58 protein-coding genes are annotated in these 56,935 nt (G+C 58.2%); 35 read left to right on the top strand and 23 right to left on the bottom strand.

The features are described from left to right. Positions 1-101: 101 nt before the first annotated feature. Both PZA18_RS15095 and dapE read left to right on the top strand, forming a co-directional pair. On the top strand, positions 102-446 hold the full coding sequence (locus PZA18_RS15095; protein ID WP_284101689.1) for an ArsC family reductase: 345 nt from the start codon (positions 102-104) through the stop codon (positions 444-446). After that, positions 443-1,573 (top strand): succinyl-diaminopimelate desuccinylase, encoded by a 1,131-nt coding sequence (dapE, locus tag PZA18_RS15090; protein WP_284101688.1) that lies wholly within the window; start codon positions 443-445, stop codon positions 1,571-1,573. The genes PZA18_RS15095 and dapE overlap by 4 nt, the downstream gene beginning before the upstream one ends. Before the next feature lie 148 nt (positions 1,574-1,721). Here dapE and PZA18_RS15085 read toward each other — a convergent pair whose 3' ends face one another. Continuing rightward, positions 1,722-2,597 carry a LysR family transcriptional regulator gene (locus PZA18_RS15085; RefSeq protein ID WP_284101687.1) on the bottom strand — a complete coding sequence of 292 codons (876 nt, stop codon included), beginning with the start codon at positions 2,595-2,597 and terminating at the stop codon, positions 1,722-1,724. Positions 2,598-2,816: 219 nt separating this feature from the next. On the opposite strand from PZA18_RS15085, the gene PZA18_RS15080 reads away from it, so the two are divergent. Then, the gene (locus PZA18_RS15080) at positions 2,817-3,230 is read left to right on the top strand and encodes an EamA family transporter (protein WP_284101686.1); all 414 of its coding nucleotides are present in this window, start codon (positions 2,817-2,819) and stop codon (positions 3,228-3,230) included. 28 nt (positions 3,231-3,258) lie between these two features. Here PZA18_RS15080 and PZA18_RS15075 read toward each other — a convergent pair whose 3' ends face one another. Both PZA18_RS15075 and PZA18_RS15070 read right to left on the bottom strand, forming a co-directional pair. Then, positions 3,259-3,549, bottom strand: coding sequence for a hypothetical protein (locus tag PZA18_RS15075; RefSeq protein ID WP_284101685.1), 291 nt, complete (start codon positions 3,547-3,549; stop codon positions 3,259-3,261). Positions 3,550-3,630: 81 nt separating this feature from the next. After that, on the bottom strand, positions 3,631-4,014 hold the full coding sequence (locus PZA18_RS15070; protein ID WP_284101684.1) for a hypothetical protein: 384 nt from the start codon (positions 4,012-4,014) through the stop codon (positions 3,631-3,633). A gap of 113 nt (positions 4,015-4,127) precedes the next feature. Between PZA18_RS15070 and PZA18_RS15065 the strand changes: the two genes are divergently transcribed. Both PZA18_RS15065 and PZA18_RS15060 read left to right on the top strand, forming a co-directional pair. Then, positions 4,128-4,925 carry a substrate-binding periplasmic protein gene (locus PZA18_RS15065; RefSeq protein WP_284101683.1) on the top strand — a complete coding sequence of 266 codons (798 nt, stop codon included), beginning with the start codon at positions 4,128-4,130 and terminating at the stop codon, positions 4,923-4,925. A gap of 87 nt (positions 4,926-5,012) precedes the next feature. Further along, complete coding sequence (locus tag PZA18_RS15060; protein WP_284101682.1) at positions 5,013-5,858, top strand: substrate-binding periplasmic protein; 846 nt, start codon at positions 5,013-5,015, stop codon at positions 5,856-5,858. A gap of 56 nt (positions 5,859-5,914) precedes the next feature. Here PZA18_RS15060 and PZA18_RS15055 read toward each other — a convergent pair whose 3' ends face one another. Further along, a complete protein-coding gene (locus tag PZA18_RS15055) occupies positions 5,915-6,694 on the bottom strand; it encodes a dioxygenase family protein (protein WP_284101681.1) in 780 nt (259 codons plus the stop codon). A gap of 268 nt (positions 6,695-6,962) precedes the next feature. Between PZA18_RS15055 and trhP the strand changes: the two genes are divergently transcribed. The 15 genes from trhP (at position 6,963) to PZA18_RS14980 (ending at position 21,051) form a co-directional block, all read left to right on the top strand. Continuing rightward, positions 6,963-8,306 carry a prephenate-dependent tRNA uridine(34) hydroxylase TrhP gene (trhP, locus tag PZA18_RS15050; protein WP_284101680.1) on the top strand — a complete coding sequence of 448 codons (1,344 nt, stop codon included), beginning with the start codon at positions 6,963-6,965 and terminating at the stop codon, positions 8,304-8,306. Next, complete coding sequence (locus PZA18_RS15045) at positions 8,306-8,746, top strand: hypothetical protein (protein WP_284101679.1); 441 nt, start codon at positions 8,306-8,308, stop codon at positions 8,744-8,746. Before trhP ends, PZA18_RS15045 begins: the two co-directional genes overlap by 1 nt. Positions 8,747-8,757: 11 nt before the next feature. Beyond that, the gene (locus tag PZA18_RS15040; RefSeq protein WP_308447397.1) at positions 8,758-9,588 is read left to right on the top strand and encodes a segregation and condensation protein A; all 831 of its coding nucleotides are present in this window, start codon (positions 8,758-8,760) and stop codon (positions 9,586-9,588) included. 3 nt (positions 9,589-9,591) lie between these two features. After that, positions 9,592-10,173, top strand: coding sequence for an SMC-Scp complex subunit ScpB (scpB, locus tag PZA18_RS15035; protein ID WP_308447396.1), 582 nt, complete (start codon positions 9,592-9,594; stop codon positions 10,171-10,173). An 84-nt stretch (positions 10,174-10,257) separates the two neighbouring features. Further along, positions 10,258-11,241, top strand: a complete 984-nt coding sequence (locus tag PZA18_RS15030; protein ID WP_284101678.1) for a chromate resistance protein ChrB domain-containing protein — start codon at positions 10,258-10,260, stop codon at positions 11,239-11,241. A gap of 264 nt (positions 11,242-11,505) precedes the next feature. Then, a complete protein-coding gene (gene hemH / locus PZA18_RS15025) occupies positions 11,506-12,594 on the top strand; it encodes a ferrochelatase (protein WP_284101677.1) in 1,089 nt (362 codons plus the stop codon). 279 nt (positions 12,595-12,873) lie between these two features. Next, positions 12,874-13,575, top strand: coding sequence for a response regulator transcription factor (locus tag PZA18_RS15020; protein WP_284101676.1), 702 nt, complete (start codon positions 12,874-12,876; stop codon positions 13,573-13,575). Next, the gene (locus PZA18_RS15015) at positions 13,559-14,989 is read left to right on the top strand and encodes a sensor histidine kinase (protein WP_284101675.1); all 1,431 of its coding nucleotides are present in this window, start codon (positions 13,559-13,561) and stop codon (positions 14,987-14,989) included. Before PZA18_RS15020 ends, PZA18_RS15015 begins: the two co-directional genes overlap by 17 nt. 256 nt (positions 14,990-15,245) lie before the next feature. Next, the gene (locus PZA18_RS15010) at positions 15,246-16,499 is read left to right on the top strand and encodes an ABC transporter substrate-binding protein (protein ID WP_284101674.1); all 1,254 of its coding nucleotides are present in this window, start codon (positions 15,246-15,248) and stop codon (positions 16,497-16,499) included. Positions 16,500-16,836: 337 nt separating this feature from the next. After that, the gene (locus PZA18_RS15005) at positions 16,837-17,745 is read left to right on the top strand and encodes a carbohydrate ABC transporter permease (protein ID WP_284101673.1); all 909 of its coding nucleotides are present in this window, start codon (positions 16,837-16,839) and stop codon (positions 17,743-17,745) included. Next, a complete protein-coding gene (locus tag PZA18_RS15000; RefSeq protein ID WP_308447395.1) occupies positions 17,738-18,616 on the top strand; it encodes a carbohydrate ABC transporter permease in 879 nt (292 codons plus the stop codon). The genes PZA18_RS15005 and PZA18_RS15000 overlap by 8 nt, the downstream gene beginning before the upstream one ends. 32 nt (positions 18,617-18,648) lie before the next feature. Continuing rightward, complete coding sequence (locus PZA18_RS14995; RefSeq protein ID WP_284101672.1) at positions 18,649-19,761, top strand: ABC transporter ATP-binding protein; 1,113 nt, start codon at positions 18,649-18,651, stop codon at positions 19,759-19,761. A gap of 276 nt (positions 19,762-20,037) precedes the next feature. Then, on the top strand, positions 20,038-20,271 hold the full coding sequence (gene rpmB, locus PZA18_RS14990; RefSeq protein WP_284101671.1) for a 50S ribosomal protein L28: 234 nt from the start codon (positions 20,038-20,040) through the stop codon (positions 20,269-20,271). A 15-nt stretch (positions 20,272-20,286) separates the two neighbouring features. Next, a complete protein-coding gene (gene rpmG, locus PZA18_RS14985; protein WP_284101670.1) occupies positions 20,287-20,442 on the top strand; it encodes a 50S ribosomal protein L33 in 156 nt (51 codons plus the stop codon). 222 nt (positions 20,443-20,664) lie between these two features. After that, a complete protein-coding gene (locus PZA18_RS14980) occupies positions 20,665-21,051 on the top strand; it encodes a sirohydrochlorin chelatase (protein ID WP_284101669.1) in 387 nt (128 codons plus the stop codon). Here PZA18_RS14980 and PZA18_RS14975 read toward each other — a convergent pair. Both PZA18_RS14975 and PZA18_RS14970 read right to left on the bottom strand, forming a co-directional pair. After that, positions 21,024-21,908 carry a LysR family transcriptional regulator gene (locus PZA18_RS14975; protein ID WP_284101668.1) on the bottom strand — a complete coding sequence of 295 codons (885 nt, stop codon included), beginning with the start codon at positions 21,906-21,908 and terminating at the stop codon, positions 21,024-21,026. The two genes, PZA18_RS14980 and PZA18_RS14975, sit on opposite strands and share 28 nt — an antisense overlap. A gap of 403 nt (positions 21,909-22,311) precedes the next feature. Continuing rightward, entirely contained in the window at positions 22,312-22,677 is a 366-nt protein-coding gene (locus PZA18_RS14970; RefSeq protein ID WP_284101667.1) for an ankyrin repeat domain-containing protein, read from the bottom strand. A gap of 453 nt (positions 22,678-23,130) precedes the next feature. Here PZA18_RS14970 and PZA18_RS14965 point away from each other — a divergent pair, with 453 nt between their 5' ends. From PZA18_RS14965 to PZA18_RS14925, 9 genes are all read left to right on the top strand, one after another. Continuing rightward, on the top strand, positions 23,131-23,949 hold the full coding sequence (locus tag PZA18_RS14965) for a hypothetical protein (protein WP_284101666.1): 819 nt from the start codon (positions 23,131-23,133) through the stop codon (positions 23,947-23,949). Positions 23,950-24,094: 145 nt separating this feature from the next. Continuing rightward, positions 24,095-24,463 (top strand): hypothetical protein, encoded by a 369-nt coding sequence (locus PZA18_RS14960; protein ID WP_284101665.1) that lies wholly within the window; start codon positions 24,095-24,097, stop codon positions 24,461-24,463. Positions 24,464-24,806: 343 nt separating this feature from the next. After that, positions 24,807-25,718 carry a S41 family peptidase gene (locus tag PZA18_RS14955; RefSeq protein ID WP_284101724.1) on the top strand — a complete coding sequence of 304 codons (912 nt, stop codon included), beginning with the start codon at positions 24,807-24,809 and terminating at the stop codon, positions 25,716-25,718. 202 nt (positions 25,719-25,920) lie between these two features. Then, complete coding sequence (locus tag PZA18_RS14950) at positions 25,921-26,625, top strand: hypothetical protein (protein ID WP_284101664.1); 705 nt, start codon at positions 25,921-25,923, stop codon at positions 26,623-26,625. A 356-nt stretch (positions 26,626-26,981) separates the two neighbouring features. Continuing rightward, positions 26,982-27,290 (top strand): DUF485 domain-containing protein, encoded by a 309-nt coding sequence (locus PZA18_RS14945; RefSeq protein ID WP_284101663.1) that lies wholly within the window; start codon positions 26,982-26,984, stop codon positions 27,288-27,290. Further along, positions 27,287-28,966: a cation acetate symporter gene (locus tag PZA18_RS14940; RefSeq protein WP_284101662.1), complete on the top strand. Its 1,680-nt coding sequence runs from the start codon at positions 27,287-27,289 to the stop codon at positions 28,964-28,966. The genes PZA18_RS14945 and PZA18_RS14940 overlap by 4 nt, the downstream gene beginning before the upstream one ends. 58 nt (positions 28,967-29,024) lie before the next feature. After that, on the top strand, positions 29,025-30,992 hold the full coding sequence (gene acs, locus PZA18_RS14935; RefSeq protein WP_284101661.1) for an acetate--CoA ligase: 1,968 nt from the start codon (positions 29,025-29,027) through the stop codon (positions 30,990-30,992). Between the two features lie 181 nt (positions 30,993-31,173). Continuing rightward, complete coding sequence (locus PZA18_RS14930; protein ID WP_284101660.1) at positions 31,174-31,650, top strand: type III secretion system chaperone; 477 nt, start codon at positions 31,174-31,176, stop codon at positions 31,648-31,650. Between the two features lie 55 nt (positions 31,651-31,705). Then, the gene (locus PZA18_RS14925) at positions 31,706-32,641 is read left to right on the top strand and encodes a hypothetical protein (RefSeq protein ID WP_284101659.1); all 936 of its coding nucleotides are present in this window, start codon (positions 31,706-31,708) and stop codon (positions 32,639-32,641) included. A gap of 80 nt (positions 32,642-32,721) precedes the next feature. Here the strand turns inward: PZA18_RS14925 and PZA18_RS14920 are convergent, their stop codons facing one another. Beyond that, a complete protein-coding gene (locus PZA18_RS14920; protein ID WP_284101658.1) occupies positions 32,722-33,207 on the bottom strand; it encodes an Lrp/AsnC family transcriptional regulator in 486 nt (161 codons plus the stop codon). 153 nt (positions 33,208-33,360) lie between these two features. Here PZA18_RS14920 and PZA18_RS14915 point away from each other — a divergent pair, with 153 nt between their 5' ends. Further along, entirely contained in the window at positions 33,361-33,885 is a 525-nt protein-coding gene (locus tag PZA18_RS14915) for a hypothetical protein (RefSeq protein WP_284101657.1), read from the top strand. A 57-nt stretch (positions 33,886-33,942) separates the two neighbouring features. On the opposite strand, the gene PZA18_RS14910 is transcribed toward PZA18_RS14915, so the two are convergent. After that, positions 33,943-34,815, bottom strand: a complete 873-nt coding sequence (locus tag PZA18_RS14910; protein WP_284101656.1) for a hypothetical protein — start codon at positions 34,813-34,815, stop codon at positions 33,943-33,945. Continuing rightward, a complete protein-coding gene (locus tag PZA18_RS14905) occupies positions 34,809-35,735 on the bottom strand; it encodes a diiron oxygenase (protein ID WP_284101655.1) in 927 nt (308 codons plus the stop codon). The genes PZA18_RS14910 and PZA18_RS14905 overlap by 7 nt, the downstream gene beginning before the upstream one ends. Before the next feature lie 147 nt (positions 35,736-35,882). On the opposite strand from PZA18_RS14905, the gene PZA18_RS14900 reads away from it, so the two are divergent. From PZA18_RS14900 to PZA18_RS14890, 3 genes are all read left to right on the top strand, one after another. Next, positions 35,883-37,799, top strand: coding sequence for a GGDEF domain-containing protein (locus PZA18_RS14900; protein WP_284101654.1), 1,917 nt, complete (start codon positions 35,883-35,885; stop codon positions 37,797-37,799). Positions 37,800-37,918: 119 nt separating this feature from the next. Beyond that, positions 37,919-38,872: a DUF808 domain-containing protein gene (locus PZA18_RS14895; protein ID WP_284101653.1), complete on the top strand. Its 954-nt coding sequence runs from the start codon at positions 37,919-37,921 to the stop codon at positions 38,870-38,872. 180 nt (positions 38,873-39,052) lie between these two features. Next, positions 39,053-39,205, top strand: a complete 153-nt coding sequence (locus PZA18_RS14890; protein ID WP_407951190.1) for a hypothetical protein — start codon at positions 39,053-39,055, stop codon at positions 39,203-39,205. Here the strand turns inward: PZA18_RS14890 and PZA18_RS14885 are convergent. The 12 genes from PZA18_RS14885 to PZA18_RS14830 all read right to left on the bottom strand — a co-directional run bounded on the left by PZA18_RS14885 (position 39,179) and on the right by PZA18_RS14830 (position 53,044). Beyond that, positions 39,179-40,339 carry a hypothetical protein gene (locus PZA18_RS14885; protein ID WP_284101652.1) on the bottom strand — a complete coding sequence of 387 codons (1,161 nt, stop codon included), beginning with the start codon at positions 40,337-40,339 and terminating at the stop codon, positions 39,179-39,181. The genes PZA18_RS14890 and PZA18_RS14885 overlap by 27 nt on opposite strands. A gap of 257 nt (positions 40,340-40,596) precedes the next feature. Then, on the bottom strand, positions 40,597-41,412 hold the full coding sequence (locus tag PZA18_RS14880; protein WP_284101651.1) for a hypothetical protein: 816 nt from the start codon (positions 41,410-41,412) through the stop codon (positions 40,597-40,599). Positions 41,413-41,491: 79 nt separating this feature from the next. Next, on the bottom strand, positions 41,492-42,730 hold the full coding sequence (locus PZA18_RS14875) for a TIGR03862 family flavoprotein (RefSeq protein ID WP_284101650.1): 1,239 nt from the start codon (positions 42,728-42,730) through the stop codon (positions 41,492-41,494). 125 nt (positions 42,731-42,855) lie between these two features. Then, positions 42,856-43,914 (bottom strand): DUF1513 domain-containing protein, encoded by a 1,059-nt coding sequence (locus PZA18_RS14870; RefSeq protein ID WP_284101649.1) that lies wholly within the window; start codon positions 43,912-43,914, stop codon positions 42,856-42,858. Further along, positions 43,914-44,900, bottom strand: coding sequence for an imelysin family protein (locus tag PZA18_RS14865; protein ID WP_284101648.1), 987 nt, complete (start codon positions 44,898-44,900; stop codon positions 43,914-43,916). Before PZA18_RS14865 ends, PZA18_RS14870 begins: the two co-directional genes overlap by 1 nt. Positions 44,901-44,964: 64 nt before the next feature. Continuing rightward, entirely contained in the window at positions 44,965-46,389 is a 1,425-nt protein-coding gene (locus PZA18_RS14860; RefSeq protein WP_284101647.1) for a di-heme oxidoreductase family protein, read from the bottom strand. Between the two features lie 4 nt (positions 46,390-46,393). Beyond that, complete coding sequence (locus PZA18_RS14855) at positions 46,394-47,545, bottom strand: imelysin family protein (protein WP_308447394.1); 1,152 nt, start codon at positions 47,543-47,545, stop codon at positions 46,394-46,396. A gap of 437 nt (positions 47,546-47,982) precedes the next feature. Further along, positions 47,983-48,492 (bottom strand): DUF3299 domain-containing protein, encoded by a 510-nt coding sequence (locus tag PZA18_RS14850; protein ID WP_284101646.1) that lies wholly within the window; start codon positions 48,490-48,492, stop codon positions 47,983-47,985. Between the two features lie 275 nt (positions 48,493-48,767). Continuing rightward, positions 48,768-49,544, bottom strand: a complete 777-nt coding sequence (locus tag PZA18_RS14845; RefSeq protein ID WP_284101645.1) for a tetratricopeptide repeat protein — start codon at positions 49,542-49,544, stop codon at positions 48,768-48,770. Positions 49,545-49,555: 11 nt separating this feature from the next. Next, positions 49,556-51,574 carry a bifunctional 2',3'-cyclic-nucleotide 2'-phosphodiesterase/3'-nucleotidase gene (locus PZA18_RS14840; protein ID WP_308447393.1) on the bottom strand — a complete coding sequence of 673 codons (2,019 nt, stop codon included), beginning with the start codon at positions 51,572-51,574 and terminating at the stop codon, positions 49,556-49,558. Between the two features lie 194 nt (positions 51,575-51,768). Then, positions 51,769-52,191 carry an Hsp20/alpha crystallin family protein gene (locus PZA18_RS14835; RefSeq protein ID WP_284101644.1) on the bottom strand — a complete coding sequence of 141 codons (423 nt, stop codon included), beginning with the start codon at positions 52,189-52,191 and terminating at the stop codon, positions 51,769-51,771. A gap of 292 nt (positions 52,192-52,483) precedes the next feature. Next, the gene (locus tag PZA18_RS14830) at positions 52,484-53,044 is read right to left on the bottom strand and encodes a hypothetical protein (protein WP_284101643.1); all 561 of its coding nucleotides are present in this window, start codon (positions 53,042-53,044) and stop codon (positions 52,484-52,486) included. 354 nt (positions 53,045-53,398) lie between these two features. Here PZA18_RS14830 and PZA18_RS14825 point away from each other — a divergent pair, with 354 nt between their 5' ends. Further along, entirely contained in the window at positions 53,399-54,322 is a 924-nt protein-coding gene (locus PZA18_RS14825) for a Dyp-type peroxidase (RefSeq protein ID WP_284101642.1), read from the top strand. Between the two features lie 28 nt (positions 54,323-54,350). On the opposite strand, the gene PZA18_RS14820 is transcribed toward PZA18_RS14825, so the two are convergent. Together PZA18_RS14820 and PZA18_RS14815 are read right to left on the bottom strand one after the other, a co-directional pair. Further along, positions 54,351-55,103 carry a substrate-binding periplasmic protein gene (locus PZA18_RS14820; RefSeq protein WP_284101641.1) on the bottom strand — a complete coding sequence of 251 codons (753 nt, stop codon included), beginning with the start codon at positions 55,101-55,103 and terminating at the stop codon, positions 54,351-54,353. 134 nt (positions 55,104-55,237) lie between these two features. Continuing rightward, positions 55,238-55,990 (bottom strand): hypothetical protein, encoded by a 753-nt coding sequence (locus tag PZA18_RS14815; protein WP_284101640.1) that lies wholly within the window; start codon positions 55,988-55,990, stop codon positions 55,238-55,240. Between the two features lie 317 nt (positions 55,991-56,307). Here PZA18_RS14815 and PZA18_RS14810 point away from each other — a divergent pair. Continuing rightward, on the top strand, positions 56,308-56,935 hold a 628-nt coding region (locus tag PZA18_RS14810; RefSeq protein ID WP_284101639.1), incomplete at its 3' end, for a recombination-associated protein RdgC.

The following is a 56,935-nucleotide window of genomic DNA, read 5'->3' as shown; positions in this document are numbered from 1 at the left end:
GCGCAAAGCTGAAACCTCTTCAGAGCCAGGAATCACCCTCTGCGGGGCGAGCCAGGAGGCTCGCCTTTTTATTTTTTATGCCTCCAAGGACCTATGACAGCATGAAGATGTACGGCATCGTCAATTGCAGCACCATCAAGAAAGCCCGTGACTGGCTGGAAGCCGAAGGCAAGGCCTACGAATTTCACGACTACAAGAAGCAGGGAGTGCCCGCCGAGCGCCTTGACCAGTGGCTGGCCCTGCATGGCTGGCAGAAAGTCCTGAATCGCCAAGGTACAACCTGGCGCAAACTCAGCCCCGAACAGCAGGCTAGCGTGGTGGACAATGCCAGCGCCAAAGCACTGCTGCTGTTACAGCCTTCGATGATCAAACGTCCGGTGCTGGAAGTGGGCAATGCCGTGTTGCTGGGCTTTGACGAAACCGCCTACCGGGAGGCCACCGCATGACTGACCGCACTCTGGCACTGACTGAACGTCTGCTGCGGCTGAAGTCCACGACTCCGGATGATGCCGGCTGTCAGGATGAAATGGCAGAACGTCTGGCTCCCCTGGGCTTCAAGCTGGAAAAAATGCGCTTCGGGGATGTTGATAATCTGTGGGCACGCCGGGGCAATCGTGGGCCGGTACTGTGCTTTGCCGGGCATACCGACGTCGTCCCCACCGGCCCCCTCGGACAATGGCATAGCAACCCGTTCGAGCCAACCCATCGCGATGGCTTGCTGTATGGCCGTGGCGCTGCGGATATGAAAGCATCGCTGGCTGCTTTTGTTACCGCCATTGAAGACTTCGTTGCCGAATATCCTGAGCACAATGGCTCAATTGCGCTGCTGATTACCTCGGATGAAGAAGGTAGCGCTGTTCATGGTACGGTGAAGGTCATCGAAGCCTTACGACAACGGGGTGAAGCCATCGACTATTGCATTGTCGGCGAGCCGACCTCGGCGGAAGTATTCGGCGACACCATCAAAAACGGCCGGCGTGGTTCACTGTCGGGTCATCTGCTGATTCAGGGGATACAGGGTCATATTGCCTACCCGCATCTGGCAGAAAATCCGATCCATCTAGCCGCCCCGGCCTTGGCAGAACTGGCCGCCATCCGCTGGGACGAGGGAAATGCATTCTTTCCGCCGACAACCTGGCAGATCTCGAATATCCATGCCGGCACAGGGGCGACCAACGTGATCCCTGGCGAGCTTGATCTCAAATTCAACTTCCGCTTCAGCACCGCCAGTACGGTAGAGGGACTCAAGCAGCAAGTGCATGACACCCTTGATCGGCATGGTTTGCGCTATCAGCTCGACTGGACCCTTCATGGCAAACCCTATCTGACACTCCCAGGTGCCCTGTCGGATGCCATCAGCGCCAGCATTGAGTCCGTCTGCGGCGCCAGGCCCGAGCTTTCAACGACCGGCGGAACTTCGGATGGCCGCTTCATCGCAGAGTGGTGTCCGCAGGTAGTCGAGTTTGGTCCGATCAACGCCACCATTCACAAGCTGAATGAGTGCGTAGCCATTGATGACCTGCCCAAGCTATCCGCCATTTATAAAGGTGTGATGGAACGTCTGCTGTGCTGAGTGCGCAGCAAGCACCCGAGGGGAAGAGTCGCTGAAGGAGTAAGCATTCCCCTCGCTGGCTATCGGGCGCTTCGGGCAGACCGGCGATCCGTCCGCGTCATTGCGTGCGATGGCAACGGCGCGACCGGAAACAAGATGTCAACAGGCCTTAAGCCGTTTGCGCGGCAATACCGCCAATCTCACGCAGGAACAATCGGCATAACTCATCAGTAATCGGATCACCCATCGTTGTGGGCTGACGGAACACACCGATCGAAACCGGTGGCAAAGGCGGCAATCGCTCATCGACGACGCGTTGCACGCCACGAGGCACCGCATCCGGCAACAAGGCCGTCAGGCCCAGCCCTGCCTGCAAGGCTGCCTGAACCGCCTGATAGCTGGGGCTTTCAAACATGATCTGCCAGGGCATCTGCGTGCGATTCAACGCGGTCAGGATGGTGGCGCGCCAAGTGCAAGGCGGCGCAAACATAATAAGCGGTAGCGGGTCTGGCCATGCCTGCCCCATTGCGCCCAGCCACACCAGCGGGCAGGCAAACATACCCACCGGAGGCTGAGGAATATCCTCTGCCGCTGCAAGATCCGTCACCAGCACATCAAGCTCACCCTCTATGAAGGCTTGGCTCATCTGACGCCAGGGGGCAACCTGCACCTCCAACCGTAGACCCGGATGAACAGCTGCGAAATCCGCCAGTACATTCGGCAAACGCGCACCGATCAAGTCTTCAATCAGTCCAACCTTACGTAGCAGGTTGCCCGCCTTGGCCGGCCCCCGCATATCCGGCACCACCTGATCGGCCAAAGCCACGATGCGCTCAGCGTAAGGCAGCAATGTCTCTCCCGAAGGCGTGAGGCTGATACCTCGTGTTGAGCGTACCAGCACAGCCTGCCCCAGCAACTCTTCAAGCTTGCGCATCTGCTGGCTCAGGGCGGGTTGTGTGCGGCCCAGCAAGCTGGCCGCACGATTGATGCTGCCGTGCCGGACGACCATCACGAAAGCCCGCAGCAGAGAGGTATCAATATCCATTGGTATAAACAAGTCTTATAACTGACATCACAAAGCGCATTCTACCGATAACCAGAGTCCGCCGTTAAGATGACAGTAAGCTGCTTTTTATGACAACTCATCCAAGTCTGCTGCACGTCGTTACGGATGCCATCCAGTCGAGAAATCTGGAATACCCCCGCTGGAAACAGGCAGACCACTACGCCGCAGATCTGGAACCGCTAATCAAAGACTCTCGCCATGTATATCGCCGCCTTATTGATTGCCGCCATCGGCTCTGTCGTCTACCACCTGTCCGTCAAGCAAGTACCTGCAGACAGTAACCCTTTTCTGGCGCTGGCTATCAGCTATGGCTTTGCCTTGATTGCCTGCATCGGTGGCATGGTCCTGTTTCCGGCAGGGAACCGCAGCCTGGCGGCGCTCAACTGGAGCAGCGCGGGTGTTGCACTTGGCATCGTCGGCATCGAGGTCGGTTTCGTTCTGGCATATCGCAGTGGCTGGCATGTTGGGCAGGCCGCCCTCAGTACCAATGTTTTGAGCACCTTGCTGCTGGCTCCACTTGGGTACTGGCTGTTTCGGGAGCAGCCATCCGGCAGCAAGCTGCTTGGCATGAGCCTGAGCTTTGCCGGACTCTGGCTCATGATGAAGAAGTGAGGGGGCGACCAGCATCGGCCGCCCGGCTTTAGTTTCGCTCGATCAAGCGATGACTGGCACTGGAGTCCAGATCCAGCCCATAGACCCGTTTGAGGTCGGCAATCCGCGCCAACGTTTGCGGGCTGAACGGGGTCTTGCCGTCAAAGGCATGCAACACAATACCTTCCATCAGATCACCAAGGCTGATGTCATGGTATTCGGCCAGCGCTTTCAGCACTTTGAGCATGCGCTTTTCAATCCGCAAGCCGGTTTGCACCCGCTCCACCACCAGAGCCTCTGTCGGTGTCTCGGTTGGGCTCTTGTTGATTTGGTCAGTCATTACATCCTCCACGTCATCATTGATCTTCGAATTTGATATTTGCATTTGCTTTCCGATTGAGAAGCGAACACGCACGGGCCTTTATTCGCCACGCCGCTCCAGCACCAGACGCTGACGAGCCAGATCTGAGCCCAGAGTCTCGGGGCGGTAGTAGCTGTTCAGCAACGTCCGCTCCGACAAATCAGGGTTAGCCATCAGAAACGCTTGCCAGTCATTCCCTTCAAACCGCTCCAGGCGATCCGCCACAATGCTCATCAACGCCAAAGTCAGCGTTTCGTGGTAGAGCCCATCCTTGCCGATTCGTGCGGTAAATGCCTGCAAGGCATTACGCATACTGACCGCAGCATCCAGAAAGGGCTGGTGTCGCAGATAGATGCAGGCTGCCCGTATATGCGCTGCATGATTGAATTGCTCGGGTAGCAGCTCGCCACTTTCCAGCGCGTCGATAAACTCCAGATCTGTCATGACTCATTCCAACACAAATAACATGTTACCAATGTAACAAAAATAAGAAGAATTTTCAGCAAGTCCCTGATCTTGTTCTAAGAATGAAAGAGGGTTCAGTCTCCGGATTCTGCATGATGTGGTTACGATCAGGTGCGGCCTTAGCTTGGCTGCTGATAATGGCGCTGATCCAGCCGGTTCGGGCAGAGCCGCTGCTGGTGCGGCTCGCCTATGTCGATACCGATTCGCCCCCCTTTTTGAATGGCAATGGCGCAGCCGCCGCCACCCCGCCCGGCCTTGCGGTTGAGCTGGTACAACAGGCCGTCACAGATGCCGGCTTTCGTCTGGAGTTGGTGCGATTGCCGCAGTTGCGCATGCTTAAAATGCTCGAAGAGAGTCAGGTAGACGGTGCTTTCATCTTCTCGTATACCGAAGAGCGGGCCAGGAAATTCATCTACCCGACCAAAACCGGACGACCCGATCCCAGCTTGCGAGCCACCCACATCATCTACCGGGCCTATCGCCGTAAAGATGGCAACGCCAGCTGGAATGGCAACACCTTTGAAAACCTGCAGAAGCCGGTTGGGGCCAACACGGGCTGGGTCATCGTCAGCACCCTCCGGGAAAAAGGCGTAGAGGTGGATGATGGCGCGTCTGGCACCCAGGGCAATGTGGGTAAACTGCGCCTGGGACGGGTTGATATCTATGCAGGGCTGGAACCAACGGTCGATGCCTATCTTGGCAGCAACAAGATTGAGGACATAGAAAAAACCGGGCCACCTTTATTGTCTCGCGACTATTACCTGATTTTCAGCCGCAACTTCTTTAGCGAAAGCCCTGCCGCAGCTCAACGCATCTGGCAAAAGCTGGCAGCAGTGCGTGAGAGGATGGAGGCGCAGCTATACAGGCAGTATCAGGCGGGCAACAACTGAACTGGGCAACCGGGCTTGGGCTCTGTTGACGTTTTGTTTCCGGTCGCGCCATAACCATTTTGCCCACCGTTTCCTTAGGGTCTGACCATGCGCATTGCCTTCAAGACATGCCAAACAGACAACCACTCGTGGCACCTTGCTTGTCGCGTGGTACTCCTGCTTGCCTGCCACGGTCTGCTCTCGCCCCCTGCTCTGGCTGCAGAGCCGCAAACCATCCAGCTGGTGTACTCCGACGTGGATGTCGCACCTTTGGCGCTCGGGAAAGGGTCGGAAATACCCAGTCAGCCAGGCACAACCGTCGAGCTGATCCAGCGTGCCGTGGCGGAAGCCGGCTATAAGCTCAAGCTGACGCGCCTGCCACCGCTGCGCATGTTGAAGTCGTTGGAAGAAAGCGAGGTCGATGGTGCTTTTGTCCTGTCGTATACCGAAGAGCGGGGCCAGAAATACATCTACCCGATGTTGAACGGTAAGCCCGACAGCAGTCTACGTGCGGCCCATATTGAGTACCGTGCCTATCGTCGTACCGGCTCGACAGCACTCTGGAATGGCCAGACCTTTGAGAACCTGCAAAACCCCATTGGTGCCAATACGGGCTGGGCCATTGTCAGCGACCTGAAAGCCAAGAGCGCACCGGTAGATGATGGCGGTGCAGATTACGTCGCCAATTTCGGCAAGCTCAAACTCGGCCGGATCGACCTGTTTGCCGGGCTGGAGCCTTCGGCTGATGCGTATATCAAACTCAACAATATCAAGTGGGTGGAAAAAGTCGGCCCACCACTGCGCTCAGCCGACTACTTCCTGCTGTTCAGCCGAGGCTTTTACGCCAGCAATCGCGAAGCGGCGCACAAAATCTGGCAAAAACTCGCGGTTGTCCGCGAACAATCCGAGAATGATTTGTATCGCAAATACTTACCTGCACAAGCCAAGCCCTGACCATCATCCACCGCAAAGGCGATCACTCCCCACCGTAGCCCCCTGCCCAGGCAAGACTAATCAAAAGCGTAAGCATCCATGGCCAGCACACCGAAGCTGAAGCTCCGGTGCAAGGCAAGCCCCCGGCCCGAATCGCCAGCGCCCAGCGCCACCAGCAAAGGCAGAAAATGCTCTGGCGTTGGATGACAGCGTTGCGCATGTGGGGCTTGCTGACGCCAATCCTTGATGGCCTCGACATCGCCAGCAGCCAGCGTCGCCTCCACCCAGTCTGCAAATTCGAGGGCGTAGGCTTCTGGCGCATCGTTGATCTGGTGCGACCAGACCTCGCGCAGATTGTGAGTCAGACTACCACTGCCCATCACCAGCACTTGCTGATCACGCAAAGTCGCCAGCAAACGTCCCAGCTCGACCTGAGCTCCGTCGGAACGGCCAAGATCAAGCGATACCGTTACCACCGGAACCTTGGCATCCGGATACATCAGCAACAAGGGCACCCAGACCCCGTGATCAAGCCGGACATCGGTCTGCGCGCCAGCCTGTATGCCGGATTCGCGCAGGTGGCCAATCAAAAAATCAGCCAGCTCGGGGTCGCCGGGGCAGTCATAGTGCAAGTCATTCAAGGCTTCGGGGAAACCAGAGAAATCGTGCCAGGCCGTGTGATGGGCCGAGCGGCCGACCCAGACCCCTCGACCGGCAGCATGCGCTGACACCACCACAATCGCGGTCGGTCGTGGCCACTGCGCAGCCGCCCCCTCCAGAAAGTCGCGCGCGGGGATGCCATCCAGCGGCAAGGTCGGTGCGCCGTGTGAAACAAACAAGGCAGGTATGCGAGCCATAAAAAGTCCCTCTTCTGTTTTCCCGGTTCATCGGCCAGATGCGTATCCCGCATCGTGCATCAACTTTTGCGCTGGCCAGACCAACCAGATCGTTCATGTCAGCTTAGCTGATTATGCTGCAGATCCGGCCAAGTCCCTATGGCTTGCCACACCTGCCAATAAACCCCTGAGCCAGCATGGCTTTTCCGCAATATCCCCGAGATTGCGGTAGAATCGTGCCTATCGTAACGCCCCGCCTGACGGGGCGATCTGCTTCTGGAAGCCTCCCATGCAAACGCCTGAACTGCTACTCCCCGCCGGTGATCTCGACCGGATGCGCACCGCCTATGATTTCGGTGCTGATGCCGTCTATGCCGGCCAGCCTCGCTATTCGTTACGTGCCCGCAATAACGACTTCAAACTCGAAAACCTGAAAAAGGGCATTGATGAAGCCCACGCCCGAGGCAAAAAGTTGTTTGTTGCCAGCAACATCCTGCCCCATAACGCCAAAGTCAAAACCTATCTGGCGGATATGGAACCTGTCATTGCCATGAAGCCCGATGCCCTGATCATGGCCGATCCAGGCCTGATCATGATGGTGCGTGAAAAATGGCCGGAAGTGCCCGTCCACCTCAGCGTACAAGCCAACACCGTCAATTTCGCCGGCGTCAAATTCTGGAAAGCACTAGGGCTTACCCGCATTATTTTGTCCCGCGAACTGTCGCTGGACGAGGTTGAAGAGATTCGCCAGCAGTGCCCGGACATGGAACTGGAAGTTTTCGTCCACGGCGCGCTGTGCATTGCCTACTCGGGACGTTGCCTGCTATCAGGCTATTTCAATCACCGCGATCCCAACCAGGGCACCTGCACCAACGCCTGTCGCTGGGATTACAAAGTCCATGACACCTTCGAAAATGATGCGGGCGACGCTCAGGTCATCCAGTTTGATTTTAAGAAAGCCATGGACGAAGCCAACAACGCCTTTGCTTCGGCCGGTGATACGCCCCGCCACCCGGCCGCCGACAAGGTTTACTTGATCGAAGAAGCCAGCCGCCCTGGCGAACTGATGCCGATCATGGAAGATGAGCACGGCACTTACATCATGAACTCGAAGGATCTGCGCGCCGTCGAACACATCGAGCGCCTGGTGAAAATCGGCATTGATTCGCTCAAGATCGAAGGCCGTACCAAGAGCCGTTACTATGTCGCCCGTACCGCCCAGGTTTACCGTCAGGCGATCGACGATGCCGTCGCGGGCCGCCCCTTCAACCCGGCATTACTGGCCGATCTGGATGGTCTGGCCAATCGCGGTTACACCGATGGCTTCTACCAACGCCATCACAGCCACGAAACCCAGAACTATCTGGATGGCCATTCCAAGTCGAAACAGAGCCAGTATGTCGGTGAGGTCTTGCGCATTACCAACGGCTGGGCTGAAGTGGAAGTGAAAAACCGATTTGAAATTGGCGACCAGATCGAAATCATCCATCCACGAGGCAACCGCATCGTCAAACTCGAAGCCTTGCGTGGCAAGAATGGTGAGCCGATGCAGGCTGCGGCCGGCAATGGTGTGGTAGCCAGCATTCCGCTGGAGCCAGGATTCGAAGGCGCCTTGATTGCGAGGGTATTCTGATGAAACATACGCTGCTGAAGAGTTTTTTACTGGCTGGCTTGCTGGCACTGCCCCTTGCCGCCCAGGCTGCCATTGAAGGCCCGGCCGACTTCGGCAATCTGGGCATTGGCACCAGCAAGAAAGCCGAATTCACCGTCAGCAGCAATCGGCCCCGCAAGCTGGGTGCGGCCACCATCACCAGTCGTGGCACCATTGCCTGTGCCGCGATTGGCTGTGAGCACGATAACGGGGCACTCTTCAACATCCTGGAAGATGGCTGCAAAGGCCGGAAACTCCGTGCTGGCGAGACCTGCAGCATTACCGTTGAATTCCGCACACCAACCTTCATCGTGCCGCCCCAGTTGCCGCCGCAAGGGCAAGGCTACAAAGCGGTATTGAAGGTGCCGGGAGCGGGAGAGCTGGATCTACGTGGCGTCATGGGCGCCGCTGCCGACCGCTGATCTGCTACGCCGTGAGTGACCTCGTACCGCCGCCACTGCCCCCCATTGCCCTGTTGTTCGGCCAGCCCGTCACCGAGCTGCCGAACGACCTCTACATCCCCCCCGAAGCCTTGCGAGTATTACTGGAAAGCTTCGAGGGACCGCTTGATCTGCTGCTCTACCTGATCCGCAAGCAGAATATCGACGTCCTCGACATCCCCATGGCCATTATCACGGCGCAATACATGGAATATGTCGAAGCCATGCAATCCTCCCAGCTGGAGCTGGCGGCCGAATACCTGCTGATGGCGGCGCTGCTGATCGAGATCAAGTCGCGCATGCTGCTCCCCCGCCCCGTGGCTGAAACGGAGGAAGCCGATGATCCGCGCGCGGAGCTGGTTAGACGGCTGCTTGAATACGAGCGGATGAAGCTGGCAGCCTACGAGCTGGACCAGCTACCACAGGCTGGGCGGGATTTTTCCTGGGTGGAGGTGTGGATAGACCGCGAAGCCACCGAGCGCCTACCCGAGGTGCGTCCGGCCGATCTCAAACAAGCCTGGCTCGGGATTCTGGCGCGGACGCGACGCAATAAACATCACACCGTCAAACCCGACGAACTCACGGTGCGCGAGCAAATGACGCTGGTGTTACGACAACTGGCGGATGGTCGTTATCACGAGTTCCAGACACTGTTTGACCTGAGCAAAGGCGTACCGCTGCTGGTGGTCACCTTCATCGCCGTGCTGGAGCTGGTGAAAGAGTCGCTGATCCACGTCAGCCAGGATGCCGCCTACGCCCCCATCTACGCCCGCCTCGCCACCGCCAGCGACGATACGCTGGAACCCACCCTGCAACTGGACTGATGCATGTCTAGCCTGATCCACGAACGGCGCCACATCAAGACCGTGCTCGAAACCGCCCTGCTGGTCGCCACCGAGCCACTCAACCTCTACGACCTCAAGCGCCTGTTCAGCGAAGAGCTGAAAGGTGAGTTCCTGAATACCCTGCTTGAAGAAATCCAGAGCGACTGGATCGGCCGAGGCGTCGAGCTGGTCAAGCTGGCGTCGGGTTGGCGCTTCCGGGCGCGGCTCGAATTTCAGCCCTATCTGGATCGGATCAACCCGGAAAAGCCACCGCGTTACTCGCGTGCGGTCATGGAAACACTGGCCATCATCGCCTACAAGCAACCTGTCACCCGGGGCGAAATCGAAGAAATCCGTGGCGTATCGGTATCGACCCAGATCGTCAAAACACTGGAAGAGCGGGGCTGGATCGAAGTGGTCGGCTATAAGGAGACCCCAGGCCGACCGGGGCTGTACGCCACGACGCGACAGTTTCTCGACGATCTTGGCCTGAGCAGCGTACGCGAGCTGCCCCCCCTTTCCGAACTGGCCGGTCTCACCATCGACCCCTCGCAACCGCAAGCTGAAAGCGAGCCATCCCCCTGAATCGCATCCTGATCGTTTATGCTGAAACAGGCCGGATCGGAACCGCTTCCGGCGTTCTGCAAAACGCTTCTTCTGGAGTGACTCATGCCTCAAGCCGACTGGCTTCTGCTCTTGCTAACCCCTCCCGGCGGTCAATCCGGCGGCCGGATTCGATTGTGGCGCACACTGCGCAGCCTGGGTGCTGCAGCGCTACGTGACAGCACCTATCTGCTGCCTTATAGCAGCAACCACGAGGCGGCACTTGCCGAAGTGGCCGACAGCCTGCAGGCCGAGGGCGGTGAAGCTCAGCTGTTGCGCATCTGTAGCCGCAGCGCCAGCCAGGAATCGGGGTTCCGTACCCTGTTCGAACGGGATAATGACTATCAGGAATGGTTGCACGGCTTTGAGCAGGCTCGGCGCGAATGGATACAGCTAGACCCGCCGACACGCCTTCGAGAGTACGAGACCTGGCGTCACCGTCTGCAGGAATTGGTAAGCACGGACTTCTTCCCGGCGGCGGCTTTTGACAATACCTGCGCCACCTACCTGGCCGCTTTCCGCCAGGATTGCCCCGGCCACGCCGCACCAAACTTCGAAACCTGCGAGCTTGACCGATCACCTGCCGATAGCGAACCAACACCACCCGAGCCCGCCCCTGCTGCCGCCGCACAGCGACCGTTTGACCCGGCCGACTATCAGAACCGGGTATGGGCATTACCGCTATGCAGCGACGCCACGATTCTGGCGAGCGCCTGGCTGATCTGCCGGCATATCGACAGCGACGCACAATTGATCTGGCTGGCTGATACCGACACGCCTCCCAGCCAGGCGGTGAGGATTGGGGTACCCGGCGCACCGTTCGGCGGCGAATATTCGGCCTTTGCCGACCTGTGCGAACGCTTCGGCCTCGACAAGCCACTGTTCGCCCGCCTGGATGGCCTGACCGCCGCCATCGACAGCGGTGACTTGAGCCATCCTCAAGCTGCCGGCATCGTGGCTCTGCTGGCCGGTATTCGTGATGTCAGGCCACTCACCGAGCGCAGCCGGGCAGCGCTGCAGTTGTTTGACTGGCTGGCGGACGGCGCCTGAGCTGATCGGGCGCTGTTGACGGTTTTTTTCCGATCTGGAAATAAGCCGTCAACAGCACCCAAGCCCCGACGCCAACGGCCAGCACACCCCCATCCAGTGCTGAACCGGACTTCACTTTGTCCTCGGGCCGACTCGGTCCTGCACGCTTGGCGCCCGGAAAGAGATGCCGCCAGCGTGTTGACATCAGAATCAGCGCAATTCAACCACGGCGCCGGTCAGACGGCCTGCTATCATCCTGACCACCGTTTCTTAATCCACCCAGACATGCGCTACTTGCCCGAACCTTCGTTTCGTCACGATGCCACGACAGGGCGCGTTGGCATCCTGCTGATCAACCTCGGCACCCCCCAGGCACCCACCGCCGCCGCGCTCCGGCCCTATCTGCGCCAGTTTCTGTCCGATCCGCGAGTCGTCGAGATCCCACGTCTTATCTGGTGGCCAATTCTCAACGGCTTCATCCTGACCACCCGGCCCGCCAAATCTGCCGCCAAATACGCACAGATCTGGACCAAGGAAGGCTCGCCACTGGCCGTGTATACCCAGCGACAGGCCAAGCTGCTGCAAGGCTATCTGGCCGAGCTGGCCGACCAGAAACTTATGGTGGATTACGCCATGCGATATGGCTCACCCAGCATCGAGCAAAAGCTGCAGGCGATGAAAGCTGCCGGATGCGACAGGATTCTGATCGTTCCGCTCTATCCGCAGTACGCCGCCAGCAGCAGTGGCAGTGCGCTCGACGAGGTGTATCGCGTACTCAGCCATATGCGCAACCCGCCGGAAATCCGCACCATCAAACACTTTCATGATCACCCGGCCTATATCAATGCGCTTGCAGGCCAGATCCGCAACCATTGGCAACAGCACCGCCGCCCGGACCACCTGCTGATGAGTTTTCATGGTGTGCCGCGCTATACGCTGGACAAAGGCGATCCCTACCACTGCGAATGCCACAAAACCGCCCGCCTGCTGGCCGAGGCCTTGGCCTTACCCAAGGGCAGCTGGTCGCTGGCGTTTCAGTCACGCTTTGGCCGCGCCGAGTGGTTGAAGCCCTATGTCGTGGATGTGCTGGGTGATCTGGGTCGCAAAGGAACCGGCACACTCGATGTCGTTTGCCCTGGTTTTGTCTCGGATTGCCTGGAAACGCTCGAAGAAATCGCGCTGGAAGCCAGTAAGACCTTTACCGAGGCGGGAGGCAAGCAATTCCGCTATATCCCTGCCCTGAACGACCAGCCGAACTGGATTCGTGCGCTCGCCCAGATCGTCCAGCCCCATCTTGCGGGCTGGGAAAACACCGGCGGCACTACGGATGCCGGCCGGCCAAGTCGAGCCAAGGCACTGGGTGCCAGCCAATAAACCCACGGACAAGACGGCCACAGCAGGTGATGCCCGCATATTGATCGCTGCGGTGCAGCATCATCCTTGTCCAGACAAGTCTGAAAATCTTTTTTATATTGTCGGTGGCGCAAAGCTGGCGAACCCGACTGCAGCAGGCTGCAAACAGCACTGCGGCTCGGGTTACGACCTTCCAGAGCCGGCTCCAGGCTCCGACCCATCAGTGGCGTAGACCGCACAGGTCGGGGCTGTTCTGGCACCGGTTCATATAAATATCACCACCAAAGTGAGAACGGGCTGATGAAATTATTTCTTGCCGAAGATGATCCCATCTTGAGCGATGCGCTGTTGACCAGCCTCTCCCAAGCCGGATTCAAGGTGAGCCATGCCACCAACGGGACCGACGCAGAAGCCAGACTGATCGGAGAAGACTTCGATGCAGCGGTACTCGACATTGGTCTACCGGGAATTGATGGCCTGACCGTCCTGCGCGCGGTACGCGCGCTCAAACCCAATCTGCCCATCCTGCTGCTGACTGCACTGGATGGCGTGGAAGACCGTGTCGCCGGGTTGAATGCCGGCGCCGATGACTACCTGCCCAAACCTTTCGATTTCAGCGAGCTGGAAGCCCGATTGAATGCCCTGATGCGGCGGAGCAAAAGTCTGCAGCCCGACATCACCACCATCGCCAACCTGCGCCTGGACCGGGTTGGCCAGCGCGCCTGGGCAGGCGAGGTGCCGCTGGTGCTATCTGCCCGAGAACTGGAGGTGCTGGATGTGTTGGTCACCCAACGCGACAGGGTCGTGCCCAAAGAACAGATCGTGTCGCTATTGGCGCCGGAAGGGGGGGATCTGGGCGCCAACGCCATAGAGGTGTACGTCCATCGTCTGCGCAAAAAGCTTGAGCCGTGTGGCGTGGAAATCTGTACGGTGCGCGGTCTTGGCTACCTGCTGCAACAGCGCAAGTCACAGCCAGAACAATCGGATGCCACAGCGGTTTAGCTGGCCACTCCGCCTGGGTCGGCAGCTGTCGCTCAAGCGGCAGCTGCTGCTCTGGCTGCTCGCCCCGCAGCTGCTGCTCTGGCTGGCTGCCGCCTTCGTGACCTTCGGTGTTGCCCTGCGTTACACCAATCTCGCTATCGACCAGAGCCTTGCCCAATCCAGCCGGGCCCTCGCCCGTCAAGTCAAGCCGCTTGATGATGGCCTGCTGATCGACTTTCCAACCGCTGCCCGCGATATCCTCGAAGAAGATCCTGAAGACAAACTGTATTACATGGTGAGCACCCCGCCGGGCCGCTTCATCCTTGGCAATCGTGACCTGCCGGCCTTCCCGCCGCAAGACAAGATCGAGTTGAGACAACCCTATTTCTACGACGGGGTGCTCAATCAGCAACCCGTCCGCATTGCTGCGCTCTACCTGATGATCGGCACGGACGCCAAGCCCCAGCTGATGCTGGTCCAGGTTGCCAAAAGCAACAGCGCCCGCACCGAGCTGGCCAAGCAGATCCTGTTCGCAACCGTTATCCCCTTATCCGCCCTGATGCTCGCCACCAGCCTGATCGTCTGGGCCGGGATCAGCCGTGGCCTCTCCCCCCTGCGCCTGTTGCGGCGGCAGGTCGAAAATCGTACGGCTCGCGACCTCACACCGCTGGAAATCGAAAATGCCCCAACCGAAGTCCGAGCCTTGGCTTCCGCCATCAACACCCTGCTGGGCGAAGTCAACCGCAACGTAGCCGCCCAACGCCGCTTTATCGCCGACGCAGCCCATCAGCTGCGCACACCACTTGCCGGCCTGAAATCTCAGACTGAACTGGCTCTGCGCGAGCTGGATAATCCCAATTTCGACGCCAGGGCCCTGCACGCACGGCTGGAAAATGTCGAAACCAGTACGCGCCGCAGCATTCATCTGGTCAACCAGCTGCTGGCGCTGGCACGCGCTGAGCCTGACGCCCCCATCAACCGCGCCCCCCTTGACTTGTCCCGCCTGGCCCGAGACATCACGGCCGAAGCGGTCCCGCGAGCGCTGGCCGCCGGGCTGGACCTTGGCCTGGCCGATGACTACCCGCCCCTACTGGTCAGCGGCAACGAAGCACTGCTGCGCGAGCTGGTCGCCAATCTTATCGACAACGCCATTCAGTACACCCCCTCGGGCGGGCACGTCACCGTCAGGTTGATCGACCAGGCCGACACCCTCACCCTGCAGGTTGAAGACAATGGCCCCGGCATCGCCGATGTAGACAAGGAGCGCGTGTTTGAGCGCTTTTACCGCGTTCAGACCAGCGGCAAAGGCTGTGGACTGGGGCTTGCCATCGTCAAGGAAATCGCCCGCCGCCACGGCGCCAGCCTGACCCTGTCCGACGCTCAACCGCATGGACTCATCATCAGCCTGCACTTCGATCTACGTGCAGACCCTTGATCTTTCAGCGATCACATAGCATTTCCTGTGCGCCGCCTGATGAATCAGGGCAGGTGCCGCCAGCAAGCCTCACGAAGCTTACCGATAGCTTACAAAATACTTTCCATTCTCTGACTTGCTAGCTATATTAGCGGGACACGGCGCTCAGACCTGTTCAGATCGTGCGGGGCAAATTACTGGCTGACAGTGATTCATGGCAGATCTTGACTGGGTTTTCCAAGCCGGGTTTCAACATCCAATAATCAGGAGTAGAGACATGAAGCAATCCCGTACACCGCTACACGCCCTCATTGCCGGAATCGGCCTGCTCGGCGCCACGGCCCTCGCCCATGCCGGCGAAGTGGAAGTGCTGCACTACTGGACCTCCGGCGGCGAGGCCAAATCGGCAGCCGAGTTGAAAAAGATGATGGCCGCCAAAGGCCATACCTGGAAGGATTTTGCAGTAGCTGGCGGTGGCGGCGAAAATGCCATGACCGTACTCAAAACCCGCGTCGTATCAGGCAACCCACCCACTGCCGCTCAGATCAAAGGCCCATCGATTCAGGAATGGGGTAATGAAGGGGTGCTCGCGAATCTCGACCCGGTTGCTAAAGCCGGCGGCTGGGACACCCTGCTGCCACCCGTCGTCGCCAATGTCATGAAGTACAAGGGCAACTATGTGGCGGTGCCCGTCAATGTTCATCGCGTCAACTGGATGTGGGTGAACCCGGAAGTCTTCAAAAAAGCCGGTGCCAAGATCCCCACCACCTGGGATGAATTTGCAGCAGCCGCCGACAAGATCCAGAAAGCCGGTTTCATTCCGGTCGCCCACGGTGGCCAGAACTGGCAGGACGCGACCGTCTTCGAATCGATTGCGCTGGGAGTAGGCGGCGCAGATTACTATCAGAAAGCTTTCGTCAAACTCGACGCCGCCGCATTGGCCAGCCCCACGACCGAAAAGGTTTTCGATACGCTGCGCCTGGTAAAGAAATACACCGACAAGGACAGCCCCGGCCGTGACTGGAATCTGGCCACCGCCATGGTCATCAATGGCAAGGCCGCCATGCAGTTCATGGGTGACTGGGCCAAAGGCGAATTCACTGCTGCCGGCAAGAAACCCGGCACAGACTTCATCTGCGCACCCGCTCCTGGCACCGCCAAGGCTTACACCTTCAATATCGACAGCTTCGTCTTGTTCTCGCAGAAGTCGAAAGACATGAAAGTGACCAACGATCTGGCCGCTTCCATCCTGTCTCCCGAGTTTCAGGAAGTCTTCAACCTGAACAAGGGTTCGATTCCTGCGCGCCTGAATATGCCCAAGACCAAGTTCGACGACTGCGCCCGCCTGTCGATGGACGACTTCGTTGCCACGTCGAAGAGCGGTGGCCTGGTGCCTTCATTTGCCCACGGCATGGCCATGCCCAGTGCTACACAAGGCGCGGTCGTGGACGTGGTATCCAACTTCATGAACTCCAGCATGAGCAGCAAAGACGCCGTGCAAAAGCTCATCGCCGCCTCGAAAAAGCGCTAAGCACCCCTCTGGCGTCAATAGATGCCGGTTGCGCCCGGCTTGGCAGCGGTATGGCTCCTATCCTTCCCGCTGCCGGGGCTGGCTTCGGCCAGCCCCACCTCCCCTCCCTCTTATCGCCACCGGCATCCTGCCTGCCACGGATGGCGTTCGTCCTGAGCGAAGGGATCGAGGTATCCGTCTGAGGCGCCATGCCTCAGCCGGCACATAGCCGATTGCAGCCTGTCAGGCCCACTTGGCAGCAGACTTTGCTGCGTCCCTTATAACTAATGTCACGGAGGTCACCATGTCCCCGTCGCCCTCTGGCGCTCAACTGACCTTGCATGAAGGAAGCCCGAGCATGCCATCCCTCCAAACGGCGTCGGCCAGCCGCTTCGGCCGGCTGGTTGATGTGGTCTTGCCCAAGATCGTCGTCGCACCCACCATGGTGGCGAGCCTTGTCTGCTTTTATGGATTCGTACTGTGGACAGCCTGGCTATCCCTGACTGAGTCGCGCATTCTGCCCAAGTACGAAATCGTCGGGCTGGTGCAATACCAGGAACTCTTCAGCAATGAACGCTGGTGGGCCGCCATGAAAAACCTTGGCGTCTTTGGCGGGTTGTTCATCTTCTTTTCTCTGGCCGTCGGATTGCTGCTGGCCGTCTTTCTGGACCAGAAAATCCGTCGTGAAGGCGCCCTGCGCACCATCTATCTCTACCCGATGGCGCTCAGTTTCATCGTCACCGGCACGGCCTGGAAGTGGATGCTCAATCCCGGCCTCGGGCTTGAGAAACTGATGCACGACTTCGGCTTTAGCGACTTTACATTCGATTGGATCGTCAATCCGGACATGGCGATCTACACCGTGGTCATCGCCGGCGTCTGGCAATCATCCGGTTTCGTCATGGCCCTGTTCCTGGCAGGTCTGCGAGGTATCGACGATGCCATCATCAAAGCAGCGCAGGTCGATGGTGCCAATCTGCCCACCATCTACCGCCGCATCGTCATCCCCAGCCTGCGCCCGGTATTTTTCAGCGCCTTCATGATCCTCGCTCACATTGCCATCAAGAGCTTTGACTTGGTAATGGCCCTGACCAATGCCGGCCCTGGCCTTGCTACTGACCTGCCGTCGATCTTCATGTATCAGCACGGCTTCAACCGTGGTCAGCTGGGCCTCGGTGCGGCCAGCGCCATGATCATGCTGGCAACCGCTGCAGCGATCGTGGTGCCTTTCCTGTATTCCGAATTGAGGAGTCAACGCCGTGGCTGATCTTGCCTACCACCAGACCCCAGCCGCCCGCATCGGCCGCTTCGGTATCTATGCCGTACTGGCCTTGTTCGCGCTCTACTACCTGGCCCCGCTGTACGTCATGGTCGTCACTTCGCTCAAGTCGTTGGAGGAAGTACGCAATGGCAATCTGCTGGCCCTACCTGCCGCCCCGTCACTCGAAGCCTGGTCCACCGCCTGGTCGTCGGCATGCACCGGGGTCGAATGCTCAGGCATTCAAGGTTACTTCTGGAATTCAATCAAGATGCTGGTGCCTGCCGTCGCACTCTCGACCCTGATTGGGGCGGTCAACGGCTATGTGCTGGCGATGTGGCGCTTCAAGGGCAGCGATCTGTTCTTCACCCTGTTGATGATCGGCTGCTTCCTGCCATTCCAGGTGGTGATCCTGCCCATGGCGCAGATGCTGGGCTTTCTCGGGCTTGAAAACGGCACGGCGCGGCTGGTTCTGGTGCACACCATTTACGGTCTGGCCTTTACCACCATGTTTTTCCGTAACTTCTACGTGACGATTCCCGATGAGCTGGTCAAGGCCGCCCGCATTGATGGGGCCGGCTTTCTGCGGATCTTCTTCCGCATCATGCTACCCATTTCCCTGCCGACCATTGCCGTCTGCGTCATCTGGCAAACCACCCAGATCTGGAACGACTTCCTGTTTGGTGTGGTGTTCTCGGCCGGTGAAACCCAACCCATGACCGTAGCGCTCAACAACCTCGTCAACACCTCGACCGGGGTCAAGCACTACAACGTGGAAATGGCTGCAGCCATCATCGCGGCGCTACCGACGCTGTGTGTCTACGCCTTCGGCGGCAAGTACTTCATCCGCGGGCTGACAGCCGGCGCAGTCAAAGGTTAATCGCCGGCAGCAGCTGGCACAGGAGCAACATCATGGGCGCACTTTCGATACGCAACGTCAAAAAGTCTTACGGCAACACCCATATCCTCAAGGGCATCGATATTGACATCGACAAGGGTCAGTTTCTGATTCTGGTCGGGCCATCTGGCTGTGGCAAATCCACTTTACTCAACATGATTGCCGGGCTCGAAGACATCTCTTCAGGCGAGATCCACATCGGCAACCGCCTGGTCAACCATCTTCCACCCAAAGACCGGGATATCGCGATGGTGTTTCAAAGCTACGCGCTCTACCCGAATATGACGGTTCGGCAGAATATTTCCTTTGGTCTGGAAATCCGCAAGATTCCCGTGGCAGAGCAGAAAGCCATTGTCGAGCGGGTAGCCAATATGCTGCAGATCAGCCACTTGCTTGATCGCAAACCCAACCAGCTCTCGGGTGGCCAACGTCAGCGCGTTGCCATGGGCCGGGCGCTGGCGCGCAACCCCACGCTCTTCCTGTTTGACGAACCACTCTCCAATCTGGACGCCAAGCTGCGAGTAGAAATGCGCACCGAAATCAAACTGCTGCACCAACGCATGGGCACCACGATTGTCTATGTTACCCACGACCAGATCGAAGCCATGACCCTGGGCGACCGTATCGCCGTGATGAAGGATGGTGAAGTCAAGCAGTTCGGCACCCCACAACAGATCTACGACACCCCCGCCAATCTGTATGTGGCCGGTTTCATTGGCTCCCCTGCCATGAACTTCATTCCCGCAACACTGGAAGAAGCGGAGGGGCAAGCCATCGTCCGACTCGACAATGGCACCGAAACTTTCCCAGCAAAGCTTGGCCCGCTTGGCACGGCGCAGCGCCCCTACGTGGGCAAATCGGTCATCCTTGGCATCCGGCCAGAACAGATTACCGATCAGGGCAGCGCACAAGCCGACCAGCCCAATCTGCAATTGATCCGAGCCAAAGTCGAAATCACCGAGCCAACCGGCCCCGATACACTGGTCACCAGTCAATTCAACGGCGTGAAGGTCACCGCCCGCTGCCACCCGCAGGCCGGTATGGCCCCTGGCCAAACCGCTACCCTGGTCATTGATCCCAGCAAGGCACTGCTGTTCGATCCTGCCAGCGAAAACCGCATTGCCTGATCTGTTGCAGGGCGGCCCGAACAGCCAATCCCCGCCCTGCCAGACATCCCGCAAACCGAGCAGTTGTTCCTCGCATTGGCGCGGCATCCAACCTGGATGACCGCGTTCTTTTTTCATCCAAAATGTCTTTTGTTTTCGCGCAGATAGTCAAAATTGACAAAAGTGTCGTATACGCGCAGAATGCTGCCTCTTTTGCCGGCCCTTGGCTTGCCAGTCGGACGGCGTTTGTGTTAAAAATTCAGTTTTTCCAAAGAAAATAAGTCGGGAGTTTCAATCATGGCCCGTGTATGTAAAGTCACCGGCAAGGGTCCGATGACAGGGAACAATGTTTCCCATGCCAATAACAAGACCAAACGCCGCTTCCTGCCGAACCTGCAATACCGCAAGTTCTGGGTTGAAAGCGAAAATCGTTGGGTCCGTCTGCGTTTGTCCAATGCTGGTCTGCGTCTGATCGACAAGGTAGGCATTGACGTTGTTCTGGCCGACCTGCGCGCTCGCGGCGAAGCTTAATCGAGGTAATTCATCATGCGTGAAAAGATCAAGCTCGAATCGACTGCTGGTACTGGTCACTTCTACACAACGACCAAAAACAAGCGGACGATGCCGGAAAAGATGGAAATCAAGAAGTTCGATCCGGTAGCTCGCAAGCACGTCGTTTACAAGGAAACCAAGCTCAAGTAATTGGGCCTGCCCTTGCAGCGAAATGCCTGAAACCCCTGCTCTGCAGGGGTTTTGCTTTTTTGGCATCAATTAGATGCCAACAGTTGGATTCCAAAATCAATCTGCGCTGCACCGCCTTATCCAATCACGCCTACGTGCAGTACCGCATAACACGTATGCCACGCCATTCAGCCACCAGCCATGGCAAAATCTAAAGTCCACTGCGTTTGATTGGAGTCAGTCTTGCCACATACCGCCATTGTCTTGTTTGCACACGGCGCTCGCGACCCGCAATGGGCGCAGCCATTTGAACAGCTGGCCGATGCGTTGCGGCAACGGCGGCCTGAGGCCAAAGTTGAAATCGCTTATCTGGAACTCATGCAGCCTTCGTTGGCAAACTGCATCGCCGCACTTGCCACAGCTGGAATCTCCGACATTCTGGTTGTGCCTGCCTTTATGGCGCGAGGCGGGCATCTGAAGCGCGATCTCCCGACGCTACTCGACAGCATTCGCCAACAGCATCCGCAACTTCATATCCAAGAATCGCCAGCACTTGGCGAATCACCCGTCGTTCAAGCGGCCATGGCGAACTGGATCTGTGATTACGCCGGTAGCTCCCATACCTCATAGAGTGCGGCGCGCATCGCCTGCAATAGCGGATCGTTCTCACGCTCGGCCGGATAAATAAATGCCAGCGGTGCAGTTACCTCCACACCATCAACCAGCGCAATTTCACCCCGCGCCAGCGGTTCTGCCACCACCTCTTCCGACAGCAAAGACAAACCCATCCCTGCCCGGACCAGATCAAGTTGGGTTGCTTCCTGATCAATCTCACCGATTTTCTTGGGAGAAATATTATGCTCGCGCCAAAGCTCACTACTGAGCTTATGCAGCGACGAGAACTGCGAATGCCCGATCCATAGCTCACGACCCAAGCTACGCCAGTCAGCCCCTTGCAAGCGGACCGCCCATTCAGCAGGCATTGCCAGACGAAACCTCACTTCACGCAGCGGCAGGCCAAACACATTTTGATACGGGTTTTTACCCACAAAAAAACCGCCATCCAGCTCTTTCTTGCGCACATCGTTCAGCACAGAGCCAGAAATGCCATGTGCGGTAACCAGCGCCAGCAGAGGGTGGCGAGACCGCAGGCAGCATAGCCAACGCCCCAAGCGCAACAGCGAAGGGCTGCCAATCGTCCCGATTCGCAACTTCCCGGTCAGCTGGCCTTTGAGTGATCGAGCCTTGTTCAGCATGTCCCAGCTGCCTGCCAATATCTTTTCCGCCTCGGGCAGGAGTAGCTTTCCAGCCTCCGTCAGCATTACTCCGCTCGTGGTGCGATCAAACAGTGCAAGGCCTGTTTCTTCCTCCAGCGCCTTGATCTGTGCCGTGACGGCAGGTTGGGAAAGATGCAGAATCTCCGCAGCCTGCGTCAGATGGCCTTGCTGCGCCACCGCGACAAAGGTGCGCAACTGATAGATTTCCAAATCCAACACCTCCGCCCTTAAGTTCGATCACCTGAAGAACCAGAAACATAAGCCCTGCCCCAGCCCTTCATCTCCTCACTGGAGGCATTCCCGTACAAAGGCCTGACTCCATGAGATTCCATTTCTGGATCGCGCTTTGTCGGATACGGGCCCGATGCAAGGAAAAAGACGCGCCACTGAGTGGTAAACCTCGCAGCTTCCCGTCTGGGTGCAGTAGTCAGCACCGCAACAGGCCCCAATCCGGCGAAACGCTCCGTCCCCGCAAGGGGATGCCGTGCTGGTAAGCGCTGTGCCGCTACCGCCACGCAAGGCCGGGTCGATTTGGGACGGGGATACGTTAGGGTACGCTTACCCTGCCCCCAAATTCGGACCGGCGCGACTGGAAACAAAACATCAACAGCGCTTAATGCTCCACATACAGCAGGGCTTCTGGCGTCTCACCCTGGCGATTTCGCAAAGTGGGGTCTGCCCCGCCTTGAATCAACAACCGGTACGCAAGCTTTGAACCCTGGCGGGCAGCCAGATGCAATGCAGATTCACCTTCCGGAGTCAGGGCATGCACGTCGGCACCGGCACGTAACAAGACTGGCAAAAGTGCCCACTCGCCGGTCATCGCAGCACGATGCAAGCAGGTCAAGCCATCCGCATCACGCAGATTGATATAGGCCGGCTCTTTATAGCGGCCACAGAGGGTACTGGTATCTTTGGGCTGGATTCCATAGCTGGAATACTCAGTCAGCGTCAGCTCGTCATCATAATCGTTGAGCATGATTTCTTCCTTTCAACGATGGGTATCAGTCCATCCATTCACGATGGCGGGCAGTATAAAAACGGGACATGACCGTATCATTAGGGCCATGCAATCAGCTTGATTTGCGACAAATCCCGTTCGGCACCAACTAGCTGGAGCTCAAGATTGGGCGAAGTCGGCGGGCGCTGTCAACCACAAGAGCCTGTTGACGCAGGGTCATTTTCCGACTTGGTTCACACCCCGACCACGTCGCCAACGCCCATCTCCACTAGATCCCGCTCCTTGCCCACCCCATGCTTAGAACCGGCACTGCGCTCCGTCTGTCGGCCTCTTGCGGAGGCGCCATAGAGCGGTATGGGAATTTGTCTATGCTGAAATCTCGATGGGGTTTCACTGAAAGGGGGACTGGTCATGCGCCGCAGTGCTTTGATTCTCATGATGTTATGGATTCCCCTCTGCCAGGCGGAAACCATGCGCTTCGTATTTCCGGCCCCCGAGGGCACGGGAGACAAACGCTATGAGTACTACTGGGATCTGATGAAAGAAGTGCTCGAAGCCACACGCCCAAACTGGGGCGATTACAAGCTGGAAAAGCACCCCATGGTCATGAATGCCCAGCGCGTCACCCATGAGCTGCAACAAGGGGGGGAGCCCAACATTCTGGTGCGCACTACCAATCGCGAACTTGAAAGCACTCTGCAGCCTGTTCGCATCCCGCTCGACAAAGGGCTGACCGGATACCGTGTCTTTCTGACCATGCAGCAGACCTTACCCAAACTCGCGAGTGTCGATTCACTCGATAGCCTGAAAAAGTTCAGCATCGGTCAGGAAGTACGTTGGGCGGATGTTGAAATCCTCAAAGTTGCCGGCTTCAATGTTGTCACCGGCGAAGGCTATCAGGGACTGTTCGGCATGCTGGGAGCCAACCGCTTTGATCTGTTCTCCCGGGGTGTCAACGAAGTCGTCGCCGAGCACGAGGCCAACAAACTCAAAGTACCTGGGCTAACTATCGAACCCAAGCTCCTGCTCTACTACCCTCTCCCACGCTACTACTTTGTTTCCAAAACGGCGCAAGGTCTGCAAATGGCCAAACGCATCGAAGAAGGGCTGCGGCTGCTGATCAAATCCGGCGCTTTTGACAAACGCTACAAAGCACACAAACAGCACCTGCTATCCGGGCTCAGCCTGTCGGGCCGCAAAGTCTTCCGCATCAACAATGCCACCCTGCCCCCTAACACCCCGCTGGATGAGAAAGCGCTGTGGGATGACCTGCAGGAAGAACTGAAATAGTGATCATGGCAACCAACCAACTTGGTGCGTTGCCATCCATGCTGATTCACCGGGCTGCTTCGGAAGCTTCCTCTTATGCGGAAGAAGCGCCCTCAGACCTAGCAATACATCTCTCATGACCTACTTTTCCTCTCAAACCTGTTAAATGAGCTGGTCTCCAATCACCGAAAGCGGCATTTGGGATCTCATCCTTGCGGCAGAACCTCGAATGACCTTGCCTCAGCAACGACTTTGGGAGGTCATAAGACGATTACCGCAGCGATGGGCACAAGACCCCTGGGGTAACGAGGGGGGTGGATTTTGGGTAGTTGCCATTTTTGGCAACGGTGTGATCTGGTACAACGACATTGAATATGGATTCAATCTGTCTCGCTATTGCACTTATGGCGCGATACTTGACTATTGGTGCAATCAAGACGATCTGGAAGACTCGGTACAGCAGGTTCTAAATCTGATTGAAATTGGCAAAGCCGCATCGCCTTACAAATGTAGTCCGCCAATTTCACAGGCATAGTCTTTGCGGACATTTTATATTTCCCGCTATACCAAGCCATTTTTTGCGCATCGCGCTGTTTTAGGTTCATGCACACATACATCCCGTCAGATAAAATGTTAAATCCATTAACAGCAATTTTTATAGATACAGCATTCCCATTCAAAAAACCGCTTCCGAGCCAAAAGCTCGGCTGTACATGCTTTTATAAAATATTCTCTATGTGACGCCCTGCATCGCAGTGCAGCTGGCTTTTTGAAACGCCCTCGGATACACTCCCCCACCCATAACGCCGGAATCATGCTGCTATCCGCGTTAATGGGTTGATAAAGCTCCTTAATTAGAAAATTCTTAATTGCACAACATGAAAACAGAAAACCTAAAAGAACTGATTACCAACTTAAGAAATGAAATATTATTACGCTATGTTTTTCCAGAAATAGCCGAATCCATTAATCAATATCTGGAATCAAAACTGGATGAGGGTGGATATAGCACCTTTCATCAACCAGAAGACCTGGCCGATGCCATCACAGCCGATCTTCAGCGCATTTCGAACGACGAACATTTACGAGTCAGGTATTTCCCCGAAGCGCATCAGCCGGAAACGGAAGGCGAAACCATATATGAACAAAACAACCGCCAGGCACACGTAGAGAATATATCATTTGGTATTGCCAAAATTGAATTCCTCGAAGGCAATATAGGTTATATAGACATTCGTGAACTCGTAGAGCACGCAAGATCTGCCGAGTATATTTCTGCGGCAATGACTTTACTGTCAAAAAGCAAAGCATTGATCATTGATTTGAGAAAATGCTGCGGAGGAGACCCTGCAACAGTGGCGTGGCTATGCAGCTACTTTTTCAAAGAACGTACCGCTTTGAGTGCGTTGCATATCAGAGATCAGGGTATCGTTGAACAGTATCACACTTATGATTGGGTTCCGGGGCAACGCTTCGGCGAAGAAAAGCCGATTTATTTACTGTTGGCGCACTATACCTTTTCGGGTGCAGAAATGCTCGCCTACGATCTACAAACCAGAGGCCGGGCCACATTGATCGGTGAGACCACTGGCGGCGGCGCTCATGCCTGCAAATTCCACTGGCCAACCCCTCATTTCAGCTTACTGCTACCCGGCGCACGTCCGATTAATCCAATAACCCAGTCAAATTGGGAAAAAACAGGCGTTACACCAGACATTGAGGTCAACGCAAATGATGCTTTAACTACCGCTCACGAATTGGCATTAACGCATACAAAATCCCCCCTTTAAATTCAAAGTGCAACACCTTCAAACGTATGTGGAGGTGTTGCACTTCCGTTTAGAGCGGGCCATTTCAAACGGGTCATTTTATTTCTCACCAGAATCGTGTTCTGGTAAGCGGGAATTTCTCGCCCAATCTCTCCCGCCCGCTGTCTTTGCAGGCATGTTCATTGCAAAGATGATGCTTATCAGACGCGACCGGAGACGAGCGATGACCGTTCAACCAGTTTCTACGCGGATGTCGGCGACAACGGCCGCTCCATCAGCCATGCCCCGGCAAAATCCGCCTGCTGTGGCGGCAAAGCCTGCCTACGCAGTCAACCTTTCACAGGCGGGACGCGATCGACTGGCTGCCGAGGCCATGGTCACCTCTGCGGGGTCCAAGCTTGAGTTCGACACCAACCATGGCGCCATCAGTCTGGATGTCGAACGTTATTTCACCCCGCCGGGCAGCCAGGCCGTCAATCTGGATTCGTTGCCGATCTTGCTGCCCAGTCGCAGGAACATCGACGCACTATCCCAATTCGTCTCTTCGAAAATGCCAGACTTTCTGGCGAAGCATGGCATTCCCAAGCCCCCGGCCAGCATCACTTACGATCAGGCTGGGCAGCTCCAGCTACCGGCCGATTATCCGCATGCCGATGCCTTCAAGCGTGCGCTGGCGGAAGACCCGACAATGGAACGGGCCTTGCGCACCACCGCCGCACTGACATCGCACCTGGTCGAGATGAACAAACTGCTCCCCTTCCATCAGGAATACGCCGCCGCCAAGTCCCAGTCCGATGCTGACGCCATCGTCGCCAAGTACCGCCATCTTTTTTCCAGCCATCGGCACATTGACACCATATCCCTCAACTTCTCACCTGACGGTCAACTCAGCATCCGCCACGATGGCAAGACACTGGAAGAAGTGTGACCGGCGCGGGGCTTTCTCTCTGCCCCCTGATTTGCCTGCCAAACCTCTCGGTCAAGCGGGGATTCTTGCATCAGCGAATCTGATGGACAGGATCAGCCGCAGCCATGCCCTGCCCGCAAACCCGCATGCAGACGCCTTTGTGCAGGTGCCGCATTGGTGTTGGTGATTTTTACCATCGAAATTTGCGATTGGATGGGATTCCCGCCTCGGGCGTAGCGTTGCGGGGTACTGAGTTCTGTTGACGTTTCATTTCCGGATCGTACCCAGCCTGGCGCAATCCGGAAATGAAAGGTCAGGAGAACCTGACGAAGCAGATGCTTCGTGCCCCGGAACCTATTCAAGATGGAGGATGCAACATGAACGACGATCTGATGCGGCGGATTCAGGCCAATCCGCGTTTCACGGAACTTGTCAGCAAGCGTTCGCGATTCAGTTGGAAGTTGTCTCTGACCATGCTGGCGATTTACTACGGCTTCATTCTGGTCGTGGCATTCGACCCGAAGCTACTAGGAACTTCGCTGGCCGGAGGCACCGTCACGCTGGGCATCCCGGTGGGCATTTTTGTCATCGTGTCGGCATTTGTGCTGACCGGTATTTACGTGCGGCGGGCGAACAGTGAATTCGATGCGCTCAATCGGCAGATCGTCGAGGAGGCACAGCAATGAAACCGCTCTCTCTCAAATCGCTATTGCGTGCGGCGTTGACCGCTGGTGCCGGACTGGTTTCACCGCTGGTTCTGGCGGCAGGCACCCTGGAAGGCCCGGTCACCCAACGTTCGCTGAACTGGCATGCCATCGTGATGTTTCTGCTGTTCGTGGCATTTACGCTCGGCATTACCTGGTGGGCAGCACGGCGGACCAAGTCGGCCAAGGACTTCTACGCCGCTGGCGGTGGCATCACCGGCATGCAGAATGGGCTGGCGATTGCGGGGGACTATATGTCGGCCGCGTCGTTTCTGGGTATTTCGGCCATGGTGTTCGAGAAGGGCTACGACGGGCTGATCTACTCCATCGGCTTTCTGGTGGGCTGGCCCATCATTCTGTTTCTGGTGGCTGAACGCTTACGTAATCTCGGCAAATACACCTTTGCCGATGTCGCCAGCTATCGCCTGTCGCAAACGCCGGTTCGAGTGCTGGCCGCAACCGGCACGCTGGTCGTGGTGGCGCTGTATCTGATCGCGCAGATGGTAGGGGCCGGCAAGCTGATCCAGCTGCTGTTCGGCATGAGCTACAGCTCGGCGGTCGTACTGGTAGGCGTGCTGATGGTGCTCTATGTGATGTTCGGCGGCATGTTGGCCACCACCTGGGTACAGATAGTCAAAGCCGTCATGCTGCTATCGGGCGCTACCTTCATGGCGGGCATGGTGCTCTACAGTGCGGGATTCAGTGTCGAGGCGCTGTTTGCCAAGGCGGTTGAGGTCCACGCCAAAAAAGAGGCCATCATGGCCCCCGGTGGCCTGGTTTCCAACCCGATCGACGCCATCTCGCTGGGCTTGGCCTTGATGTTCGGGACGGCGGGCCTGCCCCACATCCTGATGCGTTTCTTCACCGTGGCGGATGCCAAGGAAGCGCGCAAGTCGGTGTTCTTTGCCACAGGCTTCATCGGCTACTTTTATATCCTGACATTCATCATCGGCTTTGGCGCCATCATGCTGGTGTCCACCAATCCTGAATTCAAGGATGCCGCCGGCAAGCTGATTGGCGGCAACAATATGGCTGCCGTGCATCTGTCGAAGGCCGTCGGAGGGGATCTCTTTCTGGGCTTTATCTCGGCGGTCGCCTTCGCCACCATCCTGGCCGTTGTTGCAGGCTTGACGCTTTCCGGCGCTTCGGCAGTCAGCCATGACCTCTACGCCAACGTGTTTGCGCGTGGCCGGGCCGATGAAGCGCACGAACTGCGCGTCTCGAAGCTGGCAACTCTGGGTCTGGGCATCGTCGCCATCCTGTTGGGAATTGCGTTTGAGAAGCAGAACATCGCTTTCATGGTGGGATTGGCGTTTTCGATTGCGGCATCGGCCAACTTCCCGGTACTGTTCCTCAGCATGTTCTGGCGCGGCCTGACCACTCGTGGCGCGGTGATTGGTGGCTTTATCGGCCTGATTTCGGCCGTCACGCTGATCGTTTTCGGGCCTACCGTCTGGGTAGACGTCCTGAAGAACAAGGAAGCGCTGTTTGCCTATAAAAACCCGGCGATTTTCTCAATGACCCTGGCTTTTTTCTGCACCTGGCTGTTCTCGGTTCTTGATCGCAGTCCACAGGCCAATCAGGAAAAGTCCGCCTTCCTGCCTCAGTTCATCCGTTCGATGACAGGCATAGGCGCCGAGGGCGCAAGCAAGCATTGATTCTGGAGGCGGAGCCCGGCTCCGCGCATCCCTCTCTATCAGACAGGAGGCATTACCTATGTCCACCCTTGATTCGATCCTCAAGGAAACCCGGTTGTTTCCCCCATCGGACGAATTCCGTCACCGCGCCACCATCTCGGGAATGGCGGCTTACAACGATCTGTGCGAACAGGCCGACAGCCACTATCTGTCATTCTGGGGCGATCTGGCCCGCGAGCAGATCAGCTGGAAAAAGCCCTTCAGCCGGGTACTCGACGATAGCAACGCGCCGTTCTTCAAGTGGTTCGACGATGGCATGCTCAATGTCAGCTACAACTGCCTGGACCGGCATCTGGCCTTGCATGCCAACAAACTGGCCATCATCTTTGAAGCCGACGATGGCGCCGTCACCCGTGTTACCTATGCCGAACTGCATCGGCGCGTCTGCCAGTTTGCCAATGGCCTCAAAAGCCTCGGTCTGAAGCGGGGCGACCGGATTGTCGTGTACATGCCGATGAGCATTGAAGCCATCGTTGCCATGCAGGCATGCGCCCGGATTGGCGCCATCCACTCCGTAGTGTTCGGTGGCTTCTCGGCCAAATCGTTGCACGAGCGCATTCTGGATGCCGGCGCCAGCGCCGTCATCACCGCCAACGAAGGGCTGCGGGGCGGCAAACCGGTGGCGCTCAAGGCAGTTTGCGACGAGGCCCTGGCACATGGCGATTGCGACAGCGTACGTCACCTCGTGGTCTATCAGCGCACCAACAATGGCTGCAGCCATTGGCAGGATGGTCGGGATATCTGGTGGCACAAACTGACGGAAGGCCAGCCAGAACAGTGCGAACCAGAATGGATGAACGCCGAAGACCCGCTATTCATCCTTTACACCTCCGGCTCGACCGGCAAACCCAAAGGCATCCAGCACAGCACTGCCGGCTATCTGTTGGGCGCGCTCAACTCCTTCCGCTGGGTGTTCGACATCAAACCCAACGATGTCTTCTGGTGTACGGCCGATGTCGGCTGGATCACCGGCCACAGCTATGTCTGCTATGGCCCACTTGGCAATGCCGCCACTCAGGTCATCTTTGAAGGCGTCCCCACCTATCCGGATGCCAACCGCTTCTGGCAGATGATCGAGCGGCATAAAGTCAGCATCTTCTACACGGCACCCACCGCCATCCGCTCCCTGATCAAGCTGGGCGCCGACCTGCCCAAGCAACACGATCTCTCCAGCCTGCGGCTGCTGGGAACGGTGGGCGAACCCATCAACCCCGAAGCCTGGATCTGGTACTACGAAACCGTGGGGGGCAGTCGCTGCCCGATTGTCGATACCTGGTGGCAGACCGAAACCGGCAGCGCCATGATCTCGCCGCTGCCGGGAGCCATCGCCACCAAGCCTGGCTCCTGCACCTTGCCGCTCCCCGGCATCATCGCCGACATCGTCGATGAGTCCGGCGCACCGGTCGAACCCGGCAAAGGCGGCTTTCTCGTCATCAAGAAACCCTTCCCCAGCCTGCTGCGCACCATCTGGGGTGATCCGGAGCGTTTCAAGAAGACCTACTTCCCCGAAGAATTCAACGGCAAGTATTACCTGGCTGGTGACTCCTCCCACCGTGACGAAAACGGCTATTTCTGGATCATGGGCCGGATCGACGATGTACTGAATGTCTCTGGCCACCGACTGGGGACGATGGAAATCGAGTCGGCTCTGGTTGCCAACCCGCTGGTGGCCGAAGCCGCTGTCGTCGGCAAACCCCATGAGATCAAGGGCGAAGCCGTGGTGGCGTTTGTGGTGCTCAAACAGGCGCGACCTACGGGGGACGATGCCCGCAAGGTGGTCGAAGCGCTCAAGAACTGGGTGGCCCACGAAATCGGCAAGATTGCCATGCCCGACGACATCCGCTTTGGCGACAACCTGCCCAAAACCCGCTCGGGCAAGATCATGCGACGGCTGTTGCGTGCGATTGCCCGGGGCGAAGCAATTACTCAGGATACTTCCACACTGGAAAACCCGGCGATTCTGCAACAGTTACAACAACCCAATTAGCCGATTGCTACCAATTCGTCAGCCCACCCCCAAAGGCCGGAATCAATCCGGCCTTTTTTCTATTTGAAATTCAGTTCATTTTAATTTTGGTAAAAACTACCAAGAACCGCTTTTCAATATGCGTCACTTACCCTTCGTAAGCGATACAAATGTCGCCAATCAGATAAAGTGGAGAATCCAGATGAATAACCCGATATTAGCTTCCCTCTTAATGGTATATGCCAGCCAAAATGGTATGGGGGAGCCAGCGTTTCAGGAATCGGGTTCGGTGATTCTGGAAATTGAAAGTGGCGCACCTGTCCACATTGAAACTGATATGGATGCCACCACCCTCTTTATCTCTTCTCCCATCGGCAGAACACCCGGCGGGCCAGAGAGACTGGCGTATCTTGAATCCCTGTTCCGTGCTCAGGCGTTTGGGATCGCCACCGCAGATTGCTACTTTTTTGTTCATCCCGAACAGATGCAAACCTTCCTGTTCAAGCGGATCAACGTTGCCACCGCCACCCCAGAATCCGTGGCAGATGCCATCGATCAGTTTCTACAAAACCTGGCTATTTGGCGTAAAGCGAGTGAAGAAGGTCGGATTATCGAAAATGAAATTCCGATCACACCACCCAGCACCATTCACAACACGATGCCAGGTTTATTTGCCTGAGATAACGGCAAAAAGTTTTACCGGATTTTTAACTATTTAAATTGTGGAGTTCATCATGTCTTTATCTGTCGGTAGCACCCCAACCTTACCCGTCACCACCCAAGACGTTCAGGAAGCACCCAAGACCAGTAGTAAAGGCTGGGGCAGTACCATCAGCAGCGGATTCAGTGCCTTGGGGAGTGGCCTGTGGTCAGTCGGATCATTCACCGTCAAAGGGGTTGTCGGCACCGTCGGTACTGGCGTCGGGGTCGTTGAAACACTGGGCAATACCGTGCATGCCGGTGCCAGCTGGGCCGGTGGCTATATCGACGCCCCAGCCACAGAAAAGGATCAGACCAAAGCCAGCGCCACCCTGCGCGGTGCCAAAGTTGTGGGCAGCGAGAGTCAAGCCGAAACCGCCACCATCCGCCGCTATGTGCGTGACAACCGAGAGGTGCTGAATGCCGGCAGTCTCGGTGGCACGCTCAAGCTGAAAGAAGATCAGGATCTGGGCACCGAAATTTCGACCAATCTGGAGTCATACATCATGCGCGGTGCGCATTGTGTGGCCAAAGATGATGGCGGCGCCCTCTATCTGGACATGATCAACGAACTGACCGGTCAGAATTTCGCGTCGGTCGAAGAGGTGACGCAGAACCTGACCAAAGATCAGCTACCAGAAGGCGGCATCGAACGCGGTGGCTTTACTCCATCGTCGCACTATGCCAAGGGCAAGCCCGGCCATATCGAAGGCGCGCGCCAGTTCGGCATGGATATTGAAGGCGCCGGCCATCTGCTGTTCGGCCTGCGCAAGACCGAAACCGGTGTTGAATCCTGGTTCCAGTTTGAAGGGCACGGTGTGGCCACTGCCCGCGAATTCACCAAGCATGGCGGTGACTTCCTGGCCCACAAGGCCACGGGCAGCTCGCAGGTCGGGCCACAGGGCTACTGCAAGTTCACCGAAAACAATAATAAAGAGATCATTCTCGGGGCTTCACACGAGGAAATCTGAGTACGGCTCGCCAGCTCTGACGCTGCAGCAGATCCAATGACCACCACACCGAGCCGGGCTTTGCCCGGCTTTTTGCGTCATCACCCGCCTGACGGATCAGGCGAGACGTGCATTGCCAGTAATTGCTCTGCCGTCAGCCGCGGACGGTCTTCCAGCTGAGACGTCAACACCACCGATGTACTGGTCTTGCCGATCTCACCCAGCGAGAACAGCAGTGTCTGCAGATGCTCCGGGCTCACCACCGCCACCCGCAACAAGGCACAGTGACTACCAGTTGTGGCATGAAGCGCCAAGACTTCCGGGTGCGCCGCAGCCCAGGCATCCAGTGCCGCATGGGACTCCACCGTAACCTGAATAAATGCCTCAAAGCTGTAGCCCAGGGTTCGCAGGTTCAAACGTACGCCATAGCCTGCAATCACCCCGGCATCCTCCAGCCGGCGAATCCGCTCAGCCACTGCAGGCGAAGACAGATGAATCTGCCGGCCAATTTCCGTGTACCCCAGACGGGCATTGGCTTGCAACAAGGCCAGTATTTTCTGATCGTAGCTATCCAGTTCAGACTTCAAGGCAAATTCATCCAAAAACCTGCGAATTGAAGGAAAAACCCGCTCAAAACCATCAGCCCTGCATGGTCTGGCGCGGGATCGAAAACCTATGATGGCGGCTTTTCCGTTGGGCATCTACTGCCCCCACATCACCTTTGGGACTGCCAGCACACCATGCCATCCACACCCAACCAGACCCCTCATGACGGCCGCCATGACTTCGACTTCCTGCAAGGACATTGGCGGGTTGACAATCAGCGCCTGCGCCAACGCCTGCAAGGCAGCCACGACTGGGAAACCTTTACCGCCTTCCAGACCAATCAGGCATTGCCCGGCGGCATCGGCAACTTCGATGACTTCGTTGCCAACAGCTGGCGTCCAGATTATCTGGGTATGTCGCTACGGCTGTTCAATCCACAAACCGGTTTGTGGAGCATCTACTGGCTGGACAACCTCAGTGGCGGCCTGACACCAGCGGGCATTCTGCAGCCCCCCGTAGTGGGGCGGTTTGAAAACGGCGTCGGGATCTTCGAAGGTGAAGACACACTGGATGGGCGCCCTATTCTCGTGCGCTATCGCTGGTCAGACCTCACCCCAGATAGTGCGCGTTGGGAACAGGCCATGTCGGATGACGCCGGGAATCACTGGGAAGTGAACTGGCGCATGCTCATGCACCGGCTGGACCATCGTCCGCAATAGGCCTTGTTGCGTTTTGTTTCCGGTCGCGCCGGGCCGATGGTGGCGCGCGTCTGCAGGTCAGACCGCCAGCTCCCGCGCCAGACACGCCAGCACGGCGGCCAGTAAGGGTTCGATGGGCGCCTGGCCGCGCAGCAGATGATCCGCCCCCCAGATTGGGTAGAGGCGACCCGGCAAAGCGCAAACGTCGTTGAGCAACAGCACCCCATCGTTGGGACCGTAACTGGCCAGCCGGTCGTGGCAGCGGCGACCGGTGCCGGTCGGAATATGCTGGCGCTGTGGAAAGCCGACGAGGCTGATCAACGACAGATGCGGTGGCAGGGCCAGGGCACTATCAAGCACCCCTCCTGGCTCGCGCCGCAGATCGTTGACGAAATCGAAGCTCGCGCCTTTCATCTGCAGATACAGACGATTGAAGGCCGCTTCGATATTCCAGCTCAGCAGCCAGTCAATCAATGGCGTGCCATCGAGCATGCCGCACAGATTGACCCAGGCAACGACCCGCTCAAATGCCCGCCCGACATCCGCCTGCTGCAAGGCGAGTTTGAGGTCGGCGCTGCCCTTGCTGACCGACACCAGCACCAGCCGCGATCCGGTTTGCGCTTTCAGCCAGTCGCAGATGATGCGGGCGTTACCGATGACGCTGCCGGTACCATCGGTCGGCAGGGTGTCGATGGTCCATCCCTGCCGCCTGGCTTGGCGTTTGACCAGATGCCCATCCGCCCCCGAACGCGGCAGATATTGATAAAACGCGCCGGGAACAATCACCAGACGGAGATCGGCCGGCACACCCACCGGCTGGGGAGCTGCCATTTGTGCGTTGACCGCTGCAATGAAAGGGCCATGCCGTGGCGATGCCAGCATCTGTTGATATAGCTGCAGCGTGGCGACATCCACCAGACTCAGCGCGGTCTGCTCCGCCATATTCAGCATGCCTGCGCCTTCCCTTGCCAGCGATAGCCCCGGATGGCGCCCTCCAGCACCTGTAGTTCCGGCCACTGGTCAAACCGTTCAAAGCTGCGCGGCACAATCCGCCGCGAATACAGCGACAGCTGGAATGTCTCGTTCTGCTCCAACGCGACCACCTGCTCACGAATCCAGCACCGCTGCGCTTGCAGGGCCGGAAACGCCTGCAGCAACGCCTCAATCACCCGCCACTGGCCGCGCTTCGGGCCTGAGACAAACTCGCGGATCACCCACGCCAGCCAGCGGGCATTACGCTGCCGGCTGCGCATGCTCAGACTCGGCCACAACTGGTCCAGCAAAGCGAGGTCGCTTCTGACATGGCCGGCCTCGTCAATCATATGCAGGCGATAAACCTCAACAAAGTGAGGCTCCAGCTGCTGGCGGTGCCGCAAAAACTCGCTGGAATAATGCAACGAACGCTCTTCCTGCAGCAGCATCAGCCATAGCAGCATCGGAAACAGGCGAGGATGCCTTGCCGCCCAGCGGATGAACGCCCACAGCGGCGGCGCAAACCGGACGAAATGGTAGTCGGCCCGCTCATACCACTGTGGCCGACTGCTACGGTTCAGACGCCGGAACATGGCGCTGTGTGCCTGCTCTTCCTGCCAGAACTGCCGCAATTGCCGGGCGAAGGTTGGCGGCCAGTTTTCCTTGAGCAGGGCTTGCATCACCCCATCGCCAATCAGGGACTCGAAAAATACGATCTGCTCGTTAAAGCAGCAGGCTTGCAACTGGTTGTAATACAAACGTTGCTCGGCCGTCAGCCCGGCATACACCGGGGTAAAAAATAAGGGGGTCAACGCCTCTGGCATGAACAGACGGCCAAGCTCCATCGGCAATGGCGCAAAGGGCCCTGCAGCACACGCCAGTCTCCCTGCCTGATTCATCTCTCCCCCAGTCTTCGGAAAGCCCGTTGCACATCGCCCCCAATTCCGTCGCGCCAGACTGCAACGCTGCCCAATTTCCCTACCATGATGAACTACGATTGCAGATAAGGGCACCCCGCAAAGGGTGCCGGCGGCGTAGGAGCAGCGATGCGGCAGAGGCATTGGGCGACAGGACTGTGGATAGTCTGGCTGGTCACCACGGCACAGGCAGGGCCGCTTGACGCCCTCAGCAAGCAGATCGAAGCCATGAAGCCGGATGAAGCGCTCACTGTCCTCGACCAGCAACAAACCCAGATATCGAACTGGCCGGCCAAAGATCAGGGAGGCTATTACCGGTTGCGTGCCCAGCAGCGGGAAAACCTCAAGAACATTTCCGGCGCCCGCGAAGACTACGCCCGCGCCATCCAGCTCTACCGGGCGCTACCCGACACCGGTGCCGAGCTGGTCAACTCCCTGCTCGACCTGGGTTATATGGATTATCTGATCCACTACCGGGCCGAAGCCTACTGCCCCACCTATACCGAAGCCCTGACCATCGCCCGCAAACTGCACGATCGGCCGCTACTGGCCAAAACACTGGTCAACAACGCCTATTGCGAGCGCACCGAAAATGGCAGCTACGAGCGCGGCATCGGCCTACTGAGCGAGGCGCTGGACATCGCCAAGCAGGACAAACTCACCGACGATGTACACGCTCTCGTCTACAACGCCTCGGCCGTGCTGTCAGGCCAGTTTCACCTCTACCAGCAGGCGTACGACTACATGCGCTCCGCCCACCAGCATTTCGAACGCATGGGCCAGGCGCAAAGCATGTTCAACGCCCAGCACTCCCTGTTCAGCTATGCCCTGCAGCTGGGTGATCAGGCTCTGGCGCGGCGGCACCTCGATGCCATGAGCGATATGGTCGCCAAACATCCCGACCAGCCCGACTTTGCCTTCTTTGCCGCGCTGAATCGGGGTTCTTACCATTTCATGCTCGGCGAGGACGATGCCGCCAAACAATACCTGGCACTGGCCGCAGGCCACGCCGGCAAAACCAGCGAACGCTACTTTGTTCGCCTGCTATACGCCTTTCAAACCATCCTGCACTACTCACTCGGCGAAACCCGCCGTGCCCGCGATACCCTGGCGCTCTACAACGCCGTGCAACTGCCCTCACCCGACCCCGACTACGCCGACCTGATCACTGCCATCAGCCAGCAGATGCGCGGCGAAAGCGAACATGCCGCCCAAGGAATGGTGCGCGAATGGCGCAAACTGCACAGCAAAAAACTGCGCGATGCCCGCCTGCAGCGCGAGAACACCGCCAAAGGCTTCGACCAGCGACTGGATCGCTACGAACGGCAACTTTTGCAAACCCGGTTGAAGATCAGCGAGCTGGAAAGAGAAAAGCTCAGCTCGGAAGGCGTGCAAACGCGGCTGGTCGCGGCACTGGCCGTACTCATGGCGGTGCTGTTCGCCATCCTCTCGGTCTGGCTGTACCGTGCCCGCAACCTGTTCCGCCGCAGTGCCCAGGTCGATGCCCTGACCGGCATCGCCAACCGTCGCCATGTGTTTGAAGTTGGAGAGTCCATGCTGGCGCTCGCCCGTCTGCGCAAGGCGCCATTGGCCGTGGTCTACCTCGACATCGACCACTTCAAGGCCATCAACGACCGCTATGGCCATCAGGTTGGTGACGAAGCCATCCGACTGGTCGTCAAACAGGCCCAGCAAAGCCTGCGCCGCCAAGATCTGATCGGCCGCATCGGCGGCGAAGAATTCGTCATCCTGCTGCCCTTTGCCACCGAACGCGACGCCGAAGACATCGCCGAACGCGTCCGCCGCAACATCGAATCGCAACCGCTTGCGATAGCTGGCCACACCATTTCGCTCACCGTCAGCCTGGGCATTGCGGTGCTGCACAAGAAAAGCCATACCCTGTCCGACCTGCTCAAACGCGCCGACGACGCGCTCTACCAAGCCAAACAATCCGGCCGCAACCGCTGGATCCGCCACCTCGACGGCACCACGGTCATGGGCAGCATTGACGACCCGCCGGAAGGTGGGCGGGGGCAAGCCCATTGAGGCATGGCCTCTGCATGCAAAATCGCATGATCGCTTCAGACTGAGAAAGTTGAGCACAGCTACGGCATAATCAGCCGCCCGGTGGCCGCATTGCCCCAAACGTGAACGAGGAGAAACCCATGGCCGGCGCAAGCCTGTTTGCCCTGCTGGATGATATTGCCACCGTACTGGATGACGTCGCGGTGTTGACCAAGGTAGCCGCCAAAAAAACCAGCGGCGTACTGGGAGACGATCTGGCACTGAATGCCGAGCAGGTTTCCGGTGTGCGGGCCGAGCGCGAGTTGCCGGTGGTATGGGCGGTTGCCAAAGGCTCGTTTCGCAACAAGTTGATACTTGTGCCGCTGGCGTTGCTGATCAGCCAGCTGGCGCCGATGCTGGTGACCCCGCTGTTGATGATCGGCGGTGCTTACCTGTGCTTTGAAGGCTTCGAAAAAGTCGCGCATAAATTTCTGCATAGCGCCGAGGAAGACGCCGCCCACCACGCCGAGCTGACCCACGCGCTGACCCACCCCGAAGTGGACCTGATGGCGCTGGAGCAAGACAAGATCAAAGGCGCCATTCGCACCGATTTCATCCTTTCGGCCGAAATCATTGTGATTGCACTGGGTACGGTGGCCGATAAAGCGCTGGCAACCCAGTTTGCCGTACTGGCCGGCATCGCCATCCTGATGACGGTGGGTGTGTATGGTCTGGTAGCGGGCATCGTCAAACTCGACGATGGCGGGCTGTATCTGGTCCAGCGCCAGGGCAGCAGCGGCCTGGCCAAGCTACAACGCGCAGTGGGCGGCCTGATGCTGGGTGGTGCCCCCTATCTGATGAAGGGTCTGGCGCTGGCAGGCACGGTGGCCATGTTCCTGGTCGGCGGCGGCATCCTGGCTCACGGCCTGCCGGGCAGCCATGACCTGCAGCATGGCGTGCAACAAGCCCTGGCTGCCATCCCGATGCTGGGTGGCATGCTGGGTTCCCTATCCGAAATGCTCTTCAACGGACTGGTAGGCCTGCTGGCCGGCGGCGTGCTGGTGTTGCTGCTGACCATATGGAACAAACTCAAGCCCAAGCGCCAACCCAGCTGAAGTACCGGCTGGTGCGGTAACGCTCTCATTCAACGAACCCGCCCCGTTTCAAGGCGGGTTTGTTGTTTGATGGGCCCCCATTCCGGCCTCTGCTGGCAGGCTCCGGCAAGCTGGACACCTGACAAACAGCCTGTCCACGCAAGGCAGGAACCAGCGCACACCGCCTAGTAGGAGAAACCCATGGCCGGCGCAAGCCTGTTTGCCTTGCTGAATGATATTGCCGCCGTACTGGATGACGTTGCAGTGTTGACCAAGGTAGCCACCAAGAAGACCAGCGGCATGCTGGCTCCCAGTATTAGGGATGTCTCAATGGTCATTCAGCCGTATCAATAAATAGACACGTAGCAACACTGCACCAAGCAGCATCACAGTGGCGACGGCGGCGACCCCACCGAAGATGATAAACAGCACATTGGAAATAAAGGAGCCACCAGCTAGCCACCATGCGGCGATCCCACTGATAAAAGCGAGCCCGGCGCATACTACTATCTGCTCGTTCAGTCGCTGAGGCGCATCTTCAGGAATTTCATACGGGCTATCTGCATCATCACCATATAGCTCGGGAAAATCCTGCCGCTCGTAATAGTCGTACTCTCCCAGCAGGCCAAAGCGATAGCGCGCACCGCGATACACGCTCCAGAATATAAGGGGGAGCGCGAAGCTGCACCAAAACAGGGTAATGAATAGGTCGGTGCGGCTTAGTACGGCGTACCACAACAATATCCATGAGCTGCCTAGCGCAGCACTGCGCCACCACGGGCCACGGTAGTTCACGAACCACTGCTGTAGATGCAAAATCGACACAATTGTCGCGAGCGGCTCGGACAAACGGGCCTCGGGATCATTGCGATCTTGGCCATCAAGCATGTCACGCATTGAGCTGCGCAGAAATGGCAGCACATAACCCAAAACTCCTAGCATGAAAAGTGAGGCCGGTAGCCAGGGCCACAGGCCGTATGGCAGTTGTGGCTGGAAGCGTTTGGCACGCTCAGCGTCTTGCGCCGCCTTGTCGTTTTGCGGGGCAGGCTTACTCTTTGAAGCGGCATTGGTTGCCTGTTGCACTTGCTGGGCTTGCCGGGCTCGTTGCAATTGCAGAGCTTCGCTCTCGCGCTTCAGTTTTTCGGTGAGCGCCTTTAGATCTGCGTCGGCATTGGCCCGTGGATCAGGGGCCGCATCCGGTGGTGGTGGCTCTTTCAGACCTGGCCCAGGATGCGCCAATAGACGCGTCTGCTCACTAAGCTGAATGAACTCTCTGTCATTGGGGCTAGCCGGCATGGGGGTGTTGCTTGATCTTGACCCGCCCCCTGCATCGGCGTTGCGTGGCGCAGATCCCTTGCAAGGCATGTCCTGAAATACCGTTTCCCCACTGCTATTCGTACAGCGATGGACCTCGGCTGATAGCACCGGGGTGAGCGCTCCCACCGCTAGGTAGATACCCAATACTGAACTCGACAAGTGCTTATTCATGGTGCATTCCTTCCTCAAGCTGCGAGGGTCGATCGGAAGCGTCGGGCGAGATCAGCCGAGGCTTGCGCAAAACTTTATGATTTCCGGAGTGAGCCATCTTGTCCAAGCATAATGTTGCCGATCTGTTGGGTTCCACCAGATTCCGTACTTGGACATAGCAGGCCCCTCTATCGGGCCAGATACCTTTGCGTACGCTAATTAACCAACTTGAGAACTCGTCCCGATCATGAGTTACCGCCTACACAGCTCACAGCCTGCTACTGCTTCTTAATATCGACCTTCTTCACAAACCCATCGCCACAGGCCTGGCAGGTGTTCACGTAATAAAAATCCGGTTTGCTGACGACGCGGCCGATGATGCGGACGAAGCTGGCGCCGGCGGGCTGGGTGTAGAGGACTTTGGCGTTGTCGGCCGGGGTGGCAAGGACAGGGCTGCCTTCGGCAAGGTCGGACCACTGCCCCAGCAGCGGGTCGTTCATGTCTGCGGTCTGTAGCCACCAGTTGCCCCAGCGGGCGCGGGTTCTGGCGTAGCTGCCGGCCTGCCATTGCGAGATGAGGGGGCTGCGGTGTTCGTCCTGCAGCAGGTCGGCATAGCCATCGGTGCTGCTGGAAAGGATCTTGCTGTGTTCGGGGTCTTTCATGTGGCCGATGACTTGCCACTGCCCGCCTTGCTGCTGGTAGAGCGTGTAGGCGCAGGTGGCATCGGGGCAGTCGGCGATCGGTGCTGCCGAGCACTCATACATATCGCGGGTGTTGAAGGCGTATTCGGGGCGGCCATCGCCATTGAGGTCGTAGGCATAGAGGTGCTCGGCATCGGCCGTGGCCTTGCGGTTGCTCAGCTCACCGCCTTGCCGGGTGCAATCCGCAGCGGCCAGTTTTTCGGCTGCCGCCAGCACTGCAGGGCACTTGGGGGGAGCGTCACTCCGGCAGAGGAAAGGCTCAACCGGAACGCGGCGGAATTTGCCAGCCACTTTGAACGGCATCTCGGCACTACCCGCCCAAGCCTGCTGCCCGGCCACTGCCAGCATTAGACAGCTCGCGCCCACCCACCATCGGTATTTCTGCATAGGCATGGATTTGTCCCCTCTTGCTTGGTCTGTTAGACCGGCCCGGTGCCCTAATCCGGTCGGGCCGGGCCGAATGTAGACAAGGCTAACCCAGGCTCTGTGTCTGCAGCCAGCGCAAGGCAGCCTGGCCGGCCCAACGGCCGCTGGCAAAGCAGGCGGTGAGCAGGTAGCCACCTGTTGGCGCTTCCCAGTCGAGCATTTCACCAGCACAAAAGACGCCGGGGCGGCAGGTGAGCATCAAGCCAGCGTCGAGTGAGTCAAAGCGCACGCCCCCCGCACTGCTGATGGCTTCGTCGATCGGTCGCGTGGCACGTACAGTCACCGGTAGTGCCTTGATCGCTGCCGCCAGCCGTGCCGGATCATTGAAGCGGTCTTTGTCGAGTAATTCGCGCAGCAGGCTGGCCCTGACGCCGCTGATGCCCACCTTGCTCTGAAGATGGCTCGAGAGCGAGCGTGAGCCGCGCGGATGACTGACTTCCGCCAACACGCGCTCGGCCGTCTTGCCGGGAGCCAGGTCGAGGGTGAAAGTGGCGCTGCCGTGGGCCTCGAGGGTATCGCGCAGGCGGCCGGAGAAGGCGTAGATCAGGCTGCCTTCCAGGCCATGCTCGCTCACCATGAGTTCGCCGATTTTGTATTCGTGCTGACCACCAAGATCGGTAAAGCCCAGGCCCACGGTTTTGAGCGGCTCTCCGGCATGGCGACTGCGAAAGTGCTCGCTCCAGGCCAGATCGAAGCCGCAGTTGGCCGGGCGCAGGGGCGCAATATCCGCCCCCTGCTCGGCCAGCAACGCTTGCCAGCTGCCGTCCGACCCCAGGCGCGGCCAGCTGCCGCCCCCCAGTGCCAGGATGGTGGCTATGGCGGGATAGCAGAGTTCGCCATCGGCTGTGGCCAGCCGCAGGCTGCCGTCATCGCTCCAGCCCAGCCAGCGGTGACGGGCATGGATGCGTACGCCAGCGGCTTTCAACCGGTGCAACCATGCCCGCAGCAACGGGGCGGCCTTCATATCAGTAGGAAAGACGCGGCCGGAGCTACCAACGAAGGTGTCGATGCCGAGGCCATGAATCCAGCCACACAGCTCATCGGGGCCGAAATCATCGAGCATGGCTTGCAGCGCCGCGCGGCGTTCACCGTAGCGGCTGATAAAGCGATCGTAAGGTTCGGAATGGGTAATGTTCATGCCGCCAATGCCCGCCAGCAGGAATTTCCGGCCGACGGAGGGCATGGCATCGAAAAGATCGACAGTCAGACCGGCTTTAGCCAGCACTTCTGCCGCCATCAGCCCGGCGGGGCCACCGCCGATAATGGCAATATTGGGTTGGGTCATGGGTATCGTTGAAACCGGGTTGGCGTTGTACGGTCCGCCACAGGGCGCGGCAGACCCGTTGTGTTCAAAGGATAGGATAGGCGCCACAGCCGCAAGGTACGGCTGAAATGTGCGGAAGGGCCCGCTCAGTCGGCCCAGACGAGGTGATTATCCCACCGGATGCCACGCGCCACATGCTGCTCCATTAAGGTAGCAGCCGGCGCTAGCCGGGCCAGCACGCCGGCCTCGCTCGAAGCCTGCCAATGGCCATCGACGGCGACCAGGCCCGCAGCGCCGGCCAGTTCGTATTGGCCGACCCATTCACCCGTGCTGCGCCAGATCGCCACTACGCCCCCTTTCGGGCAGGAAATGGCAAAGCAATCGCCCAGCGCCGCCACACTGGCCGCATAACCGGCCATGCGCACCGCCAGGGCGGGTGAGGTCGGGGCCAGCTGCAGCTGGCCATCTCTCAGCAATGCCAGTAGCGGTTTGGCCGGCGTCGGGCCCGATTCATCCTGCAGGGCGACGCCCACTGTGCCATCGGCAGACTGCGCCAGATGGCGAATCGACAGCTTGCTGTCATCCAGCGTGTATTCGGCCAGAACCTTGCCGCTGCCGGCATCGAGCCGGACCAGGCTGGGTTGCATGGTGTCGAGATTGAGCTTGCGCCGGCCAGTTTCGGGCAAGGTGGCGATACCACCGTTGGCGACCAGCAGGCTGCCATCCGCCAACATCAGTATTTCATGCGGACCAATCCCGCCACTGGGGAACTCAGCCAGAACTTTGAGAGTGCGTGGGTCACGACGCGCAATCACGCCCTGGCTGGTGGCCACATCACACTCGCTGGTAAACAGGCTATGGCCATCCGCGCTGAAACAACCGTGGCCAAAAAAGTAGCGATCGAGACTGGCGTCCATCTGCTGCAGCAAGCGCCCTCGCTGCCAGTCGATGCGCAACAGCCAGTCACCTGGCCGGCGCGCCATGACAATAGCCGTGCCAGGGCGACGTCGGTCTACAAGCAGACCATGCCCACGTGCCGGTAACCGGATGCCACGTTCGGGGTGCAGCGCATCGCCCGCAAAGTAATCGCCACCTTGCTCCCAGGCGGCCAGCAGCGTGCCCGGCTTGGGCGCCAGCCGTCCGGCCGCACTGGCCAGCAGTGGCGCACTCGCAAGCGCGTAGAGCAGATGGCGGCGGTTCAGCATCAATCGCCGTCCGCTTCGTTGAAAGTAATGGTGACGCCAAGCATTGGTGCCAGCTCCGACTCCAGCAGCAGCCGAAGCGCGGTCATCTGCTTTTGCAGCGCTGCCAACGATTCGGCAGCCTGAGTTGGCTTGGCCTGCTGAAACGCTTTCTGCGTGTCGCGCAAGCTGGCCATTGCGGCAGTCAGGCGTGAGGCCAGATCGGGCCTGCCGCCGCGCACCATGGCGACATCAGCCAGCTTGTGCCCGGCATCGCCTGCCTGCCACAGCGCTTCGAGTGCAGACAGGTGGTTGGCCAGGCGACGGCTCGTGCCATCACGCCATTGCAGGTACTCGGCCGCTTGCAGGGGTTTGTCGCGCCGCAGCTTGGCATTGCGACCGCTGCGCCAGCTGTCGATCAACCCCAACGACTGGTTGACGAGATCGGCCACTACGGCTTCGCTGCCCGTAGTCTGGGTGAGGAAAGCTTGCCAGTCGGCCTGAAGCGCCAGTGCTTCGGCTTCCACTGCCGCCGCCCGGCCAGTCGTGTATTGGCAACGCTTGGCCTGCCGCAGGAGTGTCAGTTGGCGGTTGGCGTCGCCTTTATCAAACAGCAGATATTCGAGTGCCGGTAGGCCCGATGCCGCCAGACTGGGCTCGACATCCGCCTCGGCAACGGCCGTTTCGATCATTTCGACCCGGGTAGGACGAAATCCCACGACCCGCACGGTACGACGCGCCAAAGTCGGTCCCATCGCCGCAGCTTCTACGCCATGCAGGGCAGAGTCCGCATCCATCCAGGCCCGACGAGCACTGTTAAGACCCGCCACACCGGGCTTGATACACAAGGCCTTGACAGCCTCGTGCAGCCAATGTGACTGCTGTTTGAACTGATCCACCCGCTTGGCTTGTACTGCTTTGACGGCGCTGACCCAGGCCGGATCTACCGGCTCATTCGCCCAGGCCGTCAGGCTGGCCAATGACAATATGGCAATACCGAGTTTTCGCATGGTTAACCTTGTCCTACCCATTCAGATAACAGTTCAAGTGGCAGTTCATGTGCTGAACCGCCATTTACAGCGATTCCAGAAAGAAGATCAGATTGGCACGATCCTGCTTGCTGAGCTTGAGCACCTGCCGCTTCGATGGTTCGGCTTCTCCCCCGTGCCAGAGCACCGCTTCCATCAAGTTGCGTGCGCGACCATCGTGCAGATAATGGCTGTGGCCATTGACCACCGGCACCAGTCCCAGCCCCCAGAGAGGCGGTGTCTTCCATTCGTTGCCCTTGGCCAGAAAATCGGGGCGGCCGTCACCGAGGCCCGGCCCCATATCGTGCAGCAGCAAGTCGGTATAGGGGCGGATGGTCTGATTCGACACCTGAGGCAGACCTTCGAGCACACCCGTCGTGTATTTGGGCGTGTGGCAGACCGCACATTGCGCCGCGTGAAAGACCGCTTCGCCCGCCTTGACGCGCGGATCAGCCAGATTGCGCCGCGCCGGCACGGCCTGAGTACGGCTGTAGAAAATCAGCTTGTCGAGCTTGTCGTCGTCAATCTCGGGCTTGCCGCCGCGCGGGGCTTTCTGGCAGTCACGCTGCACCGGCATACATTCTTCCGCCGGGAAACGGCTTGAGGTAATACCGATGTCGCCATTGAACGCCGCTGCGCTTTGGTGGGCAATGCTGCCACTATTGGCCTTCCAGCCAAAGCGGCCGATCACAGCCTTCTGCGCATAGGCGTCCCACACCCAGTTGGGTCGGCCGTGAATCGCCCCCCCCGCTTCAGCCTGTCGCTTTGCGTTGGCTTCGATGTCTTCCGGGCGGATCGCGTCAAGCAAGCCCAGGCCGATCATCTGTGGCGCCACCCGTGGTGACACCATGGTTTGCGGATGCAATTTTCCGTAAGCCAGGTGGGTCAGCCTGTATTCGGGCTGACGCAGACTGTAGGGCTCGCCATCGTCAAACTTGCCACCAACTTCACGGTAGCGAATCTCTACCCGCCCTTCGGGTTTCACACCACTGATCGCATCGTTGTTGAACTGGCCGCCATAGCGCGGTTCGGGCTTGGGGCTGCCATGTTCGCCCACGCCGGGAATCGACAGGCGGAATAGCAATGCCACCGGTTGTTCCGCCTGCAGGCCATTTTTGAAGTCTGGCGGTGCGCCGCGACCATCTTCGGTATGGCATGCCCCGCAGGAACGGGCAATGAAGTGCGGCCCCAAGCCATCACGAGCACTGGTCGATGACGGCGCTTCGACCCAGTTACGCTTGAAAAACGAATTGCCGATGGCGAAATCGGTACGCTGAGCCTCGTTCAGGTTGGCCGCAGGCAACGAAAACGCATTGCGCCCGGTTTCAAATACCGTCGTGTCGCCCCCGGCATACTCTGCCCCTTTATCTTCAGGCACACTGACCGGGCTTTCCACGGTCGCACCTACCAGACAGGTTGAGGCTATCGCCAACAGGGGCAAGCACTGCCGCCATCGATAATGCTTCTGCATAAGGTCAATCCTTCGCCTTCATGGCCAGATTTTTGATGCCCAGCAGCTTGGCGGCCTCGGCCAAGCCTTGTGCCTGCTTTTTCAGGGCGTCGATACCCGCCTGTACCCGCTTACGGCCAGGCGCATCTTTCTTGCCGACAATTTCGCGGTCAAACGGCGCTTGAATTGCTTCTATCGCCGCAACCGATGCCTGGATGTCACTACTGACGCGCTCGGCCAGGGCTGCATCCTTGTCGGCCACCAGATCACGCAGGGAGGGGCCACTCAGCACACTTCCATCCGCCTTCTTGTATTGGCCGAGCCAGACGTTGCGGATACCGATGGCGTCGTTGACCAGATCACGGTGGGTGTTATCTGAAAAGCATGACTGCTCGTCTTCCTGATTCTGGCTATCCATCGCCACTTCCATGCGCTCACCCGCCATTTCACCGCGCGTCAGCACCCCCAGCCCGGTCAGCATCTTGCGCAGGGCGTCGCTGTCTTTGCTGAAGCGGGTGCGGTAAGTACCGGCGCCGGGCGCCCAAGCCTGGGTCAGACCGTTCAGATCCTCTACCAGCTGGTCCGTGACTTCGAGCAGGTATTTGCGACGACGGTCGGCATTGGTCTGCTTGCCGTCAACGAAGTCGGTAAACGCCCGATTGCCCGGGCCATTCGGGTTCAGATCTTGCCCCCACAACAGGAATTCGATGGCGTGCCAGCCAGTGCTGATATTCTCTTCGCCGCCCTTCTCGTTGAGCGCTACCAGCTTGGCGCGGTCGATGGTGGCTTTCTTGTTGTTGATGATGCCGGCCTTGGCTTTGCCTTTCACATAGTCGATATAGGCTTCATCGAGAGGCCAGGCATTGATTCGACCTTCCGGGCCTTTGTCATCGTCAATCGGGCCACCATAAAAACGGAAAGCCTCGGTCTGGCCATAGAATTCCCGCGCTGCCAGCCAGGCTTGGCGGGCATCCGCCAGGCTTTTCTCACTGGGCTCAGCCACGAATGACTTGATAGCCTGTTGCATCAATTTTGCGGCTGCGAGGGTATCGCTATAGTTGGCATGCACGATTGCGCCGTATTGGTCGAGCACAGCACTTTGTTCGACAGCGAAAGCCGATGGGGTATACAGGGCAGCAGCCAGCAGGCTGGCACTCAACACGCGGGATAACTTCACAAGATACCTCGACAAGAAGATAGGGACGGCCGGCGCACCGGTCGGGGATTGGGCATTGCTGCCAAGTTTTGTGTGGTCACGGCGATCGGGCAACGCAGAAGAGACCCAACCCGATCAACCTACTCACCAGAACTCAAAAGCAACTGACCATGGCGAGTGCCCACATCACAAGAATGACGGTCAATAACGCAATTTTTCAGCGAAAACGCCTGATAACCACATCAAAATCAGGGTTAATGATAATCACAACGAAAACTATTCTCAATTGAAACAGACAATTTGACCAGCCTTCGAATGAGCTTGAGATAGCTATTAGCCAATCCCCCAGCAACAGGGCAGCCCCTCTACACAGCTCAAGGGAAATAAAAAGAGCTGCCGCAGCAGCTCTTTCATTGTCTGGACCGTCGGCCGGCGTTGGGTCCGGCCCCGGTGTTTGGTCAGTTGATCAACTTGGCATCTTCGAGGCGATAGTACATGCCCATCGGATCATCCTTGAGCACAACGAATTTACCGGTCAGTTGCAGCGGCTCGTAGCTGAATTTAACAGGCTGCGTAGACTTGATTTCGACCACCTGATCCGGCCCGCCAGGCAGGCAGTATGAACAGGTGGGCGGCGTGGCGGTCAGCACAAAATGCTTCTGGCCTTCGCCCATGCCCAGCGGCAGCATGAAGCCCTGCAGCTTGATGGTTTTGTTGTTCAGGGCAGAAATCGCCGGGTCAAATTTGGGAATAAACGTGGCGCCTTGTGGCACCGGCTCGACCTTGGCCAGGGTTTTCCAGGACAGATAACCCGCTTTGTCTTCTATCGGTTTACCGGAAGGCGGGGTGACGCCATAGGCGTTATTGCCTGTCGGTGCCGGGCCAGGAGGAAGGTTGCCAGGCAATACGTTGTCTGCAGCGAATACCGAGCCAGCAAGGGCCAGAGCGATCAAGGCGATAGATTTCATGGCGGAATTCCAGATTGTCATCAAGGGTCAAGTCAAAAATGCCATTGGCAAGTTTTTGATTGTACAAGCATTGCGGCCTTTTGGGCATATCTGTCTTACCAGATTGCGCGACAGATGGGCACAAGGCTTTGAGTGTAGCCGAAGGCGAAAATTCCAACCTGACTCGATCGGTCAGAAATCCGCTTGAACTTCGGGGATCTGCAGACGCTTGCCATCGGGTCGCCCCCGCCACAAGACCCGGCTGGCAGGGGCAGCCAACCAAACGTCAACGGCGCCTACAACGCCAGCTGTGGATGCTTGAGCACATGGTTCATTTCAGCCAATTCGCGCTGATAGGCAGCTTCGCTACGCTCCAGCCCCAGCTCGCCATTCTGGTAGGCCATCGCCAGCGTCTGAATCGCCGCCGGGTACCCCATACGTGCCGACATCAGATACAAGATACGGGCATTGCCTTCATTGGCTTTCACGCCCTCGCCGTAACGATGGGCATTGGCAAGCATGAACATCGCAGCGGGCGCGTAAGGAGAGTGCTGCTTGGCCGCGAAGTCGAACCAGCGTACCGCAGCCAGCGCATCCACCTGGGTGCCGTAGCCGTTTTTCAGCATGACCCCCAGGTAATACGCTGCCGCACCATGTCCTGCCCTGCCTGCCGACAACATCACCGGAAAAGCCCGTTTATCGTCACGGGCGACACCCGGCACGCCTTGCATCAAGGTACGCCCGAGCAAGGTAGCCGCTTCCACGTCCTTGCCCAGTGCAGCCCGCTGTAACCAATCTATCGCTTCGCGATTGCCATGGGGCTCATTGCGCACCAGCAATGCCTGGCCCAGCGTACGCTGGGCCAGGGTATTACCATTGCCGGCCAGCGCACGCAGGGCGTCGAGCTTATCGGCATCGCGACCAGCACCTGCTTCGACCCCCATCTGGATGATCTCGGCAGGCGTTCTCGGGGCGGCTGCGGGTTTTCCAACCGTCATCCAGCCCACGAGCCCGGTCAGGCAAACTGCCAGCGAGATCCCCAATGTTGCCTTGTGCATCAGGCGACGACGCATGGCCAGACTCCTTACTTCGACAGGTCGATGGCGTAGACGCTCAGGTTCTTGCCACTGCCGTCATCGTCACGCAGCACCGATACATTCAGACCCGCAGCCTGTGCCAATGGCAGCTTGCCGGCAGATGACTTGAAGGTCACCGGGCCTTGCACACTCACCTTGGCGAAACGCCAGCTGCGGTCGCTGCCATTGGCTGCGCCGGTCAACGATTTGACGGTCTTGATGTACTGGATCAGAACATCGCGGTTGGCATCAGGCGAGGCAAAAATCGTCTTGCTGCCATCCAGGCCGGGGAAACTGCCACCGCCGCTGGCGCGATAGTTGTTGGTGGCCACCACGAATTCCTGCGTCGCAGACAGCGCAGCACCCTTGTATTTGAGGTTGGTGATGCGGCTGCCCTGAGGCTGGGTCACATCAATCTCGTAGCTGATGTCCTTTGACGTGAACATATCGAAGTTGTAACCAGGGAAGTTCGAAATCAACGCCTGCTCGGTCGTCTTGGCAGGGTCGATCTGGTTAAAGCGCTTCGCTGCGGTTTCCAGCCAGTTCTTGATGTCGCCGCCCGAAACTTTCACGGCGTACAGGGTGTTGGGGTAGAGGTACAGATCGGCCGCGTTGTTGATGGCGATGTTGCCAGCCGCCACGTCGGTGAAGTCATTGCCGCCACCGAAGCCACTCTTGAATGGCGCACTCACCGACAACACCGGCAAGCCCGCATACTGCGGCAAGCTGGTCTTGATGTAGTTGGCCACATAGTCGGCCTGTGCCTGGTTGACGATCTGAATCGCGCTGGCATCGCCAATATCCGCAAAATAGCTGCTCATGCGGAAGTCAGCCGAACCGATCGGGGTCTTCACGTAATTGATGGTGGCTTTGTGCTCGGTATCAATCAGGCTGGCAACGCTGGTATCTGCCGCCACAAAGGTCTTATCTGCATTCTGGATGCCACGCGCCTGAACGGTGGTCTTACTCTTGTCGATCACCCACTTCTTGCCGTCGTAAGACAGGCTGAAGCCGATCACGCCCAGGTGCTTGCCCCAGAAATTGGCCATGACGGTCGGCACACCATTAACCGTACCCTTGGCCTTGTCCACACCCGGCAGGTTGAACTGCGGCAAGGTGCTGTTGGCATCGGGGAAAGTCTGGTGCGAGTGGCCGATCAGCATTGCATCAATGCCGGGCACTTGCGACAGATAGTAGTTGCCGTTTTCCATGGTCGGCGAATAGGTCGAGTTATCGAGACCGCCGTGCGAGATGGCAATTACGATATCCGCCCCAGCGGCGCGCATTTCGGGCACGAATTTCTCTGCCGCTTCCTTGATGCCAACTGTATAGAGCTTGCCATCGAGCCAGCGCTTATCCCAGTTCAGGATGGTAGGCGGTGTAAAGCCGATGATGCCAACCTTGACCGGCACCTTGACTTCTTTGCCATCGGGGGTAGTAGCCGTGATGGTCTTGGTAAACACCTTGTAAGGCTGGAACAGCGGCGCCTTGCTCTTTACGCTGTAGATATTGGCGAGTACCTGAGGAAACTTCGGGCCCGCACAATTCTTCTGCGCCGACAGCTCGGGCATGCCAGCCACATCAAATTTGTTGCCCGTCACCTGGGCGAGATAAGGCAGGCCATAGTTGAACTCATGGTTACCGATGCCACCGCCATCGTAGCCCGCTGCGTTCATGGCCTTGTACATGGCGAGGGTCTGGTCGCAGGCCAGCGGGCTGATCAATGCCTGATAGTCAGCCAGCGCGCTGCCCTGAATAGTGTCGCCGTTATCAATCAGCAGCGTATTGGGAAACTCCTTGCGTGCTGCGTTGATCAGAGTCAGCGTGCGCTCAAAGCCAAACGATTTGTCCTCTGCCAGCTTGAAGTAGTCATAGCTCAGCACATTCGTGTGCAAATCGGTCGTTTCCAGCACGCCCATGCTGGCCTTGGTACCAGCCTGGATTTGTGGTTCGTCGTCACCATGGCTGCAGGCCACCAGCAATCCCAATGCGGCAGCCCCGGCGGTAAAGCGCACTATTTTCTGCACGATCTTCCCTCGACAGGTTTTTTTAGAAAGGACGCGATTCTAGCCGAGCGCAGATGGCATTCAGGTTACAAAACCGCTTGAATGGCTAGATATGTCTTGTTCTGTTGTTATTTTTCACACAGGACTGATCGGGAGCATCAAAAGCAGACAGCCCTGACGAGGCAGGGCTGTCTGCTTTTATTTAATCGAAGGGTTTAGCTGATCGTCAGTGCGCGACGAGGAGGCAGGCTGACCCGCTTGGGTAAACGCAACTCCAGCACACCATTTTCAAAACGGGCTTGCGCCTCGTTGTCATCAAGATCAGCGGGGAACTGGAAGCTACGCGACAGCGTGCCAAAGTAGCGTTCCGAGCGGATCAGCTTTTCACCGTCCTTATCATTGCGCTCTTGTTTGACCTCGGCCGAAATCGACAACTGATTGCCTTCAACATGCACCTGGATGTCCTCTTTTTTCACGCCAGGCAGGTCTACATGCAATAAGTAGGCTCTCTCGTCTTCGCGCACATCCACCTTCATCTGCAGCGGTGGTTCATTTGGCAGATTCATAGGCCTTACAAAGAAGCCACGGAACAGGTCATCGAAGACACCATCAAGATTCTGGCGGACTAAATTACCCATCACACACCTCCTGTTAACTGACATGAATTGGCTGTCGATCAGGTTCTGTTGACGTCAGGTTGACAGAACCAAAGCTACGGGGCATCCCCCTGCAAGGACAAAATTATGGGCAGCCAGAGGGGTTTCAAGTGCGCCAGACAGCAGACTTGACCTAACGCAAACCTATTTACTGAATGTCGGTCACAAGCATTGAAATCCCAGGATTCATCACCAGCTGCGGTGTTTGGCCATGAAAAAAGGCTGTCACGAAGACAGCCTTTTTCATCAACCCGCATTCATCCTAGGCAGATAGTCAGCGATATCGCATCGACTCGCCAATGCCTTGCAATGGCCCTAGCGGGTTGTGACTCTCCTCCTGGCGCGACACCGAAGGCGTGCCGCCATATTCGCGGAAGACCACCTTGCCGTTGACGACGGCAATCCACCCCATGAAGCGCCAGCCTTTGACGTCAGTCACTTTCTTGAACGCCAGAAAGTCGAGCAGGAAGTTGCCTACCCGCTGTCTCGATTCCCGCATGACATCAACCTTATAGCCGTGGCATTGCTGACGGGCTTGCAAGCAGGTGCGCAGGCCAGCATCCAGCCCGGCTTCGTCCTGCACACCATCCGGCGCATAGCGCGAGCGAAATTCGGCGTAGCCGATATGGGTGATGTTGGCGGTGACATCCGGATGCAAACCCATCTGCCGCAGCCCGGCTTCATCGGTCTGCTGGGGTTGGATGGCGTTGAAGGCCTGTACCAGTTCCTCGTAGCTATGCCACCGCACGACATCCTCGCTGCGAGACGAGGGCAGCATCGAGGCACAGCCGGTCAACAGGCTCAGATTCAGGGACAACAATACAAACGCACGCATGGAAATTCCTTCCTCTTCAGTGCTGGCCGTATCAATCTCGAACCAGTTTGATCAGTGTTTGGCATCATCATGCCACACCGGGCTCTGTTGACTGGCTGCGTTTGCGCACTATCGGGATGCTTCCTTGCATCGCTGGTTTCCGAGCGAGCCACCACGCATCGCGAAGAAACTGGCGGTTTCAAGGTAACCATCCCACAGTGCCCCACGTCTCGCAGTGACGTTATGGACTGCACCAGCCAATCTGGCACAGTATTTTGTATGTGGTGTTCATTTGACCTGCGCCGACCGGCCAGGTTTATTTTAGCCAAAGCTAATTTTTACCAATCTTTTCCCCGCATGGAGTACTCCCCAGACATGCCGACACCGCCTCTTGCTCAGTCCGCCATCTGCGCACCAGCGCATGGCCATGCGCTGTTTTTGACCTTCAATCGCCAACCGGAATGCTCACCCGAGCACTGCCGGTTACAGCTTGGCCAGATCGCCTTGCTGCTCGACCAATGGGCCAGCCGGGATCCCGCAGCCCGCAACTGCTGGGCGATCGGGATCGGCGTGGCGAGCTGGGCCAGTCTGATCGGCCCACGGCAACCACGCCTGCTCGCTGGGTTTCCGCAGTTTGCCAACGCCATCCATCCTGCCCCCGATACCCCGCACGATCTATTCCTTCATCTGCGTAGCGAAAAGCAGGATTGGTGCTTCGAGGCGGGGCAGCAGATTGAATCGGCGCTACGTGGCAGTTTTACGCTAGCTAGCAGCACCGCTGGCTTTCGCTACCTCGATAGCCGTGATCTGACCGGCTTTGTCGACGGTACTGAGAACCCCGAGCCCGATGCGCGGCCATCGGTGGCGCTGGTAGCGGATGACGACGAATTCAACGGTGGCAGCTATCTGCATGTGCAGCGCTATGTGCACGATCTGGAGCGCTGGCGCGAGCTGGATGTGGCAACGCAGGAGAAAATCATTGGCCGCACCAAGCAGGACGACCAGGAGCTTGACGACGACACCAAGCCCGAAAACGCCCACATCGCCCGGGTGGTCATCGAAGAAGATGGCGAGGAACTGGAAATCGTCCGCCAATCCATGCCCTATGGCACGGTCGGGGGCGAGAAGGGCTTGTACTTCGTGAGTTACTGCAAGACTCCAGCCACCTTCAATCGCATGCTGGAGCGTATGGTCTGTAACCAGCAGGGGCCCGCAGACCGCCTATTGTTCTTCAGCCGGGCAGTTGAAGGCGGGGCTTATTTTGTGCCGCCCAAGGCCATGCTTGCCGGCTGGATATGAAAGACTTCCCAGCCAAGACCCATGGCACTCAGCGACGGCTGCTGGACTGGGGCTGGTAGCCCGCATCAATGCGGGCCAGTGTGCCATCTTGCTCCATGCGCCGGTGGGCATCCCGCATGCGACGGATCAGGTTGTCATCGACACCGGGGTTGCACGCCAGAAACATATCGAGTCGATGAAACGCAAACTGCGCTTTGACTTTGCCCAGCGCCCCCATGCGCGTCATCAGCTCGTGCGCCGACTGGCTGCCCGCCGCCCAGAAATCAACGCGCCCGGTCAGCAGACTGACCAGACTGCCCTCGTAGTTCTCCGAGTCGCTGACCTGGTAGCCCATGTTTTCAAGCCAGACCGAAATGGCGTCAGAGCGATAACCACTGATGGGAATACCTCGGAGATCAGTCAGGGCTTTGACGTTGGTGACATAGTCCTTGCGGGTAAAAATCCACCACTCGGAAAAAGCAACCGGCCCCACCCACTTGAACAACGGCTCGCGCTCTGGCAGGCGCGAAGTCGAGAATACGCAGGTATCCGCTTGCGTCAGCGCCAGCTGATAGGCGCGATTCCAGCCAGAGGGTGCCAGCACGTAACGGATACGGGCTCGCCGCATCATTTCGACGATCTTGTCACCCGCCATGCCGGTAACCTGCTTGAGGTCGTCGCTGACAATGTTGTATGGGGGCAGATGCTCAGTCGTCAGGCGCAAGCCGGGCTCAGCCGCCCATCCCCAGGAGGCCCAAAGACCCAGCACCAGACTCATCATTACCCGCTTAACGACTAACACCCCATCCTCCCTGCCATCCCGCCCGTTCACATTCCTGCTGCCTCTGTTGAACAATCAGAAGCACTTCCTACAGCTTAGAAGCTGCACATAAATTTGCCGTGCCGCCTGAGCAAACACCAGCGGTGCCTCATGCCTCAAGGCTTCTGAATCGTTGCATTCAGTTCATTGCCACGCTTGGCACGCCGAGCTTCGGCTTCGTCGGCAATCTGGCCGCTTTGCTGCATCAGCTCCTTCAGATTGCTCTGCATCGCCTGGTATTGGTCGTAATCGGCCTGTTTCTGGAAGGTCAGCATCTTGTTTTGCAGGCCAACCTGCGCCTTGCGTGCGGCCATGAAGGTGCAGATCTTTTCTATCTGTGCCAGCTGCGCTTTGTGATTGGCAAACGAGCGCTTTTCAAACTCTTGATCGCTCTTTTCCGTCGCATCGTAGATCTGCCAGAACCGGCCCGCCGAGGGGTAGTTGCCCAGAATCCGCATAATCTCTGCCCGCAGCAGACGGCGCGACTCCGCCACCGCATCGACATCACTCTGGGCAAGATCACCGGCTTGCTGCATGCGGCGTCGGCAATCTGCCGGGGCCGTCTTGGCCAGCATGTTTTCCGGCTTCAACACTGCGGCAAGGTCCACTTCGCGCAGCTTCAACAGCAGTTGCTCGCGCCGGCCGGCGGTTGCAGTCTGCGACTTCGCCACAGCCTGCTGGATTTGCTGCAACAGCCGGCTTTCCATGAGCAACCTGTTACTCCCGGCGGGCTGAGTCCCCTCCCCTTCGGCCCAGGCCGGATGGCTTACCCAGGCCAGCAGGGCCAGGCTCAGCAGCCCCATCAAACCCAGGCGACGCAAACGCCCCCCTCGGGTAGGGCCCGAACTGGCTTTATCGGTGAATAACATGCGATGTCGATCAATTCTGTTTTCAAAAATCAAATGCAAAACTCCAGATTATTTTTAGAGGGGCCAGATGCCCTGCCGATTTTGGCTGGCAGGTCGCATCAGGCCGCTTCCAAATGAAAAAACCGCTGCTTCTGGCAGCGGTGAGAAAGGCATTTTCGCACAAACCAACCCATTGCCGTCTCACCAGACCGGTCGAGAGCCCATCGTTCGCGCCCTCGGCATCACCGCGATGCTCTCGCATTCCGGCTGAAAAACGCCAACCGTATGCCGACACATGGGGCTAGAATTACCGCCCCAACTTTCAAGCCGAGACACCCATGTGGTTCAAGAATCTGCAGCCCTACCGCCTGACTGAAACCCTTGAGCTGGATCTGGACAAGCTCAATGCCGCGATGGCCAAGCAGGCATTCGTGCCGATTGGCAAGTCTGATCTGGTTTCGGAAGGCTGGACCGCCCCGGCGCCGCATGCCCCCGATTTGCTGGCCTATCGCAACGCGGGCGCTGTGCTGATTGCCCTCAAGACCGAAGAGAAAATCCTGCCCGCCTCAGTCGTCAAGCAGGTGGCAGATGACCGAGCCGCAGAAATCGAAGAGCGGGAATTCCGCAAAATCGGCAAGAAAGAGCGCAAGGAAATTCGCGAGCGAGTCGCAGAAGAGCTGCTGCCACGCGCTTTCAGCCGCAGCCGTGTTACCCGGGCCTTGGTCGAGCCGCAAACCGGCTGGGTGTGGGTTGATACCTCCAGCGCTTCGCGTGCCGAAACCCTATTGTCGCTACTCCGGGAAGCCCTGGAACACCTGCCTAGCCGCTTGCTTCACACTCAGCAAAGTCCGGTCACGGTGATGACCAACTGGCTGGAAAATGGCGCCGACGAGGGGTTTACCCTGGATGCCGACTGCGAGCTGAAAGCCCCCGGCGATGAGGGTGCCGTCATCCGCTGCCGCCGGC

Source organism: Parachitinimonas caeni (genome assembly GCF_030129945.1).
Classification (GTDB): Bacteria; Pseudomonadota; Gammaproteobacteria; order Burkholderiales; family Chitinimonadaceae; genus Parachitinimonas; species Parachitinimonas caeni.
This window is presented reverse-complemented; position numbering and strand designations above follow the sequence as displayed.

Excerpts from the sequence above, each read along its gene's own strand:
- acs (WP_284101661.1), top strand. The coding sequence starts at position 29,025 with ATGTCCACCCTTGATTCGATCCTCAAGGAAACCCGGTTGTTTCCCCCA.
- PZA18_RS14945 (WP_284101663.1), top strand. The coding sequence starts at position 26,982 with ATGAACGACGATCTGATGCGGCGGATTCAGGCCAATCCGCGTTTCACG.
- PZA18_RS15060 (WP_284101682.1), top strand. The coding sequence starts at position 5,013 with ATGCGCATTGCCTTCAAGACATGCCAAACAGACAACCACTCGTGGCAC.
- rpmB (WP_284101671.1), top strand. The coding sequence starts at position 20,038 with ATGGCCCGTGTATGTAAAGTCACCGGCAAGGGTCCGATGACAGGGAAC.
- PZA18_RS14890 (WP_407951190.1), top strand. The coding sequence starts at position 39,053 with ATGGCCGGCGCAAGCCTGTTTGCCTTGCTGAATGATATTGCCGCCGTA.
- PZA18_RS14955 (WP_284101724.1), top strand. The coding sequence starts at position 24,807 with ATGAAAACAGAAAACCTAAAAGAACTGATTACCAACTTAAGAAATGAA.
- PZA18_RS14845 (WP_284101645.1), bottom strand. The coding sequence starts at position 49,544 with ATGCGTCGTCGCCTGATGCACAAGGCAACATTGGGGATCTCGCTGGCA.
- trhP (WP_284101680.1), top strand. The coding sequence starts at position 6,963 with ATGCAAACGCCTGAACTGCTACTCCCCGCCGGTGATCTCGACCGGATG.
- PZA18_RS15065 (WP_284101683.1), top strand. The coding sequence starts at position 4,128 with ATGATGTGGTTACGATCAGGTGCGGCCTTAGCTTGGCTGCTGATAATG.
- PZA18_RS14835 (WP_284101644.1), bottom strand. The coding sequence starts at position 52,191 with ATGGGTAATTTAGTCCGCCAGAATCTTGATGGTGTCTTCGATGACCTG.
- PZA18_RS15005 (WP_284101673.1), top strand. The coding sequence starts at position 16,837 with ATGCCATCCCTCCAAACGGCGTCGGCCAGCCGCTTCGGCCGGCTGGTT.
- PZA18_RS14915 (WP_284101657.1), top strand. The coding sequence starts at position 33,361 with ATGCCATCCACACCCAACCAGACCCCTCATGACGGCCGCCATGACTTC.
- PZA18_RS15015 (WP_284101675.1), top strand. The coding sequence starts at position 13,559 with ATGCCACAGCGGTTTAGCTGGCCACTCCGCCTGGGTCGGCAGCTGTCG.
- PZA18_RS15030 (WP_284101678.1), top strand. The coding sequence starts at position 10,258 with ATGCCTCAAGCCGACTGGCTTCTGCTCTTGCTAACCCCTCCCGGCGGT.
- PZA18_RS15045 (WP_284101679.1), top strand. The coding sequence starts at position 8,306 with ATGAAACATACGCTGCTGAAGAGTTTTTTACTGGCTGGCTTGCTGGCA.
- PZA18_RS15055 (WP_284101681.1), bottom strand. The coding sequence starts at position 6,694 with ATGGCTCGCATACCTGCCTTGTTTGTTTCACACGGCGCACCGACCTTG.
- PZA18_RS14950 (WP_284101664.1), top strand. The coding sequence starts at position 25,921 with ATGACCGTTCAACCAGTTTCTACGCGGATGTCGGCGACAACGGCCGCT.
- PZA18_RS14895 (WP_284101653.1), top strand. The coding sequence starts at position 37,919 with ATGGCCGGCGCAAGCCTGTTTGCCCTGCTGGATGATATTGCCACCGTA.
- PZA18_RS15075 (WP_284101685.1), bottom strand. The coding sequence starts at position 3,549 with ATGACTGACCAAATCAACAAGAGCCCAACCGAGACACCGACAGAGGCT.
- PZA18_RS14930 (WP_284101660.1), top strand. The coding sequence starts at position 31,174 with ATGAATAACCCGATATTAGCTTCCCTCTTAATGGTATATGCCAGCCAA.
- PZA18_RS14885 (WP_284101652.1), bottom strand. The coding sequence starts at position 40,339 with ATGAATAAGCACTTGTCGAGTTCAGTATTGGGTATCTACCTAGCGGTG.
- PZA18_RS14900 (WP_284101654.1), top strand. The coding sequence starts at position 35,883 with ATGCGGCAGAGGCATTGGGCGACAGGACTGTGGATAGTCTGGCTGGTC.
- PZA18_RS14880 (WP_284101651.1), bottom strand. The coding sequence starts at position 41,412 with ATGCCTATGCAGAAATACCGATGGTGGGTGGGCGCGAGCTGTCTAATG.
- PZA18_RS15010 (WP_284101674.1), top strand. The coding sequence starts at position 15,246 with ATGAAGCAATCCCGTACACCGCTACACGCCCTCATTGCCGGAATCGGC.
- PZA18_RS14960 (WP_284101665.1), top strand. The coding sequence starts at position 24,095 with ATGAGCTGGTCTCCAATCACCGAAAGCGGCATTTGGGATCTCATCCTT.
- PZA18_RS14905 (WP_284101655.1), bottom strand. The coding sequence starts at position 35,735 with ATGAATCAGGCAGGGAGACTGGCGTGTGCTGCAGGGCCCTTTGCGCCA.
- PZA18_RS14825 (WP_284101642.1), top strand. The coding sequence starts at position 53,399 with ATGCCGACACCGCCTCTTGCTCAGTCCGCCATCTGCGCACCAGCGCAT.
- PZA18_RS14970 (WP_284101667.1), bottom strand. The coding sequence starts at position 22,677 with ATGCTCAACGATTATGATGACGAGCTGACGCTGACTGAGTATTCCAGC.
- scpB (WP_308447396.1), top strand. The coding sequence starts at position 9,592 with ATGTCTAGCCTGATCCACGAACGGCGCCACATCAAGACCGTGCTCGAA.
- PZA18_RS14860 (WP_284101647.1), bottom strand. The coding sequence starts at position 46,389 with ATGCAGAAGCATTATCGATGGCGGCAGTGCTTGCCCCTGTTGGCGATA.
- PZA18_RS15095 (WP_284101689.1), top strand. The coding sequence starts at position 102 with ATGAAGATGTACGGCATCGTCAATTGCAGCACCATCAAGAAAGCCCGT.
- PZA18_RS14865 (WP_284101648.1), bottom strand. The coding sequence starts at position 44,900 with ATGCGAAAACTCGGTATTGCCATATTGTCATTGGCCAGCCTGACGGCC.
- PZA18_RS14940 (WP_284101662.1), top strand. The coding sequence starts at position 27,287 with ATGAAACCGCTCTCTCTCAAATCGCTATTGCGTGCGGCGTTGACCGCT.
- PZA18_RS14995 (WP_284101672.1), top strand. The coding sequence starts at position 18,649 with ATGGGCGCACTTTCGATACGCAACGTCAAAAAGTCTTACGGCAACACC.
- PZA18_RS14870 (WP_284101649.1), bottom strand. The coding sequence starts at position 43,914 with ATGCTGAACCGCCGCCATCTGCTCTACGCGCTTGCGAGTGCGCCACTG.
- PZA18_RS14925 (WP_284101659.1), top strand. The coding sequence starts at position 31,706 with ATGTCTTTATCTGTCGGTAGCACCCCAACCTTACCCGTCACCACCCAA.
- rpmG (WP_284101670.1), top strand. The coding sequence starts at position 20,287 with ATGCGTGAAAAGATCAAGCTCGAATCGACTGCTGGTACTGGTCACTTC.
- PZA18_RS14910 (WP_284101656.1), bottom strand. The coding sequence starts at position 34,815 with ATGCTGAATATGGCGGAGCAGACCGCGCTGAGTCTGGTGGATGTCGCC.
- dapE (WP_284101688.1), top strand. The coding sequence starts at position 443 with ATGACTGACCGCACTCTGGCACTGACTGAACGTCTGCTGCGGCTGAAG.
- PZA18_RS15070 (WP_284101684.1), bottom strand. The coding sequence starts at position 4,014 with ATGACAGATCTGGAGTTTATCGACGCGCTGGAAAGTGGCGAGCTGCTA.
- PZA18_RS15085 (WP_284101687.1), bottom strand. The coding sequence starts at position 2,597 with ATGGATATTGATACCTCTCTGCTGCGGGCTTTCGTGATGGTCGTCCGG.
- PZA18_RS14965 (WP_284101666.1), top strand. The coding sequence starts at position 23,131 with ATGCGCTTCGTATTTCCGGCCCCCGAGGGCACGGGAGACAAACGCTAT.
- PZA18_RS15020 (WP_284101676.1), top strand. The coding sequence starts at position 12,874 with ATGAAATTATTTCTTGCCGAAGATGATCCCATCTTGAGCGATGCGCTG.
- PZA18_RS14815 (WP_284101640.1), bottom strand. The coding sequence starts at position 55,990 with ATGTTATTCACCGATAAAGCCAGTTCGGGCCCTACCCGAGGGGGGCGT.
- PZA18_RS14875 (WP_284101650.1), bottom strand. The coding sequence starts at position 42,730 with ATGACCCAACCCAATATTGCCATTATCGGCGGTGGCCCCGCCGGGCTG.
- hemH (WP_284101677.1), top strand. The coding sequence starts at position 11,506 with ATGCGCTACTTGCCCGAACCTTCGTTTCGTCACGATGCCACGACAGGG.
- PZA18_RS14850 (WP_284101646.1), bottom strand. The coding sequence starts at position 48,492 with ATGAAATCTATCGCCTTGATCGCTCTGGCCCTTGCTGGCTCGGTATTC.
- PZA18_RS14830 (WP_284101643.1), bottom strand. The coding sequence starts at position 53,044 with ATGCGTGCGTTTGTATTGTTGTCCCTGAATCTGAGCCTGTTGACCGGC.
- PZA18_RS15080 (WP_284101686.1), top strand. The coding sequence starts at position 2,817 with ATGTATATCGCCGCCTTATTGATTGCCGCCATCGGCTCTGTCGTCTAC.